The sequence below is a fragment of the Flavobacterium sp. genome, assembly GCF_040383245.1.
GTDB lineage: Bacteria > Bacteroidota > Bacteroidia > Flavobacteriales > Flavobacteriaceae > Flavobacterium.
On sequence record NZ_JBEIDX010000013.1, the window covers coordinates 1 to 57,671 of the forward strand.

The 57,671-nt window shown below is 31.6% G+C and carries 48 protein-coding genes, 1 tRNA gene, 1 other RNA gene and 2 pseudogenes (1 of these 52 running past the window's edge); 16 read left to right on the forward strand and 36 right to left on the reverse strand.

Annotated elements, in window-relative coordinates:
* Positions 1 to 218: 218 nt before the first annotated feature.
* Genes ABWO08_RS06815 through aroC form a run of 3 tightly spaced genes read right to left on the reverse strand, consistent with a single transcriptional unit; the run spans position 219 to position 4,134 of the window.
* A complete protein-coding gene (locus ABWO08_RS06815) occupies positions 219 to 1,754 on the reverse strand; it encodes a T9SS-dependent choice-of-anchor J family protein (protein WP_353084573.1) in 1,536 nt (511 codons plus the stop codon).
* 59 nt (positions 1,755 to 1,813) lie between these two features.
* Positions 1,814 to 3,070: a dicarboxylate/amino acid:cation symporter gene (locus ABWO08_RS06820; RefSeq protein ID WP_353084576.1), complete on the reverse strand. Its 1,257-nt coding sequence runs from the start codon at positions 3,068 to 3,070 to the stop codon at positions 1,814 to 1,816.
* Positions 3,070 to 4,134, reverse strand: coding sequence for a chorismate synthase (gene aroC, locus ABWO08_RS06825; RefSeq protein WP_353084579.1), 1,065 nt, complete (start codon positions 4,132 to 4,134; stop codon positions 3,070 to 3,072). The genes ABWO08_RS06820 and aroC overlap by 1 nt, the downstream gene beginning before the upstream one ends.
* 94 nt (positions 4,135 to 4,228) lie before the next feature.
* On the opposite strand from aroC, the gene ABWO08_RS06830 reads away from it, so the two are divergent.
* Positions 4,229 to 5,038, forward strand: a complete 810-nt coding sequence (locus tag ABWO08_RS06830; RefSeq protein WP_353084581.1) for a hypothetical protein — start codon at positions 4,229 to 4,231, stop codon at positions 5,036 to 5,038.
* 63 nt (positions 5,039 to 5,101) lie between these two features.
* Positions 5,102 to 5,596 carry a hypothetical protein gene (locus ABWO08_RS06835; protein ID WP_353084583.1) on the forward strand — a complete coding sequence of 165 codons (495 nt, stop codon included), beginning with the start codon at positions 5,102 to 5,104 and terminating at the stop codon, positions 5,594 to 5,596.
* A gap of 30 nt (positions 5,597 to 5,626) precedes the next feature.
* On the opposite strand, the gene ABWO08_RS06840 is transcribed toward ABWO08_RS06835, so the two are convergent.
* From ABWO08_RS06840 to ABWO08_RS06880, 9 genes are all read right to left on the reverse strand, one after another.
* Positions 5,627 to 6,049, reverse strand: a complete 423-nt coding sequence (locus tag ABWO08_RS06840) for a protease complex subunit PrcB family protein (protein ID WP_353084585.1) — start codon at positions 6,047 to 6,049, stop codon at positions 5,627 to 5,629.
* 7 nt (positions 6,050 to 6,056) lie between these two features.
* Positions 6,057 to 7,190 (reverse strand): N-acetyl-alpha-D-glucosaminyl L-malate synthase BshA, encoded by a 1,134-nt coding sequence (gene bshA / locus ABWO08_RS06845; protein WP_353084587.1) that lies wholly within the window; start codon positions 7,188 to 7,190, stop codon positions 6,057 to 6,059.
* 42 nt (positions 7,191 to 7,232) lie between these two features.
* The gene (locus ABWO08_RS06850) at positions 7,233 to 10,232 is read right to left on the reverse strand and encodes a serine hydrolase domain-containing protein (RefSeq protein WP_353084589.1); all 3,000 of its coding nucleotides are present in this window, start codon (positions 10,230 to 10,232) and stop codon (positions 7,233 to 7,235) included.
* Between the two features lie 15 nt (positions 10,233 to 10,247).
* Positions 10,248 to 10,730 (reverse strand): ABC transporter ATPase, encoded by a 483-nt coding sequence (locus ABWO08_RS06855; RefSeq protein ID WP_353084591.1) that lies wholly within the window; start codon positions 10,728 to 10,730, stop codon positions 10,248 to 10,250.
* Between the two features lie 14 nt (positions 10,731 to 10,744).
* A complete protein-coding gene (locus ABWO08_RS06860) occupies positions 10,745 to 11,530 on the reverse strand; it encodes a (Fe-S)-binding protein (protein WP_353084593.1) in 786 nt (261 codons plus the stop codon).
* Positions 11,531 to 11,558: 28 nt separating this feature from the next.
* Positions 11,559 to 12,002 carry an LNS2 domain-containing protein gene (locus ABWO08_RS06865; RefSeq protein WP_353084595.1) on the reverse strand — a complete coding sequence of 148 codons (444 nt, stop codon included), beginning with the start codon at positions 12,000 to 12,002 and terminating at the stop codon, positions 11,559 to 11,561.
* Between the two features lie 79 nt (positions 12,003 to 12,081).
* Positions 12,082 to 13,416, reverse strand: a complete 1,335-nt coding sequence (locus ABWO08_RS06870) for a 4Fe-4S dicluster domain-containing protein (RefSeq protein WP_353084597.1) — start codon at positions 13,414 to 13,416, stop codon at positions 12,082 to 12,084.
* Positions 13,417 to 13,428: 12 nt separating this feature from the next.
* On the reverse strand, positions 13,429 to 14,382 hold the full coding sequence (locus ABWO08_RS06875; RefSeq protein ID WP_353084598.1) for an MlaD family protein: 954 nt from the start codon (positions 14,380 to 14,382) through the stop codon (positions 13,429 to 13,431).
* A gap of 17 nt (positions 14,383 to 14,399) precedes the next feature.
* Positions 14,400 to 15,506: an N-acetylmuramoyl-L-alanine amidase family protein gene (locus ABWO08_RS06880; protein WP_353084600.1), complete on the reverse strand. Its 1,107-nt coding sequence runs from the start codon at positions 15,504 to 15,506 to the stop codon at positions 14,400 to 14,402.
* Positions 15,507 to 15,699: 193 nt separating this feature from the next.
* Here ABWO08_RS06880 and ABWO08_RS06885 point away from each other — a divergent pair, with 193 nt between their 5' ends.
* Together ABWO08_RS06885 and ABWO08_RS06890 are read left to right on the forward strand one after the other, a co-directional pair.
* A complete protein-coding gene (locus tag ABWO08_RS06885; RefSeq protein ID WP_353084602.1) occupies positions 15,700 to 18,369 on the forward strand; it encodes a putative LPS assembly protein LptD in 2,670 nt (889 codons plus the stop codon).
* Positions 18,370 to 18,375: 6 nt separating this feature from the next.
* Positions 18,376 to 18,756 carry a RidA family protein gene (locus ABWO08_RS06890; RefSeq protein ID WP_353084604.1) on the forward strand — a complete coding sequence of 127 codons (381 nt, stop codon included), beginning with the start codon at positions 18,376 to 18,378 and terminating at the stop codon, positions 18,754 to 18,756.
* Positions 18,757 to 18,808: 52 nt separating this feature from the next.
* Here ABWO08_RS06890 and ABWO08_RS06895 read toward each other — a convergent pair whose 3' ends face one another.
* The 4 genes from ABWO08_RS06895 to ABWO08_RS06910 form a co-directional block, all read right to left on the reverse strand.
* The gene (locus tag ABWO08_RS06895) at positions 18,809 to 19,660 is read right to left on the reverse strand and encodes an N-acetylglucosamine kinase (protein ID WP_353084606.1); all 852 of its coding nucleotides are present in this window, start codon (positions 19,658 to 19,660) and stop codon (positions 18,809 to 18,811) included.
* Between the two features lie 65 nt (positions 19,661 to 19,725).
* On the reverse strand, positions 19,726 to 20,727 hold the full coding sequence (gene gap / locus ABWO08_RS06900) for a type I glyceraldehyde-3-phosphate dehydrogenase (RefSeq protein WP_353084608.1): 1,002 nt from the start codon (positions 20,725 to 20,727) through the stop codon (positions 19,726 to 19,728).
* 52 nt (positions 20,728 to 20,779) lie between these two features.
* The gene (gene pfkA, locus ABWO08_RS06905) at positions 20,780 to 21,766 is read right to left on the reverse strand and encodes a 6-phosphofructokinase (RefSeq protein WP_353084610.1); all 987 of its coding nucleotides are present in this window, start codon (positions 21,764 to 21,766) and stop codon (positions 20,780 to 20,782) included.
* A gap of 142 nt (positions 21,767 to 21,908) precedes the next feature.
* Entirely contained in the window at positions 21,909 to 26,438 is a 4,530-nt protein-coding gene (locus ABWO08_RS06910; RefSeq protein WP_353084612.1) for a translocation/assembly module TamB domain-containing protein, read from the reverse strand.
* Positions 26,439 to 26,636: 198 nt separating this feature from the next.
* On the opposite strand from ABWO08_RS06910, the gene tsaD reads away from it, so the two are divergent.
* The 5 genes from tsaD to ABWO08_RS06935 are packed head-to-tail and all read left to right on the forward strand — an operon-like array spanning position 26,637 to position 30,760.
* Positions 26,637 to 27,659 carry a tRNA (adenosine(37)-N6)-threonylcarbamoyltransferase complex transferase subunit TsaD gene (gene tsaD, locus ABWO08_RS06915; RefSeq protein WP_353084615.1) on the forward strand — a complete coding sequence of 341 codons (1,023 nt, stop codon included), beginning with the start codon at positions 26,637 to 26,639 and terminating at the stop codon, positions 27,657 to 27,659.
* Position 27,660: 1 nt separating this feature from the next.
* Positions 27,661 to 28,365 (forward strand): 16S rRNA (uracil(1498)-N(3))-methyltransferase, encoded by a 705-nt coding sequence (locus ABWO08_RS06920; protein WP_353084616.1) that lies wholly within the window; start codon positions 27,661 to 27,663, stop codon positions 28,363 to 28,365.
* Between the two features lie 3 nt (positions 28,366 to 28,368).
* Positions 28,369 to 29,010, forward strand: a complete 642-nt coding sequence (locus ABWO08_RS06925) for a DUF4159 domain-containing protein (protein ID WP_353084618.1) — start codon at positions 28,369 to 28,371, stop codon at positions 29,008 to 29,010.
* A complete protein-coding gene (locus tag ABWO08_RS06930; protein WP_353084619.1) occupies positions 29,010 to 30,200 on the forward strand; it encodes a class I SAM-dependent methyltransferase in 1,191 nt (396 codons plus the stop codon). Before ABWO08_RS06925 ends, ABWO08_RS06930 begins: the two co-directional genes overlap by 1 nt.
* On the forward strand, positions 30,197 to 30,760 hold the full coding sequence (locus tag ABWO08_RS06935) for a hypothetical protein (RefSeq protein WP_353084622.1): 564 nt from the start codon (positions 30,197 to 30,199) through the stop codon (positions 30,758 to 30,760). The genes ABWO08_RS06930 and ABWO08_RS06935 overlap by 4 nt, the downstream gene beginning before the upstream one ends.
* Before the next feature lie 66 nt (positions 30,761 to 30,826).
* Here the strand turns inward: ABWO08_RS06935 and lpdA are convergent, their stop codons facing one another.
* Both lpdA and ABWO08_RS06945 read right to left on the reverse strand, forming a co-directional pair.
* Positions 30,827 to 32,230: a dihydrolipoyl dehydrogenase gene (gene lpdA / locus ABWO08_RS06940; protein WP_353084624.1), complete on the reverse strand. Its 1,404-nt coding sequence runs from the start codon at positions 32,228 to 32,230 to the stop codon at positions 30,827 to 30,829.
* Between the two features lie 121 nt (positions 32,231 to 32,351).
* A pseudogene (locus ABWO08_RS06945) lies at positions 32,352 to 33,239 on the reverse strand (YifB family Mg chelatase-like AAA ATPase); the annotation flags it as partial.
* Between the two features lie 61 nt (positions 33,240 to 33,300).
* On the opposite strand from ABWO08_RS06945, the gene ABWO08_RS06950 reads away from it, so the two are divergent.
* Positions 33,301 to 35,118: a recombinase family protein gene (locus ABWO08_RS06950; protein ID WP_353084626.1), complete on the forward strand. Its 1,818-nt coding sequence runs from the start codon at positions 33,301 to 33,303 to the stop codon at positions 35,116 to 35,118.
* A gap of 151 nt (positions 35,119 to 35,269) precedes the next feature.
* On the opposite strand, the gene ABWO08_RS06955 is transcribed toward ABWO08_RS06950, so the two are convergent.
* Both ABWO08_RS06955 and ABWO08_RS06960 read right to left on the reverse strand, forming a co-directional pair.
* Entirely contained in the window at positions 35,270 to 35,662 is a 393-nt protein-coding gene (locus tag ABWO08_RS06955; RefSeq protein WP_353084628.1) for a hypothetical protein, read from the reverse strand.
* 227 nt (positions 35,663 to 35,889) lie between these two features.
* Positions 35,890 to 36,552: pseudogene (locus ABWO08_RS06960) on the reverse strand (magnesium chelatase domain-containing protein); the annotation flags it as partial.
* A 149-nt stretch (positions 36,553 to 36,701) separates the two neighbouring features.
* Here ABWO08_RS06960 and ABWO08_RS06965 point away from each other — a divergent pair.
* Positions 36,702 to 37,181 (forward strand): hypothetical protein, encoded by a 480-nt coding sequence (locus ABWO08_RS06965; protein ID WP_353084630.1) that lies wholly within the window; start codon positions 36,702 to 36,704, stop codon positions 37,179 to 37,181.
* The gene (locus ABWO08_RS06970; protein WP_353084631.1) at positions 37,171 to 37,371 is read left to right on the forward strand and encodes a helix-turn-helix transcriptional regulator; all 201 of its coding nucleotides are present in this window, start codon (positions 37,171 to 37,173) and stop codon (positions 37,369 to 37,371) included. Before ABWO08_RS06965 ends, ABWO08_RS06970 begins: the two co-directional genes overlap by 11 nt.
* A gap of 35 nt (positions 37,372 to 37,406) precedes the next feature.
* On the opposite strand, the gene ABWO08_RS06975 is transcribed toward ABWO08_RS06970, so the two are convergent.
* The 7 genes from ABWO08_RS06975 to ABWO08_RS07005 form a co-directional block, all read right to left on the reverse strand.
* Positions 37,407 to 39,407: a protein-disulfide reductase DsbD family protein gene (locus ABWO08_RS06975; protein WP_353084634.1), complete on the reverse strand. Its 2,001-nt coding sequence runs from the start codon at positions 39,405 to 39,407 to the stop codon at positions 37,407 to 37,409.
* A complete protein-coding gene (gene tilS, locus ABWO08_RS06980; RefSeq protein ID WP_353084636.1) occupies positions 39,407 to 40,702 on the reverse strand; it encodes a tRNA lysidine(34) synthetase TilS in 1,296 nt (431 codons plus the stop codon). Before tilS ends, ABWO08_RS06975 begins: the two co-directional genes overlap by 1 nt.
* A gap of 22 nt (positions 40,703 to 40,724) precedes the next feature.
* On the reverse strand, positions 40,725 to 42,008 hold the full coding sequence (locus ABWO08_RS06985; RefSeq protein WP_353084638.1) for an anthranilate synthase component I family protein: 1,284 nt from the start codon (positions 42,006 to 42,008) through the stop codon (positions 40,725 to 40,727).
* Positions 42,009 to 42,096: 88 nt separating this feature from the next.
* A tRNA-His gene (locus ABWO08_RS06990) sits at positions 42,097 to 42,170 on the reverse strand.
* 62 nt (positions 42,171 to 42,232) lie between these two features.
* On the reverse strand, positions 42,233 to 42,949 hold the full coding sequence (gene bshB1 / locus ABWO08_RS06995) for a bacillithiol biosynthesis deacetylase BshB1 (RefSeq protein ID WP_353084639.1): 717 nt from the start codon (positions 42,947 to 42,949) through the stop codon (positions 42,233 to 42,235).
* Positions 42,950 to 42,985: 36 nt separating this feature from the next.
* Positions 42,986 to 44,041 carry an isochorismate synthase gene (locus ABWO08_RS07000; protein WP_353084641.1) on the reverse strand — a complete coding sequence of 352 codons (1,056 nt, stop codon included), beginning with the start codon at positions 44,039 to 44,041 and terminating at the stop codon, positions 42,986 to 42,988.
* The gene (locus ABWO08_RS07005; RefSeq protein ID WP_353084643.1) at positions 44,041 to 44,463 is read right to left on the reverse strand and encodes a hotdog fold thioesterase; all 423 of its coding nucleotides are present in this window, start codon (positions 44,461 to 44,463) and stop codon (positions 44,041 to 44,043) included. The genes ABWO08_RS07000 and ABWO08_RS07005 overlap by 1 nt, the downstream gene beginning before the upstream one ends.
* A 132-nt stretch (positions 44,464 to 44,595) precedes the next feature.
* On the opposite strand from ABWO08_RS07005, the gene ABWO08_RS07010 reads away from it, so the two are divergent.
* Together ABWO08_RS07010 and purL are read left to right on the forward strand one after the other, a co-directional pair.
* The gene (locus ABWO08_RS07010) at positions 44,596 to 46,173 is read left to right on the forward strand and encodes a hypothetical protein (RefSeq protein WP_353084645.1); all 1,578 of its coding nucleotides are present in this window, start codon (positions 44,596 to 44,598) and stop codon (positions 46,171 to 46,173) included.
* A gap of 155 nt (positions 46,174 to 46,328) precedes the next feature.
* Entirely contained in the window at positions 46,329 to 49,985 is a 3,657-nt protein-coding gene (gene purL, locus ABWO08_RS07015; protein WP_353084647.1) for a phosphoribosylformylglycinamidine synthase, read from the forward strand.
* 4 nt (positions 49,986 to 49,989) lie between these two features.
* On the opposite strand, the gene ABWO08_RS07020 is transcribed toward purL, so the two are convergent.
* A complete protein-coding gene (locus ABWO08_RS07020; protein WP_353084649.1) occupies positions 49,990 to 51,405 on the reverse strand; it encodes an ATP-dependent DNA helicase in 1,416 nt (471 codons plus the stop codon).
* 123 nt (positions 51,406 to 51,528) lie between these two features.
* Between ABWO08_RS07020 and ABWO08_RS07025 the strand changes: the two genes are divergently transcribed.
* Both ABWO08_RS07025 and rsmD read left to right on the forward strand, forming a co-directional pair.
* A complete protein-coding gene (locus ABWO08_RS07025; protein WP_353084651.1) occupies positions 51,529 to 52,335 on the forward strand; it encodes a DUF3822 family protein in 807 nt (268 codons plus the stop codon).
* Positions 52,332 to 52,889 (forward strand): 16S rRNA (guanine(966)-N(2))-methyltransferase RsmD, encoded by a 558-nt coding sequence (gene rsmD / locus ABWO08_RS07030; RefSeq protein ID WP_353084653.1) that lies wholly within the window; start codon positions 52,332 to 52,334, stop codon positions 52,887 to 52,889. The genes ABWO08_RS07025 and rsmD overlap by 4 nt, the downstream gene beginning before the upstream one ends.
* On the opposite strand, the gene rnpB is transcribed toward rsmD, so the two are convergent.
* The 8 genes from rnpB to ABWO08_RS07070 form a co-directional block, all read right to left on the reverse strand.
* Positions 52,888 to 53,203, reverse strand: an RNA gene (gene rnpB, locus ABWO08_RS07035) — RNase P RNA component class A. The genes rsmD and rnpB overlap by 2 nt on opposite strands.
* A 33-nt stretch (positions 53,204 to 53,236) precedes the next feature.
* Positions 53,237 to 54,145, reverse strand: coding sequence for a ribonuclease Z (locus tag ABWO08_RS07040; protein WP_353084654.1), 909 nt, complete (start codon positions 54,143 to 54,145; stop codon positions 53,237 to 53,239).
* A 43-nt stretch (positions 54,146 to 54,188) separates the two neighbouring features.
* Positions 54,189 to 54,392: a hypothetical protein gene (locus tag ABWO08_RS07045; RefSeq protein WP_353084656.1), complete on the reverse strand. Its 204-nt coding sequence runs from the start codon at positions 54,390 to 54,392 to the stop codon at positions 54,189 to 54,191.
* A 9-nt stretch (positions 54,393 to 54,401) separates the two neighbouring features.
* Positions 54,402 to 54,734, reverse strand: a complete 333-nt coding sequence (locus ABWO08_RS07050) for a ribonuclease Z (protein WP_353084657.1) — start codon at positions 54,732 to 54,734, stop codon at positions 54,402 to 54,404.
* Positions 54,735 to 54,744: 10 nt separating this feature from the next.
* Entirely contained in the window at positions 54,745 to 55,674 is a 930-nt protein-coding gene (locus ABWO08_RS07055) for an aspartate carbamoyltransferase catalytic subunit (protein WP_353084658.1), read from the reverse strand.
* Positions 55,675 to 55,678: 4 nt separating this feature from the next.
* Positions 55,679 to 56,218, reverse strand: a complete 540-nt coding sequence (gene pyrR / locus ABWO08_RS07060) for a bifunctional pyr operon transcriptional regulator/uracil phosphoribosyltransferase PyrR (RefSeq protein ID WP_353084660.1) — start codon at positions 56,216 to 56,218, stop codon at positions 55,679 to 55,681.
* A 114-nt stretch (positions 56,219 to 56,332) separates the two neighbouring features.
* Positions 56,333 to 56,917 carry a glutathione peroxidase gene (locus ABWO08_RS07065; RefSeq protein WP_353084661.1) on the reverse strand — a complete coding sequence of 195 codons (585 nt, stop codon included), beginning with the start codon at positions 56,915 to 56,917 and terminating at the stop codon, positions 56,333 to 56,335.
* Between the two features lie 2 nt (positions 56,918 to 56,919).
* Positions 56,920 to 57,671, reverse strand: partial view of a cytochrome c biogenesis protein CcsA gene (locus tag ABWO08_RS07070; RefSeq protein WP_353084663.1) — the final stretch only. It continues 2,386 nt past the right edge of the window; 752 of the gene's 3,138 nt are visible here — the last part of the coding sequence; the start codon falls outside the window, past its right edge; it ends in the stop codon at positions 56,920 to 56,922.

The window sequence follows — 57,671 nt, forward strand, 5'->3', positions numbered from 1 at the left end:
ATAAGTTATAAATTAATTTATAGATTTAAAATTTATTTATAAAATCAAAATTTTAAGATATATAATTTACTTATAAATATTATGTTTCTTAAGCTCTTATGTAAAAACTAATTTTTTAATAATAATCCATATAAATTTATCAATTTCACTGGATAAATAATTTTAAAAAAAAAGACTAAGCATTGCTTAGTCTTTTTAAGATTGTGTATTATTAAAATTTATTCTTTAATAACTTTTTTAGTACTTATTCCTTGATCAGAAACTATTTTCATCATGTAAACTCCAGAAGATAAATCTGAGATGTTTACTTGAGCGTTAGAAGCGTCAATTGAATTTACAGTTTTAACAACTCTTCCATTCAAATCTGTAACCTCAATCGAATTAATTAATACAGATGTATTTGAAACATTTACAATATCTTTAGTTGGATTAGGAGATACTGAAAAACTTATGTCTGAGTAACTATTTGTACCAAGTACAGATGAAATGTTTATAGAATCTAATCTTAAAGATGTAGCAGTTGTAATAATTGGAGTTGCATTATTAAAAGCAAAATAATATACACCACTAGAAGGCGCTGTATAAGTTACAGTTTGAAGTGTATATGTAGCACCAGTAATAGATAAAGTTGAACCAAGTTGAGTTACACCAGCTGTACTTACAATATCATTAACATATACTTTTAATGTTTGAGCAGAACCAGCTGCATTTCCTAATCTTGTATAAAATGTCATTGTTACCTGCTCACCTGAAGATAAACTTAATGGCTTTGTAAACAACCAAGTATTTGTTGCTGCTGTAGTACTACTGTTTCTAAAAACATACCCTGCACCAGCTTGAGCACTTGCTGCTAAACTAGCTAAACTCCATCCGCTATTAACCCAACCTTCAACACTAAAACCACCACTTGCAGCAGGATTTTCAAATCCTTGAACAAGAGGTAATACACTTGCAGTAAATAAAGAATAAGGACCAATCCAAGCGCTTCCACATGAACTTCTTACATAATAATGATATCTAGTATTAGGTGTTAAATCATTAAATGTATAAGACAAATCTGGAGTTGTTGCTGTTGGAGTTGACGGCGTAAAACCTGGAGCTCCAATTGCTACATCGTAGCTAGCACTTGTCCCTGTCCATTCAATTGAAGCAGAAGTAGTAGAATTTGCTGAATAATAAACAGCTCTATCAGGCGGTGCACATGTATTATTGTTTAAAATACTTATATTATCAACTGACAATAAAAACATATCATTAGAATAATTTTGAAATGCTAAATAAACCGTTTGTCCAGCATATGCACTTAAATCTAAAGTATGTCTTGTCCAAGCATCTGCTTCAGGGTCTACTACTAAAAGAGTAGTAGTAAAATCTGCAATTGTATTTCCTGTTGTAGAAATTAATAATTTGTAAGAATCAGGATAGGTTGTGTCATAAGCTTTTGCGTCCCAATATAAAGTCGAAGTACCTGCTGGGATTGAAATTGATGGAGAAACAAGCCAGTCATTTGAAGTATTTGCAGGAGTGTACCATGATGTACTAATTGCAACATTATTATCAAATTCCTCTGCATATGGAACCCATGCTGCATTTACAAATGCAACAGAAGCATTGGGAGTAAAACCATCTTGATTATAAAGAGTCCAGCCTGAAATACCAGGGCCAACTCCATCCCAGTTCTCACTAAAAACAACTTGTGCGTTTGAAATATAAGTTGTTGTTAATAGAATTAAAAATAAAGTAATTTTTTTCATGAGTTTTAAATTTAAAGTTAAAGTACAAATATATAAATATTAATTTTAAAAAAAAATATTTAATTATCTTTTTCCCAATTACCTACAACTGAGGTTGCAATAGCATTACCTAAAACATTGGTGGCACTTCGAAACATATCACAAAAATGATCTATTGGTAAAATTAATGCGATTCCTTCTACTGGAATTTTAAACATACCACAGGTGGCTGCAACTACAACTAAACTTGCTCTAGGAACACCGGCAATTCCTTTACTTGTTAACATTAATACCAACAACATAGTTATTTGAGTAGATACATCTAAATCTACTCCATAAACTTGTGCAATAAAAATACTTGCAAAAGTCATATACATCATACTTCCGTCAAGGTTAAAAGAATATCCTAAAGGCAACATAAACGATACTATTTTATCTTTTACTCCAAATCGCTCTAATTCTTCAGTTAATTTTGGAAACACTGCCTCACTACTTGTAGTGCCAAATGCAATCATTAATGGACTAATTATTCGTTTTAATAATGTGGCCATATGATTTCTTAAGAAAATAAAACCAATAACTAGTAAAAACAACCATAATGAAGCAATTCCGACTAAAAACGAACTAAAAAACTTCGCATAAGTAAACAATAATTCACTTATATCTTTAATTGCAAATACTCCGGCAATTGCTCCAAACACGCCTATTGGTGCAAATTTCATCACATAATTTACCATTTTTAAAATGATATGAGATGTTTTGTCTAATGCATTAACGATTGGTTTTGAATTTTCACCAATTGAAGCCGCTGCTAATCCAAAGAAAATTGAAAATATTACAATCTGTAAAATTTCATTATTGGCCATTGCCTCAATAATACTTTTTGGAATTATGTGTTCTATAAAATTTTGAGCAGAAAATCCCTCCACCTTTTCAGTTAGTTCATTTGCAGCATTTTTATCAATTGTACCTAAATGCAATCCTACACCAGGCTTCAAGGTATTTACCCAAAACATACCAATCAATAATGAAATAAATGATGCAGTGAAAAACCACACCAATGCTTTCCCTCCTATTCTACCAACTGATTTAACATCTCCAAGTTTAGCTATTCCAACAACCAAAGTTGTAAATACCAATGGGGCAATTATCATTTGAACCAATCGAATGAATACAGTAGCTAACATTTTTATTTTATCGCTAAAATTTTTAGCATCATCAGTAATATAATTATTATGAATTATTACACCCAGTATAGCCCCTAAGAGCATAGCAATTACAATTTGAATAGTTATATTGTTTAAAATTGATTTTTTTAAATTGTTTTTAGTCTCCATTATTTTTGGTACGATTTATTTAGTAAATAAAAATCTGCAAGGACTATGGCTGCCATTGCTTCTACAATTGGAACTGCTCTTGGAACCACACAGGGATCGTGTCTCCCTTTTCCTTGCTGTTCGATTATCAAATTTTCAGTCGATAATACTTCTTGTTTTTTAATCAAGGTTGCTACTGGTTTAAATGCAACTCTAAAGTAAATATCCATTCCGTTTGAAATTCCACCTTGAATACCTCCAGAAAGATTCGTTTTAGTTGTACCATCTGCATTATACAAATCATTATGTTCACTGCCTTTCATCTGAGACCCACAAAAACCACTTCCATATTCAAATCCCTTAACTGCATTTATAGATAGCATTGCTTTTCCTAATTCGGCATGTAATTTATCAAAAACTGGTTCACCTAAACCAATTGGTACATTTTGAATTACACAAGTAATTGTTCCGCCAATTGTATCCCCTTGTTTTTTTATTTCCAGAATGTGTTTTTCCATTTTATTTGCAATTTCAAGATCTGGACAACGAACTGCATTACTTTCTATATTAGAAAAATTTAACTCCTGATAAGGTTTATTAATTGAAATATTTCCAACAGAAGAAACAAAAGCATTAATTTTAACTTCAGTTAGCACTTGTTTAGCAATTGCTCCTGCAACTACCCTACAAGCTGTTTCTCTTGCCGAACTTCTTCCACCACCCCGATAATCTCGTATACCGTATTTTTTTTCGTATACATAATCGGCGTGACTAGGTCTGTATGTTTCTATGTTTTGAGAATAATCTCCAGATTTTTGATTGGTATTTTTAATTGTAAATCCAATTGGAGTTCCCGTGGTTTTTCCTTCAAAAATTCCAGAAAGAAATTGCACTTCATCATCTTCTTTGCGTTGTGTTACAATTGAAGATTGACCAGGCTTTCTCCTTTGCATTTCAAAATGAATTGCATCTGTATCTAATTCAATTCCGGGTGGACATCCATCAATAATTCCACCTAAAGACTCCCCATGTGATTCTCCAAATGTGGTAATTCTAAAAAGAGTTCCGTAGCTATTTCCAGCCATAGTAGTTTGTTTTTCACAAAAATAGAATTAAAATGATAATTGAAATACTTTTTAATAAAATAGTTTTAATACTTTAGCATCAAATAATAAATTCATGAAATATAAATTCAGCATGTTGCTAACTCTATTTATGTTAATCAACATATCTTGCTCTAGTTCAAATCCCGTTGAAGAAATAATCATTCCAGAAACTCCAACAACTTATATGCCATTAAAAGATGGCAATTATTGGAACTATGATGTACAACAAGTTAACGCTGGCGCTATAAATTCATCATTAGGTATTGATCATTTGTATGTTTCAAATGATACTCTAATTAGTGGAGTTACATTTAAAAAAATGAAAACTACAAACAACGCAAATGGATTTTTTTCAAGAACTTTAAAAAATAATGGTGTTAAAATTAGTGGAAGTTCTCTTATTGCAACCGGTACATTTTCAATCCCATTTCCTGGATTAATAACTCCAGTAGAAATTAATTTAAATAATTTTGCTTTCTTTAAAGATAATGCTCCAATTGGAACAGAAATTGGCATTACATCAGGAACACTTCAACAAACAGTTAATAATTATCCTTTAGATATCAATTACACTTTAAAAGCAGTTGCTCAAGAATCTTTACCAGATTATACATCTAACAATGTTACTTACAACAATGTTAAAAAGACAAGGTTGTTGTTGAATCTAAAAATATCAACAACTAATTCTGGTGTTACTGCAATATTATTAGCAGATCAAACTGTATTTACAATTAATGAGTATTTTGCAAAAAATATTGGCAATGTGTATACTAATACTTATTTTCATTATGACATTAACCCAGATATTGCAACTCAATTTGGTGTTCCAGCAACTGCATCAGAAACCCAAGAGGAATTTCTGACAACCTATTTATTAAATTAAAATAATAATACAATAGAATATCATTTTTTTCGTTTATTATTTAGATAATTTAATTCTTTTGATATGAAAAAAAATCTTCACCTAGTATTGATGCTAATTGTAGTTGTTACAACAATAAATGCACAAAACTTTTCAAAAAATGCTTTGGGTTTAAGACTTGGAAACAATGACGGATTTGGGGCAGAAATTTCGTATCAGAGAGCACTTTCATCTAGTAATAGAGCTGAAATAGATTTAGGTTGGCAAAATAGCAATAATGTTTCAGCAATTAAATTAACCGGATTATATCAATGGGTTTGGCAGATAGACAATGGATTAAATTGGTATGCTGGAGCCGGTGCTGGTATTGTAAGCTGGAGTAACTCAAATAATATCCCTAAAGATAGTGGCGTATTGTTTAATGCTGCAGGTGCTATTGGATTAGAATATTCATTTAATGATACTCCAATTCAAATTTCATTAGACTTAAGGCCAGAATTGTATTTTGCAACAGGAGGCTATAGAAATTCTAATTTTGGAAATCAATTAGCACTAGGATTTCGGTATAAATTTGATTAAATAAAAAATCCCATAAATATGGGATTTTTTTTATTGCTTGATTTCAATAGTTTTTTTGGACTTAACTTTAATTACATAACAAGGACTTGTAGTAACTAAATTAGTAGATTGAGGTTCAATTTCCTTTATTGATAATACTATTTTATCATTTACTTCCTCAATCGATTCTACTTTTATAGTATAGCCTTCTTTACTTTTTTCTCCCAAATTAATTAATATGAAATTACAGGAGTCAATTTCTTCTTTAGTGATGTAAGGTTTAATCATCTTATCTTTTAATAACATATTAAATTCTTTTTGCTCTGTTATTATTTCGTAAAACTGAAAAGATGCTCCTCCATAGTCACTTCTGAATAGTATATCATATAAAGGTTTGGATTCTATTGGAGGCCTTTTTGAACTGCAAGAAAATAACACAAATGCTATTGAAAAAAAAATGATTTTTTTAAACATAAATAATTTATTTTGAATCTTCAATCGCTTTATAATAAATTGATTCGTACAAAGGCAAAATATTATGAATATCAAACTGCTTTGCAACCGATAAAGCATTTTCTTTAAATGTATTTAAAGTTGCAATATCCCTTAGAATTTTAATCGCATTTTCTGCCATTTCATCAATAGCACCCACATTACTTAAATAACCAGAAACTCCTTCAAAATTAACTTCTGGCAATCCACCTGTATTACTTGAAATCACCGGTACTCGCCAAGCCATAGCTTCTAATGCTGCAAGACCAAAACTTTCAGTTTCAGATGGTAATAAAAATAAATCGGAATTTGACAATATGCTGTCGATTTCATTGCTGTTTCCAAAAAATATGACCTTGTCTATAATTCCTAATTTTTCACAAAGTTGCTCTGCTTTAACTTTTTCAGGCCCATCACCTACCATCATTAATTTAGCAGGAATTTCTTTTTGAATTTTATCAAATATTTTTATAACATCAGGAATTCGTTTTACCTTTCTAAAATTACTGATGTGTGTAATGATTCGCTCTTCTTGTTTTGCCATTGTAGATCTCTGACAAACCGAATTGTATTCTAACGGATGTTTTACTAACTCAATAAAATTTGGAATCACATGAATTTCTTTTTTGATATCAAATAATTCGTAGGTTGCATCTTTTAAACTTTGGGAAACCGAAGTAACCACATCGGATTTATTGATACTGAAACTTACTGCTGTTTTATAATTTGGATGATTACCAACCAATGTAATATCTGTTCCGTGAAGTGTGGTTACCATTGGAATTGAAATTCCTTGGTCTTTCAACATTTGTTTTGCCATATAGCCTGCATAGGCATGCGGAATTGCATAATGCACATGAAGTAAATCAATTTTGTATAACTTCACCATATCAACCAATTTGCTTGAAAGTGCTAATTCGTAGGGCTGATAATGAAATAAAGGATACTCAGGAACATTTACTTCGTGGTAATGTACATTTGAATTTAATAAAGCTAATCGAACTGGCTGTCTGTAAGTAATAAAATGAACTTCATGGCCACGATTAGCTAATTCAATACCTAATTCGGTTGCTACGACACCACTACCTCCAAAAGTTGGATAACAAACAATTGCTATTTTCATGTTGTTTTATTGAAATACGAAGATACTATTTTACTTCGAATATTATTTATCTAACAGCGCTTCTTGTATCACCTTTTGAATATCTTCTCTGATATTTTCTTTAGATAATTTATTAGCTGCATTAGAATCAGGGTAAGTTCTATTGGATAGGAAAACATATACTAGCTCTGTTTCAGGATCGGCCCAAGCCATTGTTCCAGTAAAGCCGGTATGTCCAAAACTAGATTTTGAAACACAGTTGCAAGTAGGACCTTCTTTACCTAATTGTGGTTTATCAAAACCTAAGCCTCTTCTGTTGCCTTCAGAGCAGAAATTGCAAGTATTAAAAGTGTCAAAAGTAGCAGGTTTAAAATATTGAATACCACCATAATTTCCTTTTTGAAGATACATTTGCATAATTTTAGCAATATCCATGGCATTCGAGAATATTCCGGCATGACCGGCCACTCCCCCCTGCATTGCTGCTGCCATATCATGAACATAGCCTTGAACCAAAGTGTGACGAAAATAGGTATCCTCTTCAGTTGGAGCAATGACACTTGCATCAAATTTTTGTAATGGATTATACAAAGTGTTATTCATTCCAAGAGATCTGTAGAAATTTTCAGAACTCAATACATTTATAGTTTTACCTGAAGTTTTCTCTAAATATTCTTTTAATAATATAAAGGTGAAGTCACTGTACTTGTATTCTTTTTTATCTAAAAGTTTACTATCTACAATTTGCTTCATAATGCTATCTTGATAATCATTTCGCAGATACAAGTTTTCAGAAACTTGAATTGTGAATCCAGGTTTTGAATTTAAACTGTAATATTTATTGGAAGGACATTTTTCAGTATCTAAAGTAGCTTTGTAAAATGGAATCCAAGGCTGTAGTTGTGAATAATGAGAAAGTAATTCTTTAAACGAAATATCTTGCTTATTACTACCTTTTATTTGCGGAAGCATATCACCTAACTTAGTATCTAAATTTACTTTTCCTTGTTCAAACAACTGCATTACATTTGGCAAAGTAGAAACTATTTTAGTTAAAGAAGCTACATCATATAAATCGGAATTTTGAACTTTTACAACTGGCTCGTAGGTTTGATAACCGTATGATCTTTGAAAAATAACTTTACCTCTTCTAGCAACAAGCACCTGAATTCCAGGTGTCATTTTTCCTGAAATTGCCTTTTTTGCTAATTCATCAATTTTTGACAATACTCTTGGACTCACGCCTACATTCTCAGGAGCGGTAAAACCTAAACGGTTTAATTTTTCAGTATTTAATCCAAAACCATCCTTAAATTCTTCGTTAATAGAAACCGGAAGTTTACCCTGTGATTCAATTGCTCCAAATAGTAATTGAGCTCCAACTATTTGAGAGAAATCACTATTTTGATATGACATTACTACTCCTTCAAAATCTTCAAAATTTGGAATAGTTGATAACGAATAGGGTTTTGCAAAAGCATCTAATATTACGTTATTCTTCTTAGCAATATCTTGAATCCAAGCTAATTCTGTTTCAGAAAAATCATGCTTTTTCCAGGCTCTATCCGATTTGTGGTAACCAACAATAACGATGTTATATTCTTTTAATTTTACTTCTAAAGAATCTAGATTGGTGTCAGAAACTTCGGTTACTTCAGTATATTTTTTTAAGGTAGAAACAAAAGCCGAATTGGTATCATCGCCTAGTTTTACATAAGCAATCTTTTGGTCTAAATTTTTAATTGGAAGTATATTATTCTTATTCTTTAAAACCGTGGTAGCATGTTCATACAACTGATATTGTAAAGCATCCTTATAAGTTGTATTTAAATCGTTTGCTAAATTTTTAATATCAATTGGTTTAAACTTATTCAAACCAACTTTGAATTTGTAATGTAAAATTTTCTTTACTGATTTTGCAATCCGATCTTCAGTAACTTGTCCATTTTGGAAAGCTTCTGTTATTTTTTGAACCGCAAATGGAACATTTTCTGCAAAAAGCAAGATATCATTTCCAGCTAAAAATGCTTCCAAATCGATATCACCTGGTTTCATAAACTTACTAGCTGCTTTCATATTTAAAGCATCAGTAAAGATCAAACCTTCAAAACCTAAATCATTTTGTAACAAATCAGTAACTACTTTATAAGATACCGAAGTAGGATAATTTTCGCGAGGTTCTAAACTTGGAACATTTAAATGAGCTACCATCACCGAAACCAATCCTTCATCAAACATTCGTTTGTAAGGATACAATTCGACTTTATCAATTCTTTCCTTTGAAAAAGAAACTAATGGCAAAGCATAATGTGAATCTAAAGCAGTATCGCCATGACCAGGGAAATGTTTTCCAGTACAAAACACACCTTGACTTTGGGTTCCTTTCATTAAAGCTATGGCATGTTCGGTAACATTAACCTTATCTTCTCCAAATGAACGGTTACCTATAATAGGATTTTTTGGGTTGGTGTTAATGTCTAAAACTGGAGCGAAATTAAAATGTGCTCCAATTCTTTTCGTTTCTTGAGCCATATTTCGGCCCACTTCTTCTATCAGTTTTAAATCTTTAATGGCTCCTAATGTCGTATTCCAAGGATATTTGTATGTTGAATCCAATCGCATGCTTAATCCCCACTCTGCGTCAATACCTATAAATAAAGGAACTTTTGATTTTGATTGAAAACGATTGGTTAAATTCGCTTGACGACCAGGACCACCTTGAAAAAATATCAATCCGCCAATTTTATTTTCTAGAATTAACTTATCTATAGAATTTACATGAACTGAATCTTTATTAGAATAAGCTGCGACCATAAAAAGTTGGCCGATTTTTTCTTCAAAAGTCATTTGGTTATAAATACTATCAACCCATTTGGTTTCGGGTTCAGAGTCTTTGAAGAAGTTTTTTCGTTCTGATTTCAATACCGGAACATATACTTCATCATCATATGAAAATTCAGGTTTTACAATTTTGCTTATAGAATTAGCATCTTTAGTCACTCCACAATTAGTAACTATAGATATCAATAGGAGAATAAGTGCAAATTGAATTATTTTTTTCATAAATAAGCTAAGTGATTAAAAGAATCTACTGTGCCAACTTTCCGAAGCTGGAACTTCCCAGTTTTCTTTCCATTCTTCAATTGTATTAACGAGATTATTAAATACAATAGTATTTTCGGAAACCGATTTATCTTTAGCTAGTTTTTTAAAATCTAATAATGGTTTATAAGTAATAAACTCACCTTGCTTGAAGGAAACATTCATTTTATCCAATAAATCCACATTGTATTTTTGCTCTAAACTTTGAATAAAAGCAACCGAAGAATCTATTGAACAACCCGTTGCCTGATGTACTTCTTGATTTATTGCGATGATAATAAAACGACTGTACTTTATAGTAAAAGATGCCTCCAATGCAGTACCATGTGCAGACCAATTATTTATAAAGTCCTCTAAATCTTTTTCAATTACTGCAATCTCCTCATCAGAAAATTTTCTATTGGAAGGATAAATCCAAATTCGTGATTCTTCGGGTAAACTTTCAAATGGTACGTACATTAGTAATTATTTATTTATAAATCTTGAGCATTAGCAATTAACTCCGCAACATCTAATACTTTTGTTTGATTCTCTTTCACTTTTACACCGTCGGTCATCATCGTATTACAAAATGGACATCCAGTAGCAATGATATCAGAATGGGTTTCTAAAGCATCTTCCGTACGTTCAATGTTTATTTCTTTGTTGCCTTTTTCAGCATCTTTAAACATTTGCGCACCACCAGCACCACAACATAGCCCATTAGCTTTTGATCGTTTCATCTCCACTAATTCGGCATCCAATTTTTGAATTAAATCTCTAGGCGCTTCATATACATTGTTGGCTCTACCAAGATAACATGGGTCATGAAATGTAATTTTTTTTCCTTTAAATTGGCCGCCTTCAATGGCAAGTCTACCCGAATCTAAAAGTGATTTTAAATATTCCGTATGGTGCATAACTTCATAGCTACCACCCAATTGTGGATATTCATTTTTTAGTGTATTGAAACAATGCGGACAAGCAGTAATAATTTTTTTGGCTTCATAAGCATTTAGAACTTCAATATTCATCATGGCTTGCATTTGAAAAAGAAATTCATTTCCTGCTCTTTTTGCTGGGTCGCCAGTACAACTTTCCTCTGTGCCTAATACAGCAAATTCTACATTCGCATTATTTAATATTTTCACTAAAGCTTTAGTGATTTTTTTTGCTCTATCGTCAAAACTTCCAGCGCAACCTACCCAAAATAAAACTTCGGGTTGTTTGCCTTGAGCTAACATTTCGGCCATGGTTGGCACTACTAAATTTTCTGACATTGAATTAGATTTTACTTACTATATTTTATTAATGTTGACCATCATCAAATACCTCAATAGTAACATCTTTTGAAACTAAATCGGTGAATTTACCTCTATAACGAGTCGCTTTTACCAAGTGGTTATCAATCCAGTGGTAGTTACCCCCTCTTGGTTTTCCAAACAAAATTCCGTGGTATTTAAATCCGTGTTGTTTTAACCAACGCTCGGTATAATCTCTATGTTCTTCTGTTCTTGAGGTAAAAAAGAAAATAATATGTCCTTCGTCATACCATCTATTTAAAGTAATTAATGCATCTGGATAAACTTCGGCAGTAAGCATTCTTTCTGGCTCTTCATTAGGAATGTCATCGCAAACAGTTCCATCAATATCAATTAAATAATTTTTTACTCCTACTGGTAAAACCGGACTTAATTGTTGTCCGTTTTCAGTTACTGCTTGTAAGGTTTTGTCAAGGTTTTCCATTTTCATTTTAAATTTAGTAGTTCACATTCATTATAATAAATTCCCAAAGCCTCACAAATGGGAAATTATCAAGGTTTATATTATTTTATTCTTCTTTCCAGTTTAAACGATCCATTTGGTTGTATTGCCATGGCGCTCCGTTGTTTTCAATATTTGACATCATTGCATTTAATGATTGAGGAGCAGCACTTTGTTCCATAACTAAATAACGACGCATATCTATAATGATTGACAAAGGACTAATATTTACCGGACATTCTTCTACGCATGCATTGCAAGATGTACAAGCCCAAAGTTCTTCTGTTGTGATGTAATCATTTAATAAAGAAACATTATCTGGTATGAAAACCCCTTTATTCTTATCGATATTTCTACCCACTTCTTCTAATCGATCGCGGGTATCCATCATAATTTTTCGAGGAGATAATTTTTTTCCCGTTTGATTAGCTGGACAAGCCGAAGTACATCTTCCACATTCTGTACAAGTATAGGCGTTTAATAATTGCACCCAATTTAAATCCATAACATCTGAAGCTCCAAACTTGCTAGGAACCGCAGTAGCATCAGCTGTAGGTGCAGCAAAAGGATCGGCATTAGGATCCATCATTAATTTTACTTCATTGGTAACACTTTCTAAATTATCTAGTTTACCTTTCGCATTTAAGTCAGCAAAATAAGTGTTTGGGAAAGCTAATAATATGTGTAAATGCTTCGAATAATAGAGGTAGTTTAAGAAAATTAATATTCCGATAATGTGCAACCACCAAAATGTTTTCTCCAACATAATTACTCCGATTTCGCTAATTCCGTTAAATAATGGTGCTATAAATTGACTAATTGGAAAAGATCCTACAGAAGTAAAATGAGCTACACCTGCTTGTTGCAACCAAAAATCGGAGGCATTCATTAACAAGAATAAAGACATTAATACCACTTCAAAATATAAAATGACATTGGCATCTTTTTTTGGACTACCAGATAAATCAGAACTAATAAATCGTTTTAACTTAATTACATTTCTTCGTATCCAAAAAACAAATACGGCTGCTAATACTAATATTGCTAATATCTCAAAGGATGCAATTAAAAAATTGTAAAAACCACCTAAAAATGAAAATACTCTGTGTGTTCCAAATAGTCCATCAATTATTATCTCTAATAATTCTAAATTTATGATTATAAATCCAGCATAAACAATTACATGCAAGAAACCAGCAACGGGTCTTTTTACCATTTTTGACTGCCCTAAAGCAATCCAAGCCATGTTTTTCCATCTTGCCTCAGCATTATCCGATCGATCTACATCTTTTCCTAATTTAATGTTTCGGATTAATTTTTTCACATTTATTGTGAAATATCCAAACCCTACAATTAATAGTATTGCAAAGAAAATGGACTCTAAATAACTAAATATATTCATTTCTAAATAAGTTTACTTTTTTAACGAATCGTTTATTGGAGCTTGATATGGTTTGTTTTTCTTTCCAAAAACGGAAACATTAATATAACGTGTTGGGTTTAACCTAAGGTCCTGTAATAATAGTTCTAACTCTTTAGAAGTTTTGTTTAAATTTGTATAAAGTCCTTCGTCTTTAAGCAATTTACCCATAGTTCCATTACCAGCTTGTAAATCATCCATTACCTTATTTACATTCTCTAAAGTTTTTTGGAGACTTTGTACAGTTTTACCTAAATTTTCTTTTTCTAATGAATCGGATATTTTAGAAAAATTAGCTGTCATTTTTTCTATGTTATTAATAGAGCCATTAATCTTAGTTTTATTATCAGCTAGCATTGAATTAATTTGTCCAGAAGCTTCTTTAAATTTAGCCAATGTTTCATTTAAATTAGAAATACTTGCTTTTAAATTCTCTTTAGATTTTGCATCCAATACTTGATTTACATTTTCTAACATAATATTAGCATTATCCAAAAGCTTGCTGATTTTATCTTTTAATGGAACGATTTGTTTTGCAACTTCATCTGTTAATCCTAATTTTCTAGATGCGAACAACGCATCTCCAGAAACCGCAATTGCTCCCTCTTTACTAGGTAGAATCGCAATTTGTTTTCCTCCAATAGGACTCGGAGCATAAATTTCGGCAGTGCTTGATTTTCTGATAGGAAAGTCTGAATTAATTTGCATTTCAACATTTACTTTTCCTGTAGCATTATCAATAGTTATTTTACTTACTTTACCTACATTTAATCCACTAATTGTAACAGGTGCTGAAATTGTTAAGCCTTCAACATTATCGTATTGAGCATGTAAAATTTTATATTTTAGTAATAAATCAGTGCCTTTTAAATAGCTATAACCCCAAATGAATAGAACAATTGAAGCTATTACTAAGACTGCGGTTTTAATTTCCTTAGGTATATTCAAAATAGTATTGTTTATTGTTATTTAATGACATCTTTTAGACTCACTCTCTTACCATCTTTTAATGCAATGATAAAAGCAGAATCATATCCTTTTGATACAGCTTCTTTTAATAATTTTTTTGCTTCATCATAATTAGAAGTATTCCCATACATGTATATATACAAAGAATCATGATTACAGCTAATATTTTTTAAACCTTTGAAATTATCAGGTGTTAAATCTACTTTTTTAGGACTGGCAGAAATTTGCACTTTGAAAACTAATCCTTTTTCAGGTTTATTTTCATCAGATTTTTCTTCGTTTTTCTTTTCTACGGTATCCGATTTTTTTTGGTTGTTACTATCAGCCGGAACTTTATTATCAATTCTTTGTGATGGTTTTTCAATTGGAGCTTCAATAGAATCTCCTCCATCAAAGAAATCTTTTTTGTAACTTAATATTGCTTGTGCAATAGCTTCCGCAATTTCTTGTTGCCCTTCTTCAGAATCAAGTTTTGCTCCCTCAACAGGATTAGATATAAACCCAGTTTCAATTAAAACTCTAGGCATATAAGCTTTATGAAGTACCATATATGGTGCTTGTTTTACACCGCCGCCTCTACTCTTTTTTCCTAAATCTTGAACAAAACGATCTTGAATTTTTCCTGCTAATGCAATACTATTTTCAATAAACTCTTCCTGCATGATGGTCATTCCTAGCATGGTTTCTGGCTTGTTAATATCAAAACCTTGGTATTTTTGTTTGTAATCTTTCTCTAATGTTACAACCGAGTTTTCTCTCTTTGCAGCTTCTAAATTGGAAGCATTCTTAGACATACCCATTACATAAGTTTCAGTCCCATCGGCTGCAGTATTCTTATTTGCATTACAATGTATAGAAACAAAAATGTTTGCATCTGCTCTATTTGCAATATTTGCGCGCTCAATTAAATCAATAAAAATATCATTTTTTCGAGTGTAGATAACATCAATAGTTGAATTCCGCTCTAATATCTTACCTACTTTTAATGTGATTGCTAAATTTATATTTTTTTCTATATGTCCGTTATAAACCGCACCATAATCATGATCTCCATGACCAGCGTCTAATGTTACTTTAAAATTATTTGCCTGCGCGAAAACCATTGTCGAGTAAAAAACAAACATGACAAGTAGAGAATGTTTAAATATATATTTGTTCATCATTTTTATAAAAGTTAATATTAATTAAAACTGCAAGGTTTTAAAATTATTATTTGACTATTTTTGACCAGAATTTATATGTAAGTTTGGCTTGCCAAAAAGCAAACCTTATTTTACAAAAATAGCATTTAAACTTTTGCACACAAACTTATTTTATATCGTTTTATCAGCATACTTCCTAACAATTGGGAATCAAACAGTATTTGGTCAAGAAACAAAAAAACCGACTACTAGTTTCCCTGCTAAAAATCAAACTATTAAGCCAGAAATTCCTCCAGCAAACAATAATTTAAAGGTTGAAAAAATTGACACAATAAAGGTTGATTCAATAAAGAAAGTTAAGTCTGTATTAGAAGGAAAGGTAAAATATAAAGCTAAGAAATATGCTAAGTTTGATCAAAAGAAAAAACTAATTACACTGGAAAATGAAGCGGAATTAAATTACCTTGATTATAATTTAAAAGCAGGCATAATTGTTTTTGATTATCAAAAAAATGAAGTTTATGCAGGACGACTAAAAGATTCTGCTGGAAATTATATCCAAATACCTAAGTTCACTCAGGGTTCAAATATTATTGAACCCGATTCAATACGATTTAATTATAAAACTAAAAAAGCTTTAATTTGGAATTCAAGAACCTCACAAAATGAATTAAACATCAAAGCTAAAATCGCTAAAAAAGAAAACGACTCCATATATTTTATGAAAGGTGCTCGTATTACCTCTTCTAAAGATATTGACGATCCGGAGTTTTATTTTTTAGTTAATAAAATGAAGTTTGTACCAGGTAAAAAAGTGGTTCTTGGTACCACAAACTTATGGATTGAAAATGTACCTACACCAATTGCTTTGCCTTTTGCCTTTTTTCCAATTACCCAAGATAGCCAATCTGGAATTATACCTCCAAGTTATGGTCAAAGTAATGAAAGAGGATATGCGTTACAAAACGGTGGATATTATTTTGCATTAAGTGATAAATATGATTTAGCAGTTCTAGGAGATTATTATACAAACGGAAGTTATGCTGCTCGATTTGAATCAAATTACGCCAATAAATATAAATTTAACGGGCGCGTAAATATTCGATTTGAAAATCTAATTACTAGCGAAAGAGGATATCCAGATTATGCAAAAAGTAAGATTTATAATATTCAATGGTCTCATAGTAAAGATCCTAAATCAAATCCTAACTCAAGATTCTCCGCATCTGTAAATTTAGGAAGCAGTCAATATTTCCAACAATCAATTAACCTTGCAAATATTGGATCTAATTTAAATAATACTTTAAGTTCTTCTATATCCTATTCAAAAACAATAAATACTATTCCGCAGATAAACTTTTCGCTAACAGCAACCCATTCTCAAAATTCACAAACAAATCAAATTAACATGACCTTGCCATCATTACAAGCTAGTGTTGATAGAGTTTATCCATTAGTTGGAAAAAACGGAATAAAAAAAGGTTTTATAAAAAATATAAATTTCCAATATAATCTAAGGGGTGAAAATCAAATTACTACTTCCGACGAATTTTTCTTTAAAAAAGAAATGTTTTCTGGAGCTAAAGTAGGATTTCAACATAGTATTCCGTTAAATACCAACTTTAAGTTATTTAAATATTTTAGCGCTTCTACTTCTCTAAATTACAATGAAGTTTGGACTTTAAATACCATTAGAAAAGAATTTTCTACATCTACAAATTCTGTAATAAATACTGATGTAAATGGTTTTGATTCATTTCGAACTTATTCTGTATCAAATAGTTTGACAACAAATATTTATGGAACTTTTAATTTTGGTAGCACTAAAAAAATACAATCCATTCGCCATGTAATGCGTCCTTCTATTAGCCATTCCTATACACCTAGTTTTGAAAAATACTATGATACTTATGCAATGGATGCTAGTGGTAGAACTGCCCAATATACTCGTTTTGAAACAGGAATTTATGGAGCACCTGGGATAAACTATTCAAACAATATTGGTTTTAATATAAACAACACCTTTGAAGCAAAAGTTAGAGATAAAGATTCTACAAAAACAGAACCAAAGAAAATAATGTTATTAAATAATTTAAATCTAACAACAAGTTATGATGTTTCTTCCGACTCTTTAAGATGGTCTCCAATGCGATTGAGTGGCGGAATAATGTTGTTTAAGCAAAAGATGAATATTAACTTTGCCTCTACTTTAGATCCTTATGCTCTAAATAAAGATAACAAAACTCGAATAAATTCATTTAATATTGATGAAGGTGGAAGTTTATTCAGAATGACGAGTGCAAACATGACTATTAATTATTCTGTTTCAAGTTCTAATGATGATAAAAACAAAAAGAACATTCAAGGCGCCATTAATGGTGGTCGAGATGATGATTTATTTGGAACCAATACTGAAATAAATGATAATAGAAATAATCAATTTGCAAATAATGATAGCGAAGAAGATGGTTTTACCGGCTTTTATAATGCCAAAATTCCATGGGATATGACTTTTGCCTATTCAATTACATACTCGAATAACTTTGATGAAAAGAAAATTGTGAGTAATTCGTTAATGATCTCTGCAAATACGGACTTAACACCTAGATGGAAAATAGGTGTTTCTACGGGATATGACTTTGTAAGAAAAGGTGTGACTTTTACTCAATTTAGATTAAATAGAGATTTATTAAGTTGGAATATGAGCTTTAATTGGTCACCATTTGGACAATCCTATTGGGGCTTCTTTATAGGTATTAAAGCAAGTGTACTTAGTGATATTAAATGGGATAAACGAAATCAATCTGATCGTATTTTAAGATAAATTTATATGAAAAAAATTATAAAAACAGATAAAGCCCCTGCACCAATTGGGCCATATAATCAAGCAGTATTATTAGGTAACACCCTATATACATCTGGTCAAATTGCATTAGACCCAATTTCAATGGAGTTAGTTCTTGATGATATTGAAACCGAAACAAATCAAGTAATGCAAAACATGAAAGCAGTTCTTGAAGCTGCTGGGATGACATTTGAAAATGTTGTAAAATCTACAATCTTCATTATGAACATGAATGATTTTACTCGGATAAATTCTGTTTACGGTAAATATTTTGATGAAAATTCAGCTCCAGCAAGAGAAACCGTTCAAGTTACCGGACTTCCAAAAGGAGTAAATGTTGAAATTTCAATGATTGCTATAAAGTAATTGAAATAATATATTCATAAAAAAAACCTGATTTAATAATCAGGTTTTTTTATTATTTATTCATAATGTGATAAGCAATTAAACCATCTATTGGTCTTCGTAAAACATTACCAATTTTTATGTTGTGCTTTGTTAATATTTGTTCTAATTCTTCTTTTAAATAAAAAGCTATAGAACCAATAAAATGAACTGGAACTTCTGTATAGTTTTCAAATTGCAAAATGTAATTTTCTACAAATTCTTCCATTTCAGCGTAGATAAATTTTTTGCAGAACTCCGTATCCTTGTGCTTGATTAAAAATTTAGCGAATGTTGCTAGATAAGCATTTGGATTGGGCTCTTTATATAGATTATTTTTTATATAATCAGCATCCAAATTATACTCTTCTTCAAATTCTAAGGCCAGCTCTTTAGGCATTTTATTAAAGTAATATCCTCTTAATAAATGACGTCCAAAACGATTACCAGAGCAATCATCCATGGCAATGTAACCTAAAGATTGAACTTTTTGATGTAATATTTTTCCATCAAAATAACTGCAATTTGAACCTGTTCCAAGTATGCAAACTATTGCTTTTTCGTCTTTTGGAGTTGTTGCATAAACTGCTGCAAAAGTATCTTCGTGTACAGAAATTAATGCATTAGTAAAATATTCTTTAAAAACAATACCCAGAAAATCTTTCATTCTATCAGTCCCACAACCAGCACCATAAAAGAACAAATGAGTAGCTTTTTCTTTATTATGAGATATGTCAAATTTATCCTCTAAGCGAGATATAATTTCTTCTTTATCTAAAACTTCAGGATTTAATCCAAGAGTTTGTGTGGTGAATAGTACTTTTCCTTTTTCGTCAATTGCAATCCAATCAGCTTTTGTTGAACCGCTATCTACTAATAATTTCATCGGTTTGGTATTTTTGATTATAAAAAACCCCACTTCAATTTAATGAAACGGGATTTTAATTAGTATTACAAACTAGCAATATGAACTGATAAATCAATTAATTTACTAGAATAACCATATTCATTATCATACCAAGAAACAAGTTTGAAGAAAGTTGAATTTAAACCAATTCCTGCAGTTGCGTCAACGATCGAAGTTCTTTTATCAGAAATAAAATCTTGAGAAACAACTGCATCTTCAGTATAACCTAAAATACCTTTCATTTCATTTTCAGATGCTTTTTTCAAAACAGCCATAATTTCTTCATAAGATGTTTCTTTAGCAACTTTCACGGTTAAATCAACAACCGAAACATCGGCAGTTGGAACACGGAAAGACATTCCAGTTAATTTTCCATTCAAATCTGGAATTACTTTTCCAACGGCTTTAGCAGCACCTGTTGAAGAAGGAATAATATTTATACTTGCAGCACGACCACCTCTCCAATCTTTTCTAGAAGGCCCATCAGCAGTCATTTGCGTAGAAGTTGTAGCATGAACTGTAGTCATCAACCCTTCAACAATTCCGAAATTATCATGAATAACTTTAGCTAAAGGTGCTAAACAATTTGTAGTACAAGACGCATTAGAAACAACTAAATCTGAAGCTTTTGCAGATAAGTGATTTACACCCATTACAAACATTGGAGCATCAGCAGATGGAGCTGAAATAATTACTTTTTTTGCACCACCTTTAATGTGCTCATTTGCAGTTTCGATAGTGGTAAAAATACCGGTACATTCAGCTACTACATCAACTCCTACATCATTCCATTTTAAATCAGCTGGATTTCTTTCGGCAGTGATACGGATGTTTTTGTCATTTACATAAAGTTTTCCATCTTTAACTTCAACTTTACCTGCAAAACGACCATGAACTGAATCGTATTTTAATAAATAGGCTAAATGATCTACATCTAATAAATCGTTTATTGCAACTACTTCAACATTATCTCTATTGAAAGATTCTCTAAATACAATTCTTCCAATTCTTCCGAATCCATTGATTCCTAATTTAACTTTTGACATTTTATTTTACTTAAGGCAATTGAATTGCCGGTTATTATTAATTAGTTATATTTTATGTGGTCATTATATCGGATACTCGAAGTAAATCTTTATCAATTTCAGAAGATCCTTTAATTGCTTGTTCTAAAGGTGTTAAAGCAACTTTATCATTTAACAATCCAACCATAAAATTAGTTTTTCCTTCTATAATTGATTCGACAGCTTTTACACCAAGTCTACTTGCTAATACTCTATCAAAACAAGATGGAGATCCACCACGCTGCATGTGACCTAATACCGAAACTCTAATGTCATATTCTGGTAAATTTTCTTCGATATAATCTTTTAATTCAAATACATTTTTACCTATTTTATCTCCTTCTGCAATAACTACTATACTAGAAGATTTTCCTGATGCTTTACTTTTTTGTAATGATTCGAGTAGTCGTTCTAAGCCTAAATTTTCTTCTGGAATTAAAATTTCTTCAGCTCCTGCTCCTATACCGGCGTTTAACGCTATATGACCTGCATCTCTTCCCATAACTTCAACTAGAAATAAACGGTTATGCGAACTTGCAGTATCTCTAATCTTATCAATGCAATCAACAACTGTATTTAATGCGGTATCAAAACCTAAGGTATGGCTGGTGCCAAATATATCATTATCGATGGTTCCTGGAATTCCCATTACTGGAAATCCATATTCATTATTAAATATTTCAGCCCCTGTAAAACTTCCATCTCCACCAATAACAACAAGTGCTTCAATACCTGCTGTCGATAAATTGTTGAATGCTTTTTTTCTACCTTCGGCACTCATAAAATCTTTAGATCGTGCAGATTTTAAAATAGTACCACCTTTGTTTATAATATTATTTACTGATCGAGGCCCCATTTCTTTAAAATCTCCTTCAATCATACCTTGATAACCTCGGTAAATACCTATACATTCAATATTATGATAAGCACAGGTACGAACTACAGAGCGAATAGCAGCATTCATCCCTGGTGAATCACCACCAGAAGTAAGTACACCTATTTTTTTTATCGTATTTGACATATTTTTATGTTTTAAAATGTAAAATTAGCAAAGAATATGTATATAAAATGCCATATTGTTAAATGAACCTAATTATCAATATAATTCAATCGTTTTCGTTGATAAGTTTTAAGTTATCAATAAATATTTTTTTCTAAAAATTTTAATTTTCCTCTTGTTTACCTTCATTGTTAATTTGATTTTGGGAACTAGAGTTTTTTGGTTTTGAATTTCCATTTTCCATTTTTATGTAATTTGGTAAAATTTGAGTAGATTCTGGAGTTACATTTAGCTTTTCTTTTTTTGCTCTTTCAACTTTTGTATTGTTAAAAATCTTATTTACCAATTCTTTAAAAGTATCAAAATCTACTTCATAAGAAACCCCTGCTCCTTGCGTATACCCAATTCCTTGCCCAATATAATTAATATCATTTTCTTTATTAAATACTCTTAAATTTAATGTACCGTCTTCATTAACTCGGTATTGCATTTCAAAATTACCAACAATAGCAGTTTCTGTAACACCTCCAGTAGGCACACCTACTCTACCATTTATTGTAATTCGCTCATTAATTTGCGTTGAAATATTTGCTACAACTCTTCCATCAGTTGGTCTTAAAGTGGTTCTATCAGCAGGAATATAACTCACATCCATATTCATTTTTCCATCTTTATTATTAAAAATATCTCCAAACATGGATGCTGCTTTTTCATAAAAACTATTTGTTACTTGTGACTGACTAAAGCCTTCTTGACTTAAAAATCCTCCTGTGGAAAGAAGGTATAAAGCTTGTGTTTGTCTAATATCTTTATCTCCTAGTTTAGTTTCAATTTCAGATTTTAACACCGAACTTACATTTGGAAAATTAATTGTAAAATCGGGTTCTGGATTCGTAATTGTACCTTTTAATCCAATAATTACATCCACAGGAATTACCTTGTTAAAAGATGCATTTTCAATTAATACTGCCGGATTTGCAGTAATGTTGGTAGAAACTGCTTCTAGGTTTAATATTGCTTTATATGGATTACCTTCCCAAACGATAGATCCGTATTTTTTTACGGTAAATTGTTTGTCAATTACTCCACCATATTTAAAATTATAGGAACCCTCCCAAACTTGAAAATCTCCAAACATTTCAAATTTTCCGAGTGTATTAATACTCATATTTAAAGTTCCTTTTCCTTTGCCTTTCATTCCATGTTTTGAATCTTTATTTAGAATAACTTCAATATTTGCATTGGGTTCAATTGCAAATTCAAAATTCATTTGAAGTCCGTTGTAATTTCTAATAAACTCGGTTTCTTTATTTACGGTACCGTATTTTTCTCCTTTAGTCAAATAATGAATAAAACTATTATCACTTAAAGAACTTGCATCATTAATTGGAATTTTTATATCTGTCCCATTTCCAGATTTAGCATTTACATTTATAGATAAGCCGTTTGTTGGTCCTTTTATTGTAGCATTTCCATTAATATATGCTGTTCCATAGTAAGCAACATCTTCATGATCTACAGTATTTAATGCTAAAATTCTGTCTGAATCAATAGTTAAATCTAACTCCCAATCTCCAAATTGTTTATGTTTGATAAAACCTTTTAGATTACCCTCTGTATTAAATTTAGAATCATTAATTTGAGTTGGTTCGACTATAAACTTATTTTTAGTAATCTCTACTGTCGAATTATCTTTAATTTTATAATCCACATTTAAATAGGGAATTGATAATCCTGCATTATCAACATATAAATTACCTGAATAATTAATATCATTCACATTGCCATTTATTCTAGCTTTTCCGGATGCAAAACCACGAATATTTGAAAGCACTTCTCCTCCCAAATTACTTAATATTCCAAGATTGAATTTTTGAAAATCTAAATTCAAATCCATTAATGTTTCATTATCTATAATTTGTAAATTTCCATTAGCACTAAATGATTTAAAATTTTCATTTTCAATTTTTGAATCAATTTCAAATTTTGAAAAATTTTCATTACCCATAATATCTAGACTCATTTTACCCAATGCATTTTCATTAATTTGAAGCTCATTAATCTGCAGTGTCGCAGTTGGTTGATATACGGAATTATTTTGCTTTAAATTAATTTCACCATTAACAAATCCATCAAATTTAAATTGCTCAACTGTTGGAGTAATTTTATTCAAATCAACATTGTTGAATTCCAATGCTAAATCTTTATTTTTTGGACCACTAAGCGATCCGTTTAATTTCATTGATTGGTTTTCATGAGAAACAATTATATCGTCAAATGAAAAGGTGTGTAAATTCTTATCGAAAATTATTTTGTTTTTATCATTACCATTTTCATTAATATACCAATTGAAATTTTTAAACATTAAATCTGATTTATGAAAACCAATAATGTTTTTGTTGTTTGAATCAATCGTGTGATATAGATTTAAATTGAAATAATCTTCTCCTTTTTCTCCACCTTTAAATTCAGTTCTAAAGGCCAAAGTGTCTTTAGAAGTAGCATTAATTAATGAAAAGTCTCTTATTTTATATTGTTTAGTTACAATGCTATCCGATTGAACATAAGTATTATATAGCGGATTTTTGTTATCTATTTCGATTTTAAAATTATCCATATGCACATTAAATGCATTCACAGTATTGGAAGAGAATTTTAATTTAAAATCATTGGTATCTCCAGTTATTTGACCATTTAAAAGTGCATTTGAAGCTAAACTAATATTTGGATTTAATATTTCTACTATTTCGTTAAATTGAGTAAAATTAAACTTTAAGTATTGGCCTTTCTTTAATATGTGTGGCTTGTAATTAGTGTATAAACTTCCGATAGAATTTTCGAACATTTTTTGAATTTGTGAAAATTCAAATTTTCCTTGAATTTTACCATTCAGCTCTTTTGATGAGTTTAAAGTAATAACATGTTCTCCATTAACTTCAGTGGAACTTGCTGTTAAATTATCAAAGAAATATAAGTCTTTTGAGTTTTGATAGGATGAATTCGAAACAACGACTTCCCCTTTCATTGTGTCTAAATTATTACCTGAAACATTAATCTTTACATCACCCTTAAAAACAGAAACAGAATCTTTAATAAAATTCAATCGATTTAAATTTGCATAATCAACTTTTGCATGAAAATTATAATTTTTTTCACGTTTTGATAAATCCACAATTCCATCAAAATCTAAAAATAAATTAGGATCATTTACATTTACCTTACCTTTAAAAATTGGTTTTTTAAAGTTTCCTTCAGCAATAATATTTTTGTAATTATAACTATTATAAGTTATGTTTTGAACTGATCCAGAAAATTTGGTGTCTAAATATTTTTCAGTGAATCCTTTACCTTCTAGATCAAACTGAAGCGTTGCATATCCAATATCATCTCTGTCTATAAGTCTTCCTAAATTGAAGTTATCCAAATTTAATCTGCCTTTATAAGAAGCATTATCAATTGTGTTCAAATTAGTCATGATAAATTTAGATCCAAATGTGCCTAATTGGGTATTTACCAATACATCTGCGGAAACACTAGTTTCTGTAACGACTGTTTTTCCTCTAAGATTAAATTGGCCAAGTTTTTTAACGGTTGACGGTAAATTTTTTCCCAGTACATTTGGTAATAAGGAAATTAAATTGTCGTAATTCGAACTTACTTTAGAAAAATTACCATTCATGTAAAATTCGCCTTTCCCTTTTTTTGCAAATAAATTTCTAAAATTTACTGTACCAGCAATTACTGAATTTTTAGTATCTTTTAAATATAGTTTTTTAGCAGTAAAATTATTTAGTGCACCAACAATGTTTGCACTTAGCTTAAACTGCTGATTTTTTCCAATCTCATTATAAAAACATCTTAAATCGTTAGACGATAAAGTAGCGTTTTTAGTAGAAATCAAAAAGATTACTTTATTGTTAAAATCGGCAAAATCTTTCCTGTTGTATTTTAAAATTACAGATCCTTTAAGATTTGATTCAGTTGTTTTTAAATCTAAATTTTCTAAACGTATATTCTTTTTTGTGTAGGTAAATTTTGAAGAAAGATTTTCAACATACAAACCTCTGTGATCCAAAAATGCCATGGATTCAATATTGGTATAAACATTTGGCCCTTCAATCTTAAAATCGGTAACTACTGCATTTATTTTAGTAAAATCAACATCCAAAGGAATTTCCCTATTGTAATCTACCTCTTTAAATTTACAATTAACCAAAGTCATTTTGTTTGATGTCATTAAAAACTTTCCCGATGATGGTTTACCGTCGTCAAATGCATCAATAAATTTATCTAAGTTAGTATCCCTATCACCCTTGTAAGTAGTTACATTTAAGGTCAATTGATCTGCGGTAAGATTTCCAAAAATTAAATTACCATCCAATAAAGTTTTCGAATCACGAATACTAGTAATCAATCTATTTGCATAGATAAGTGTATCTTTTTTTTCGTCTTTTACTAAAACTTTTTTTAGCTGAACTCCACCAAAAAGAGTCACTTCAACCTGATCAACATAAATGTCGGTTCCGTATTGTTTGTTTAGTTTTTCAGTAAAATATTGGGCAATTTTAGTTTGTACAACGGGTAATGAAAGTGCAATACCAAGTGATAATAAAAGTAACAAAAGCACAATAATAGTACGAATTGCTATTTTATTAAAAGAATTAACTCGAGTATTGGTTATTTGTTCTTTCAAAATTTATTTCGATTTGAAATATCTAATAATAACGAAAATATGTAAAATTTCTTACAATTCGCAGACATTCCTATTCTCATAAAAACAAAAATACCTAGGCTGTTATTGAAAAAGCTATAAAATAGTTACTTTTGTAATCGATGTAAAAATAATCGTTTTAAACCGGTTATTCAAATATAATTCAAAATTTGTACCTACATGTCTAACAATGCTATTTACATTCTTGCGATTGAAAGTTCTTGTGATGATACCGCTGCTGCTGTATTAAAAAACAATAAGGTTTTATCAAATGTTGTTGCGGGACAAAAAATACATGAAGAATATGGAGGTGTAGTTCCAGAACTTGCTTCTCGAGCACACCAGCAAAATATTGTTCCCGTGATAGATAGTGCCCTAAAGAAAGCAGGAATTAATTTGAAAGATATAAACGGAATTGCTTTTACTCAAGGTCCCGGATTAATGGGATCTTTGCTTGTTGGGACTTCTTTTGCTAAATCGCTAGCCTTATCTTTAGATATCCCATTAATAGCTGTGAATCATATGCATGCCCACATTTTGGCACATTTTATAGATGAAGATGGGTATGACAAACCGGTGTTTCCGTTTTTAGCTTTAACCATTTCAGGTGGACATACCCAAATTGTTAAAGTTACTAGTTTTTTTGACATGGAAATTATTGGTGAAACTACTGATGATGCAGTTGGCGAAGCTTTTGATAAATCAGCCAAAATCATGGGGCTTCCTTATCCAGGAGGACCTTTAATTGATAAACTTGCTAAAGAAGGCAATCCTAAAAAGTTTCAATTCACGAAACCAAAAGCGCCAGGATTGAATTTTAGTTTTTCTGGACTTAAGACACAAATACTGTATTTCATTCAGAGAAATGTTGCTTTAAATCCTAATTTTATTGAGGAAAACAAAGCCGATATATGCGCTTCAATTCAACATACCATTATTGAAATATTAATGGATAAATTAAAATTAGCTGTTGCAGAAACAGGATTAAATCAAATTGCCATAGGTGGTGGAGTTTCAGCAAATTCTGGAATTAGAGAAACGCTAAAGGCTGCTGAATCTAAATATGTCTGGAAAACATTTATTCCAAAATTTGAATATACAACTGATAATGCTGCAATGATTGGTATAGTTGGCTATCAAAAATATTTAGAAAATAAATTTAACGATGCTGGAGTTATTTCTAAAGCACGAATAGAATTTTAATATGCAATTATTTTACAATCCCAATATTACCGATCTGGAAAAATCATTTGTTTTTGACAAAGAAGAAAGCAAACATATAATTAAAGTATTACGAAAGAAAGAAGGTGATATTTTACATGTAACCAATGGTTTAGGGTTTTTATTTAATACCGAAATTGCTTTAGCCAGCGATTCAAAATGCACCGTAAACATTCTGTCTTTTGATAAACAAGAACCTTCAAAATACCATTTACATTTAGCCGTTGCACCAACCAAAATGAATGAACGTTACGAATGGTTTTTAGAAAAAGCAACCGAGATTGGAATTCAAGAGATTACCCCAATTATTTGCGATCATTCGGAACGAAAAATAATAAAGACAGAACGTTTTCAAAAGATTATTGAATCAGCCATGAAGCAATCACTTCATTATTACTTACCAAAATTAAACGAGCCAATAATTTTAAAAGATTTTTTAAAGAAAGAAATTACTGGTGCAAAATTCATAGCACACTGCGAAGAAACAAATAAGAATACTTTAAAATCTCAAATCATTCAAAATCAAGACACAACCCTATTAATTGGTCCTGAAGGTGATTTTTCAAATAAAGAAATAGAATTGGCTTTGAACAATGACTATATTCCAATATCTTTGGGGAATACAAGATTAAGAACAGAAACAGCAGCAATAGTAGCATGTCATAGTGTGGTTTTTGCAAATGAATAAAAAATGAAAACAACCATCACAGCTCTTTTATTAACGATTTCACTATTTGGGTTTTCCCAAGAAATTGCTCTATTAAAATATAATGGTGGGGGAGATTGGTACGCCAACCCTACTTCGTTGCCTAATTTAATTCGGTTTAGCAATCAAAATATCAATACTACAATAAAGAACAAACCAGCAACAGTTGAACCTGGAAGTCCAGATTTATTTTCTTATCCTTACATTCATGCAACAGGCCATGGAAACATTCTTTTCAATGATAGCGAGATAATAAATTTAAGAAATTACATGCTGTCAGGTGGATTTATTCACTTTGATGATAATTATGGATTGGATGAATATCTAAGAAGAGAAATCAAGAAAATATTTCCAAACTCTAATTTAGTTGAAATTCCTGCTTCACATCCTATTTTTCAAAAACCTTACAGTTTCCCTGCGGGAATTCCTAAAATTCACGAACACGACGGTAAAAGACCGCAAGCATTTGGCATTTTCGAGAACAACCGTTTGGTATTGTTATACACCTATGAATGTGACTTAGGTGATGGATGGGAAGATGCAGAAGTGAATAATGACCCGAAAGAAGTTCGAGAAAAAGCACTGAAAATGGGAGCGAATATTCTAAATTATATTTTCAATAACTAATGGAAAATCTTTCCAAGTTACTACTTCCTGAAATTCAAGAGTTCATTATAAAGAACACAGATCAAGATGCAACAAAATTATCGTTTGCAAAAAATCCATTTCCAGAGATTGATTATAAACTATTATTAAATCAAATAGCAGCCCGAAACAAAAGCAAAACTAAACTTCCAACTTGGTTTTATTGTATCAATTGTATTTATCCTAGTAAAATTTCGGTGGAACAAACTTCCTCAGAAATTACAGCAAAATACAAAGCTGAAATTATAAGTGGTGCTTCTTTAATAGATTTGTCAGGCGGTTTTGGTGTTGATGATTATTATTTTGCAAAAAAAATAAAACACGTTCACCATTGTGAAATAAACCCTGAATTATCAGCTATTGTAAAACATAATTTCATTCAATTAAATTGTGAAAATATTACTTGCATAGAGGGTGACAGCACAGAAACATTAAAAAATTTAAATCTACAATTTGATTGGATTTATGTAGATCCTTCAAGAAGAAATGACATCAAAGGCAAAGTTTTTATGCTTAAAGATTGTTTGCCAAACATTCCTGATCTTCAAAGTTTTTACTACCAATTCAGTTCAAAAATCTTAATAAAAACTGCACCTCTATTAGACATTTCTGCTGGATTAACCGAATTGCAAAATGTAAAACAAATACATATTGTTGCTGTAGAAAATGAAGTGAAAGAGTTGTTATGGGAGCTACATCAAGATTATAATGGCAATCCAACTATTAAATGCATCAACTTCAATAAGAACAATACAGAAACCTTCGAATACCTATGGGATTCAGAAGTCGATTTTTCTTTTAGCTTACCAAAAAAGTATTTGTACGAGCCCAATAGTAGCATTCTTAAATCAGGAGGTTTTACCCAAATTGCAAATCAGTTTTCTTTACACAAGCTACAAGTAAATTCACATTTATATACTTCTGATGATTTGATAGATTTTCCGGGAAGAGTTTTTAAAATCGAAACTAATTTAAACTATTCAAAAAAAGAAATTAAAGAACATCTTGAAAACACTAAACTAAATGTCACAGTTCGTAATTTCCCGGAAACGGTTGAAAATATTCGAAAAAAATGGAAAATTAAAGATGGCGGCGATCGCTATTGTTTTTTCACAACAGACATGAATAATAACAAAATAGTTTTACTTTGCACCAAAATAAATACCCTATGAGAAAGAGTTTACTTATAGCAACTTTTCTAATTTCAATTTCTTCTTTTGCACAAAAAGATTGTGAATACAGTTCGAATGTTAAAGATAGTTTGGGAACCTACAGATCAACAATTGATTATGTTATGCATGAAAAAGTTTTTGGAAACAGTCAAACTTCCATTTTCTTTTCTTTAATAAATGCAGATGGAATGCCGTCTTTAAACATGCAAATGATTCAGAAAAGTGCTGATTTTATCCCAGCAAAGTGTTTGGATAAATCATCCAAAATATACATCCAATTACAAAACGGAAAGATTATTACCTTAATTGGATTAGATCAAGACACTTGTGGTAACGCTGTTAGAAACAATAATGAAAACTGCAGAATATTAGGTGCCTATTTTCTATTCTTAAAAGACACCATGGAAGAATTAAAAAAATCACCAATTTCTATTTTCAGAATAAAATTCGCAGGAGAATCAATAGACTATATTGCTAAAGAATCTCTTGTATCCGAAGTGGATAAAAAAACCTATTTTCCGGATCATTTCTTTATGGATTATCTAAAATGTATTGAGTAAAAAATATTTAAAAAAGCCTCAAAGACTAAATGAATCATTGAGGCTATAATTGTATTATTTTGATTTTTAAACGTGTAAGGCTCTATCTTCTGTAGCAGCAAGAGCAGCTTCTTTAATTGCTTCCGCAAAAGTTGGATGCGCATGAGACATTCTAGAAATATCCTCAGCAGATGCCCTAAATTCCATAGCAGTTACTGCTTCAGCAATTAAGTCGGCACAACGAGCGCCAATCATATGAACACCTAGAACTTCATCTGTTTTTGCATCTGCAAGAATTTTCACAAATCCATCAGTATCCCCACCTGCACGAGCTCTACCTAAAGCTTTAAAAGGAAAACTTCCGGCTTTATAAGCAACACCATCCGCTATTAATTGCTCTTCTGTTTTACCAACAGCTGCAACTTCTGGCCAAGTATAAACTACACCTGGAATTAAATTGTAATCAATATGTGGTTTTTGACCTGCTAATATTTCGGCAACCATAGTTCCTTCTTCTTCCGCTTTGTGAGCCAACATTGCTCCACGAACCACATCTCCAATTGCGTATATATTAGAAACGCTAGTTTGCAAATGATCGTTTACCTCTACCATTCCTCTTTCTGTAAGCTTCACTCCTGCTTTTTCTGCATTTAATCCGTCGGTATATGGACGACGACCTACAGCGACTAAGCAATAATCTCCTTCTAATGAAACTGTTTCTCCTTTAGCATTGTCAGCTTGAACAGTAACCACTTTTCCTTTTCTAGTAACTGATTTTACTTGATGTGAAGTATAGAATTTCATTCCTTGTTTTTTCAAAACTTTGGTCAATTCTTTAGATAAACCAGCATCCATTCCTGGAATGATACGATCTAAATATTCAACAACCGAAACTTGAGCTCCCAATCGTAAATATACTTGACCTAATTCAATACCGATTACTCCACCACCAATAATAACAAGGTGTTTAGGAACCTCTGGTAATTTTAAAGCTTCCGTTGAAGTAATGATTCGCTCTTTATCTAACTTAATAAATGGCAAAGTAGATGGTTTTGAACCTGTTGCAATAATGATATTTTTAGCTTCAATAGTTTCAGACTTACCGTCTGATTTAGTAACAGCAACATGAGTAGCATCTAAAAATGATCCTAAACCTTCCAAAACTGTAATATTATTTTTGTCCATTAAAAACTTAACGCCACCACTTGTTTGATCAACAACTGCTTGCTTGCGCGAAATCATTTTTTCAAGATTTACATTTACTTCTCCAGAAACCTCAATTCCGTGATCGGCAAAATGTTGTAATTCTTCAAAATGATGTGAAGAAGCTAACAATGCTTTGGAGGGAATACAACCAACATTTAAGCAAGTACCTCCAAGAGTAGAATATTTTTCGATTATTGCGGTTTTGAAACCCAATTGGGCACAACGAATTGCTGAAACATATCCGCCAGGTCCAGAACCTATGATGACTACGTCAAATGAACTCATAATTTATATATTTTGTGTGTTTTATTAAATAGTTATGCAAAACTACAAATAATATTGCAATCCTTTTTGCAAAAGACGATTCCATTTCACAAGAAAAATAAAATTATTATGCTAATTAATTCTAACCCAGCCACCCTTCTCTATCTAAACTTCGATACTGAATCGCTTCAGCAATATGCATCGATTCAACTTTTTCAGAAGCTTCTAGATCAGCTATGGTTCGGGAAACTTTTAATATTCTATCGTAAGCTCTTGCAGAGAGATTAAGTTTTTCCATGGCATTTTTTAATAATTCCAGTGAAACTGGTTCCAGATTGCAATATTCTCTAACTAATTTTGAACTCATTTGTGCATTGTAATGAACATTTTCTAACTCTTCAAAACGCTTGGTTTGGATTTCTCTAGCCATCGTAACTCGCTTTCTAATTTCAACACTGCTTTCAGCTTTGCGCGTTTCTGTCAGTTTTTCAAATGGCACCGGAGTCACTTCAACATGAATATCAATACGATCTAATAGTGGTCCCGAAATTTTGCTCAAATAACGTTGCATCTCCATTGGAGAAGAACTAACAGGAGCTCCTGGATCATTAAAAAAGCCACTCGGACTTGGATTCATGCTCGCCACCAACATAAAAGACGAAGGATAAGTAATAGTAAATTTTGCTCTAGAAATAGTTACTTCTCTGTCTTCCAAGGGTTGGCGCATTACTTCAAGAACTTCTCGTTTAAACTCGGGTAACTCATCTAAAAAAAGTACACCATTATGGGATAACGATATTTCACCAGGCTGGGGATAACTACCACCTCCGACTAATGAAACAGATGAGGCAGTGTGATGGGGACTCCGAAAAGGTCTTTGACTCATTAATCCCGCATCTTTTATTTTACCCGCAACCGAATGTATTTTAGTTGTTTCAAGTGCTTCTTTCAAAGTCATTGGTGGCAAGATACTTGGTAATCTTTTTGCTAACATCGTTTTACCTGATCCTGGCGGACCGATTAATATTAAAAAGGGTATATATTATACAGTATCATAATGTTTTGTATATTTGCCTGTAAAATAGCTACTTATGGAAAATAGTCATGCGGTGTTACTTGTGCGAGTGTCTACTGAGATACAGGAATTTGACGCTCAAATAATTGATTTAGAAGATTTCGCAAAGAAAAAGGGATACGAGCACTTCAAAATTATTCAGACCAAAGAAAGCGGTCTAATAAGCCTTGACCAAAGGTCTGGTACAAATGAAATGTTCAATTTCATAAAGGAAAACCCCGAATACAACACCGTTTTTGCGACAGAAATTTCGAGGTTGGCTAGACGTCAAAGTACACTACATGTTATAAAGGACTGGTTAGTAAAAAATAAAGTTCAATTATTCCTAAAAGATACTGATTTTAAACTACTTAACGAAAAAAATAAACTTACAACTGAAGGTGAAATGATGTTCAGTTTGTTTGGAATTTTCGCTGAAACTGAGATAACTCAGAAAAAAATGAGATTTTCTAGAGAGAAGAAAAGATTAATGGCTTTGGGGCTCTCTATTTCGGGTAAACTGCTTTTTGGATACCAAAGAGAACTTACGGAAACTAAACAAAACAAGTTAGTTCATCATGAACATAATGCAGATATAGTAAGAAAAATATATAATTGGTATTTAAATGGTATTGAAGGCGAAAAGGAAGTGTCAATCAATCGAATTTATTTGAAGTGTATTGAGTTAAACTATCCAAAATATACACATTCAAAAAGAAATATTAATAAATTACTAAAGGAAGAAGCATATACTGGTTCCAAAATAACCAATAACAAATGGAAAAATCCTATGTACAAATTTGATGATAGTGAAGAACAATACCACTCATCAAATAACGAAATATATTATGGTGACCCAATAATTCCAAGAGAGACTTTTGATGCAGTTCAACAAAAATTAAAACAAAAAAACACCACCGTTGATAAATCTATAAAACATGTGACACTTTTAGCAAAACTGTTAGTTTGTCCTTCTTGTGGTAAATCTTTTTTAGGTGACTATCGAATAAAAGAAGGTCTTATTAAACACACTTATAGATGTGGCAGTAGAAGTGTTCCTTTAAAATGTAAAAATACCCAAGCATTTAGTATGTCTATGTTAGACGGTGCTATATGGACATTAATTAAAAGTGATTTAGAACTATTAGCAAAACAAATTGTTGAGAACGACCCTAAGGAAGAAAGCATTAGACAAAAGCATGCTCTTGAAAACCTAGAGTTTAAAGAAAAGGAGTTAAAGGAAAGAGTTAAAAAGGAAATCCAACGCTATGATGTGTTTATTAACAATCCAGATTCTGTTGAAGAAGGTTTCTTTAAAAAATTTGAAGTAAAAATAAAAAATCTTAATGATAGTATTAAACAATTAAAAAATGAAAAAGCAAAAATAGAAACTGCTCAATCTATTAGAAATGAAGAGTTAAATGATATAGAATTTGTTATAAATTCTAATATATCTAACATAGAGAGTAACAAATTACTACTTAAAAAATACATCAATATTTTTGTGAAAAACATACAAGTTCTTTTACATGGTAAAAGGTTTACAATTATCTCAATTGAATTTAATGTTCACGGAAATAACTATCTACAGAAAATAAATCAAGGTAATGCAATCTTTAATGAAGCACATTACAACAATAAAACCTTTGTTATTTTAGATAAAAAGCAAACATTAAAGATAAGAGCAGTAAAGACTAATATCAACATTGACATTGTTGATGAAAAAACTATTAAAGCTTTAAGATGGGAAATACCCATTGATAGAATATTTGAACCACATACAGAGAGCAATATCAACATGGGTGTTTTGAAAGAATTTATCGAATTAAATTATAATAAACTACAAGTGTATTAGTTAGATTCGACTTTAATTATTGAATAAACCTCAATAAATCCCTTTAAATTTTCTAACCTAACTTCTTTAGTGCGTTGCATTAATTCTTTATGAACTAAAAGAACAACATACTTTATAAATGGTATAATATCTTCTACTACAATTTATTTGATTAGTCTTTGGGGTTTTCATAGTAATCACCCATCTCGGTTTCATAATCAGTTTTATAAGTTTTTTTATATTTTATGAGTGATAACTGTGCCCATTTGCTTCTTGGATTGATATCCAAATTATGGTTAATATAAATCTCTTTTTTAAGCAAATCTTTAAAATCTTTTAGTGCTTTTGGGTGCTTCTCTGGATTCTTTGCAAGTGCAAGATATTCTTTGTAAATACCTACAAGATAAGCATCGACATGTTTTTTTAGCTCAACAACTGTGTTAATTTTTAGTTTTTCTATCCACTCATCATTGAAGAGTGATTCGAACTCTTCATATTTAAATAGCTTAATTAATGTGTTAACATAATCTAAAAACTCATCATTGTATTCTGTAACGTTTTCCAAAGAAGCTTCTTCATGCTCAATTGGATTTTCACTTTCATTAATATAGACCCAAATCGTTTGACCAATATTGAAAAGAACAGAATAATATCTAAAATGAATGTTGAAATGCTATTTATTAATGGCAAACTATATAAAATGTGATGACAATTTATTTTACATAAATATTCATTTTTTAAGTATCTGACTATTAGGTAATTAAAAAATATTTATGATACTGTATAATCATAACCTATTTTAATGATATTATGACCACCGGCAGCAGCAATTTCCATGCATCGCTTTATGGATTCCTGTCCTTTGACATCCGAAAAATCGAATTCTGGAAAATCTAAAGTTTTATAAAACTCTTCACGAGTATTAATTACCGTTGGCTCAATAGTTTCTTTTCCTTCAAAAAAATCAATTACCTGCGTTACATTTTCAATCCCATAAACATCCAAGCGATCAACAATGGCAGCCTCTTTTACGTTCTGAATGGGCAGAAAAAATCCTTTAAATCCTTCTTCTTTAGCTTTAATAGCTATTGACAAGGCTCCTTTTATAGGTTGTAATCCACCATCTAAAGACAATTCACCCATAATGATGTACTTATCAATGTCGTCTGCTTTTATTTGCCCTGACGCTACTAATATTCCAATTGCCAAAGTCAAATCATAAGCAGAACCTTCTTTACGCAAATCGGCTGGCGCTAAATTGATAGTAATTTTCTTACCTGGAAGTTGGTAGCCATTATTTTTCAACGCTGCTGCTATACGATAACTACTTTCTTTAATAGCGTTATCTGGAAGTCCTACTAAGTGGTACCCAACCCCTTTATCAATATTTACTTCTACTGTAATCTTTGATGCTTCAACTCCAAACACCGCACTTCCATAGACTTTTACCAACATAACTTTCGCATTAAATTTTACAACACTATTAAATATACGAAAATTTATGAAATATAAAAAAAGTAAAATAAATCATACTTTTAGTAAATTTTATTTGTCTATATGTAAAATAAACTTTACTTTTGAATTGAATTATAAATATATAAAATATGAAAACACATTTTTTATTTCCTAATCAATTTAAAAATACAGGTTGGTTAATATTTGTTCTCAGTGTTTTAGGAACACTTTTTATCTCTGTTTTTAATAAATCTACAGATGATTATTTAAACATTACTGTATTTTCAATTTACCAAGATAGTATAGGGGAAATACCAGGATTTTTTAAATTTATAAAAAATAGTATCGTTGATGAAATTCTTACAGTAGGAATAATTGTTGGCGGTATTTTAGTTGGATTTTCAAAAACAAAAAACGAAGATGAATATATTTCAAAAATTAGATATGAAAGTTTAGTATGGGCGACATATTTAAATTATGGAATCGTTATTTTCTTTACATTATTTATATATGGCTTACCCTATTTGAATGTATTATTTTACAATATGTTTACTTTACTTTTATTTTTTATCATACGATTTCATTATATGATTTATAAACTTAATAAATCCATAAACGATGACGAATAATTTAAAAGTACTTCGAGCCATAAATAATATTTCGCAAGAAGAATTGGCTAAACAAATTCAAGTCAGTCGCCAAACTATAAATGCTATGGAAAAAGCAAAATACGTTCCATCAACAGTATTAGCTTTAAAATTGGCTGGTTATTTTAAAGTTTCGGTTGAAGAAATATTTAAATTAGAAAATGAAGACTAAAAAAAATCCCATTAATATTAATGGGATTTTTTTATTTATCTCTTAAAATTAGCAATTCCTTGTTTCAACCAATTTTCATATAATTTGGCATCGGGATCGTAACTGGTTGTTGGCGTAATCGAATTTAAATTATTTCCTTCTACATCCACCAAAACATACAAAGGCTGTGTATTGGTTTTGTATTTTGTTATCATGAAGTCGGTCCATTTGTCTCCAATAGTCTCAATTTTTGCACCTGTAGAAGGCGAAATATGTTGTTCACTTTTTGGCAATTCGCGTTTATCATCTGCAAACAACGAAATTAGTACCACTTCATTTTTTAAAATCTGAGAAACCTGTTCGTCCGTCCAAACATTATTTTCCATTTTTCTACAATTTACACAAGCATGTCCCGTAAAATCAAGAAGCACTGGCTTATTTACAGTTTTGGCATACGCCAACCCTTTTTCATAATCGGTAAAAATTAATATTCCGTGTTTATTTAACTCTGCGCCATCAGGTAATTTTTCAGAAGTTAAAACCGCAGCAGAACCTCCTACTCCATTCGGACTTTCACTGTATTCTTCAGGAGGCGGGAATGCACTAATTAATTTTAATGGCGCGCCAAACAATCCCGGAATCATATAAAAAGTAAACGATATTACTAATATGGCCAACATTAATCTTCCTACCGAGATATGTGTTATAGGTGAATCGTGTGGCAACGTTATTTTACCTAATAAATAAATTCCCCATGTACCAAAAATTGCTATCCAAATAGCTAAGAAAGTTTCTCTTTCAAACCAATGCAATTGCAAAACTAAATCGGCATTTGATAAAAATTTAAAGGCTAAAGCCAATTCTAAAAACCCAAGAGAAACCTTAACTGTATTTAACCAACCACCTGATTTTGGTAATGTATTCATCCAACCTGGGAACATTGCAAACAACATAAATGGCAAAGCCAATGCCGAAGAAAAGCCTAACATTCCAATAATTGGCGCAATTCCACCACTTGAAGCAGCCTCTACTAAAAGAGTACCAACAATTGGTCCCGTACAAGAAAATGAAACGATAGCCAAAGCTAGTGCCATAAATAAAATACCGATAATTCCACCTCTATCTGCTTGTCTATCTACTTTATTTGCCCAAGAATTGGGTAACATAATTTCAAAAGCTCCAAGAAAAGAAGTGGCAAAAAACACCAACAAAACAAAGAAAATTACATTAAACCAAACATTTGTAGACAACGCATTCAAAGCATCGGCACCAAAAATAGCTGTTACTGCCAGACCTAAAACTACATAAATTCCTATAATTGCAACGCCGTATATTATTGCATTTCTTTTTCCTTGCGCCGGAGTTTTACTTTGTTTTGTAAAGAAACTAACCGTCATAGGAATCATTGGAAAAACGCAAGGTGTTAACAAGGCGGCAAAACCTCCAATAAATGCTAAAAAGAAAATAGACCAAAGTCCTTTTTCATCTTCATTTTTTGGTTGTTCATTAGTTTCAGAAACTTCCTCTTGTTTCACTTCAGGCTGAACAACAGCTGCAGTGTCTGTTTTAATTGTGTCTAAAGTTGCAACTGGAACTTCTGTTTCAGATACAGCTGGAATAACAAAAGTTAAATCAACATTGTCATTAACACATTGATTTTGACATGCTTGAAAATCTAAATTGATTACAATTTTACTGGTTTTCGGATTAGTAATTTTAACCCTTTGTGTTAAAGTTGCTTTGCCTTCAAAGTAAAATTCTTCAACTCCAAAATCTTTATTGAATTCCTTTTTGTAAGGACTTTCTTTAGTTTTACCTACTAATTCAAAATTCCCTTTTTGATCCTTAACAGTTACCACCATTGGCAAAGGACCATCTTCTGGAGTAAATTGCGAATACATGTGCCAACCTTGCTCAATCGTAGCATTCATAACCAAATTAAATTCGGTATCCGATATTTTTTCGGTTTTGGAAGTCCATTTTACGGGCTTTTTAATCTGCGAATTCACATTTACAAAAGCTAAAATAGCTAATAGTAAAAAAAGTAATTTCTTCATTAGTATAGTTTTATTTGTAATTTATTTATAGTATTTTCAGTAATTTTAAATCGATCATCTTGTCTTTTTCCAATAATCCAAACTATCTGATTATTAGAACATAAAATCCATTGATTTAATTTATCAATTAAAGAATATTTTTCGTCTTTATAATACTTACTCAGTTTCTTTTTTCCTTGCATTCCTAATGGATAAAAGTAATCTCCTTCTTGCCATTTACGAATTGTCAAAGGAAACTTTAAAGCATCCTGATCGACAAATATACAATTGGAATTGGGATTTGAAATGTCACTTACGTTACAAAATGAAAATTTTAATGGAGATTCTAATGCGTCTCCTATTTCATATTCTTCCAAATCATTGTCTTCTCTTGGAGACAAAATCAGGACTTCACGATCTTTTAACAGCAAATAACTTTCAGAAAAAACTTGCTTTCCAGATTGCGCCGTGACTAAATCGTAAATAGCATCCCAATCAGCAAAACCATATTCTTTAAGCCATTGGTACAAATAGGCTTTATAATTTGAATAATTGAGCAACTCCTTAATGTCAATTTTCAATTGATTATCAGTCTCTTGAACTACTTTTTCATAAACCAAATCAGCAGCATCCTCAATAAGAGATTGCGATTGATTTAGATTTTCAATTGTATTTTGAAATGAAGCAAGCAAATTTGAATTCAATTCTTTTAAAACAGAAACAATGGAATGTCTTATTTTATTTCGGAAATATTTATCGGAGGCATTACTGGAATCTTCTCGCCATTGCAAATTGGTATCCGAACAATAATGTTCAATTTCGACTCTAGAAAAAGGCAACAAAGGGCGAATGACTTTATCATTTTGCGTTGGAATCCCAGTCAAACCTTCCAGACCAGTGCCACGAGTAAGATTAATTAAAAAAGTTTCAAGATTATCATCTAAATGATGGGCAGTCAAAATATAGTCAAATTTTTTTTCAGCTAATTGACTGTAAAACCAATCGTAACGCAATTTTCTTGCTGCCAATTGGATAGACAACTTATTTTCTTTAGCAAATTTATTAGTGTCAAATTTTTGAATATATAATGGAATAGATTTCGCTTCACAATATCTTTTCACAAACTCTTTATCACCATCACTCTCTTCATTTCTAAGTGAAAAATTACAATGTAGCACCGCAATATCATAAGGCAATTGATGAAATAAATCCAATAAAACCATGCTATCCACACCACCACTTACAGCTAGAAACAAGCGTTTCCCTTGTAATAAAGGAAAATTTGCATCTAAATGAAGTTGTAGTTTTTGTAGCATCTTTCAAAAATACGGAATTTATTTAACTCAAAACGGCAAACATCGCTTTCGCCTTTAACAAGCATTCTTCGTATTCTTTTTCAGGATCGGAAAGAGAAGTAATGGCACTACCAACAGAAAAAGAAAGGTATTGATTTTGAGGATTGTATAATATACTTCGAATAACGACATTAAAATCAAAATCACCATTTGGAGTAAAATAACCAACCGCACCGCTATACAATCCGCGCTTGGTTTCTTCAAGATTTTCAATAATATTCATTGCCGAAATCTTGGGAGCTCCCGTCATACTTCCCATTGGAAAAGTTGTTCTAATTATTTCAACAGGTGAAATTGTGTTTTCTACTTGTGATGTGATGGTAGAAATCATTTGATGCACTTGTTGAAACGAATAAATTCCAAATAACTCCTCAACTTCTACAGAGCCTTTGCTAGCAGTTCTTGACAAGTCATTTCGAACCAAATCCACAATCATAATGTTCTCGGAACGCTCTTTTTCATTGTATTCTAAATCGTTCTTTGATTTTTCATCTAAATCAGATTCCGTAAATCTTTTAGAAGTTCCTTTGATTGGTTGAGATATTACTTTGGAATCCACTTTTTTCAAATAGCGTTCTGGTGAAGCAGAAAGCAAAAATTGATTATCATTTTTAAAATAAACCGAAAAAGGTGCTTCCGAAATAGTATTTAACTTTTGATAAACATCCAATGGATTTATCAAAGCATTTTCTGAATAAAATTCCATACAGAAATTAGCCTCATAAATATCACCTCTTTGAATATGCTCCAACATTTTTCCAACTTTAGAAATATAATTTTCTTTAGGTATTCGTTGTTGAATTGTAATTTCTGTAATTGCTTCGCTATATAAAGAGCCATTAACAATGTCATTGTAATCCGCTTCCATTTCATCATCACAAAAGCGCAAATAGTGCAGCTCTAGCTGATCACCATTCAGAATAAATAATTTTTTGGGCTGAAAAAAATACAAGTCTGGGAATTCCAATCCGTCAAAATTAGCGGAATGCAAGTCTTCAATATCGTTTTTTAAATCGTAGGATAAATAACCAAATAACCAATCTTTGGTTTGACCTTGGTATTGCTTTAAATCTTCAAATGCATTGTGATGATCTGTCTTAATTGAGGTAAATTCATCAACAGCTAAAACACAATCGAAACTAGAATATTTTTGAGGATAGTAATTAGAATCTAAGAAAACCACTTCGCGGTAACTATTAGCCCATTGCAGCAATTGCTTTTTAAAGTGGGTTGGGTTTTCAATAAACTTAGAAAGTATTGTTCTCAAAAGGTTTGGATTATTTTTTCAAATTTACAATAAATGAAGATTTAAAAAACAAAAAAACCTTGAATTTCTTCAAGGTTTTTTTATTAAGGGTGGCTGACCGGGTTCGAACCGGCGACCCGCGGCACCACAAACCGCTACTCTAACCAACTGAGCTACAACCACCATTTTTAACGAGTGCAAATATATTGCAAAAGTTTTCTTTATACAAAGAAAAACGGAAAAAATTAAATCAAATCACTTAAACTATTGACTGCCAAATACCTCTCTACAGTAAATCCTTCACCATGCGCAACACCAATGATTCTGCCTAAATCTTGAGCTCGATATTTAACACTTTCAAGGAAGTTTTTCGAGCTAATTGGTGATTCTGGTTCATCAGAATTTGGATCATAAAATTGAGAACTATAAGCCAAAATTGACTCCATTTTTATATCTATAAATCCAGAAATATCTACCACAAAATCAGGTTGTAAATTTTCCCATTGTATATAATGATAAACTACTTTTGGTCGCCAAGCTTGTTGCAAAACGCCATTTACTTTAGTTTCAATTTTTCTCAAACCAGATAAAAAACAAGCATCTGAAACTAATTTACTCCCTTTTCCATGGTCGATATGTCGATCCTGGATAGCATTGCATAATACGATTTCGGGTTGGTATTTACGAATCATCTCAATGATTTTTAATTGATGTGCTTCATCATTCACAAAGAAACCATCACGCATGTCTAAATTTTCACGAACAGAAACTCCCAACAGTTGTGTTGCTTTTTCTGATTCAGAATTACGAATAGCAACCGAACCTCGAGTACCCAATTCTCCTCGAGTTAAATCAACAATGCCAACTTTTTTGCCAAGGCTAATTTCTTTAGCAATAGTTCCGCTACATCCTAATTCCACATCATCGGGGTGAGCCCCAAAAGCTAAAATATCTAATTTCATATTTTATAATTTAATGCTAATTTAGACAATCCTAAATTAATTCAATATACTTTTTAAGGTTTGTGATTTATTAACTGTTTCGAAAAACTCTTTTTCAGGTTGACTTCCGTTATTGATTCCACATCCTACAAATAATTTAGCTATCGCAGGACCATCATTTGTTTCTACCTTCATACAGCGTAAATTCACATACAAATCAAAATTTCCATCTTGATTCCATTCACCTAAATAACCAGCATAAAACTCCCTGTCGTATCCTTCATTTGCAGAAATAAACTCAAGCGCTTCATTTTTTGGGAAGCCACATACAGCCGGTGTTGGATGCAACAATTCAAGGATGTTTGGAACAATTACCTCCGACTCAAATTGTGCTTCTATATCGGTTTTAATATGAACTATTGAACCCGCTTGAAAGGTATAAGGTTCTGATTTTGCAACTTCAGCCCCACAAGATTTTAAAGCTTCAACAATATATTTAGTAACCGTCTGTTGTTCGTTAATTTCTTTTTCTTCCCAAACAATATTATTACTATCCGAATTTAATTGAGTTCCAGCTAAAGAAACTGTTTGAACTTTATTTTGATTTGATTTCAATATCAGCTCGGGAGAAGCGCCCATCCAAAGTCCAATTTCAGTATGATAAAAACAATATCGAAAGGAATTGGGGTATTTTAATATTAGAGATGAAAATACCTTTTCAATGGTGAAATTTGATAATTCAACTAATTCGTTTCTTGATAAAACTACTTTTTCAAAAGTTCCAGAATTAATTTCTTTGAGCGCTTTTTCTACAAGAGATTCAAAATTTACTTTAGCTAATACATCCACCTCTTGTTCTTTGTCACTATTCTGATATGCTTCAAAATTCGAAATCGATTCAATGTAAACATCAGATTCCTGTTCTGGAATTCCATATTTTGAATTTGAATCAAAGGAAACAAATGCAAAGCCCGATTTAATTTGATCTAAAGCATGTAATTGATTATTTCGTTGAAAAAGCCCAATTAGTTTGTCGCTATTGGGTTTACAATAACAAACAAACGGCAATTTAGAATCTAAATGCTCTTGGATTTTTTGAATTAGTTGGCTCATTATCTTCTGGATAATACCATATTAGTCAATTTGCAAAGCGAAATTAACTTATCATTTTCATCAACAATTCTGATTTCCCAAAGATGAATACTAGCCCCTTTATGTAATATTTTGGCTGTGGCAGTAACCAATCCTTCGCGCTTACTTCGAACATGATTTGCCGAAATTTCAATACCACGAACTTCTTGTTTTTCGGGATTGATAAACATTAAGGATGCTGCACTTCCAACACTTTCTGCAAGAGCAACTGATGCTCCGCCATGAAGAATACCCATTGGCTGATGCACTCTAGGATTTACTGGCATCGTAGCAACAAGGTAATCTTCTCCTGCGTCAATATATTCAATTTCTAGGGTTTGCATCAAAGTGTTATTGGACCACTCTTTGCATAATTTCAGCATTTGTTCTCTATCGAAAGCCATGATATTTTTTTTTGCAAAATTACTAATTTTATACTCACAAACTAATTATACCTTTCTTACGTTATTAGTTAGCTAAAATGCTTTTTGATTTTTCAAATAAATACCTACATTTACCAAATTAGAAAATAAGATATGCGTAAATTACTTTTATTACTTATTGCTGGATTAGCCATTTCATTGACTTCTTGCAGAAATGACTTTACTTTTGAGCCAAGTACAGGTGGATTAGAATTCTCTAAAGACACCGTGTATTTAGATACTGTTTTTACCAATATTGGTTCAAGTACTTACACTTTGAAAGTATTTAATAAAAGTGATAAAGATATTTCTATTCCGAAAATTCAACTTGGCAAAGGATTGAACTCCAAATACCGAATTATGGTGGATGGTATGACCGGAGATTCCGGAGCACAAGGAAAAATCTTTAGTAATGTAGAATTATTAGCCAAAGATAGTTTGTTCATATTTATAGAAGTTACTGCCGATGTTGCAAGCGCTAATCCAACAGATTTCTTGTATACCGATCAAATTCAATTTACTAATATTAGTGGCGCTCCACAAACAGTAGAATTGGTTACATTAATTCAGGATGCCTATTTTATTTATCCAAACAGAACACAAAATCCCGACAATACCTATACCTATGAAGGAATCAATTTAGGTAATGATGATGAGAATTTACCGGTTACTATTACCGGAAGCACCTTAAACCATAATGATCCAAATAATAATGATGAGTATTTATGGGGTAACGACAAACCCTATGTGATTTATGGTTATGCTTTAGTTCCAGATAATGAAACTCTAAATGTAAGTAGTGGAGCTCGAGTGCATTTTCATGCCAATTCAGGTTTGATTATTGCAAAAAACGCTACACTTAGAATAAATGGTTTGCCATCTCCTACAAATGATCCAGAAGATTTGAGTAAAGAAGTTATTTTTGAAGGCGATCGATTAGAACCAAATTATTCGGATGTTCCAGGACAATGGACCGCAATTATTAACTTCTCAAATTCTAATAATAACCTGATTGAGCACCTTACATTAAAAAATGCTACTGTTGGAATATTATCAAACAATTTAGCGTTAACAACTGACAATTCATTTACTAAAATGACCATCAAAAATTCACAAATTTATAATTGTTCAAATTTTGGAATATTAGGAAGATCAGCACAAATTACTGCAGATAATTTAGTAATTAATTACTCCGGTCAAGCAAATCTTGCAGCTACTTTTGGCGGCACTTATACTTTTACTAATTGTACTTTTAATAACAATTGGAATAGCTCAAAACAAGCCGCCGTTTTATTAAATGATTATTTAGAAACAGATACCGCATACTTAACAAAAGCAACCACTACAACATTAACGAATTGTATCGTTTACGGTTCCAATAGCACTGAAATTTCATTAGAAAAGAAAGGGGTTGCCTTCACTACTAATTTTTCAAATTGCTTATTTAAAGTAAATGATCAAAGTAATGTTCTTGCCTCAAATCCTTTATATGATAGTATTCGTTTGGAACAAAATGGCAATAAAAAGAATCTGAATCCGAAGTTTAAAAATCAAGCTAAGAACCAAATGTGGCCAACGGAAAGTTTATTTGCAATAATTCCGCCGGCAATTTCGAGTCCGTTTGACATACTTAACAAACCTAGAAATGCAACAAATACAACTATTGGTGCCTACCAATTTATAGCCAATTAAATTAAGCCCTGTTTAGGGCTTAATTTATTTTCAAAATTGTCGAAAACCCGTTAAAAACTATTTACAACTCCTTTTGTTGCTTTTAATTTTTAAACTAAATTTGCATACACAACACGAGGGCAATTTTTTATTGTCACTTACAACACAACAATAAAATGATTCACTTTTTCGGAAACGAAAGCGCTACTGTTTTTGCCGTTCAATCGAGCGAAAACCAACTTTCAGCTGCAACTATCTCTAAATTAAATTGGCTTTTTGGTAATGCAACAAAAATAGATAAATCCGTGCTTGCGGATTTTTTTGTTGGTCCAAGAGCCGCAATGGTAACTCCTTGGAGTACCAATGCCGTAGAGATCACTCAAAATATGGGTATCTCTGGAATTATTAGAATTGAAGAATTCGAAAAAGTTACTGCAAATTATTTGCAGTTTGATCCAATGCTTTCGCAAAAATATTCCGAGTTAAATCAAGATATTTTCGCCATTAATATTGCTCCAGAAGCTATTTTAGAAATTGAAAACATTGCGCAGTACAACCAACAAGAAGGTTTGGCATTAAGCGCTGAAGAAGTAGAGTATTTAGAAAATCTTTCTAAAAAACTAAATCGAAAATTAACCGATTCTGAGGTTTTTGGTTTTTCACAAGTGAATTCAGAGCACTGTCGTCACAAAATATTCAACGGAACTTTTGTTATTGATGGAGAAGAAAAACCAACTTCATTATTCAAATTAATTAAGAAAACATCGGCAGAAAACCCTAATGATATTGTTTCTGCTTACAAAGATAATGTGGCTTTTATAAAAGGGCCAAGAGTGGAACAATTTGCTCCTAATAGAGCCGACCAACCCGATTATTACACCAAAAAAGAATTTGATTCGGTACTTTCATTAAAAGCAGAAACACATAACTTTCCTACTACAGTTGAGCCATTTAATGGCGCGGCAACTGGATCTGGAGGAGAAATTAGAGACCGTCTTGCTGGTGGTCAAGGATCTTTACCGTTAGCTGGAACTGCAGTTTACATGACCGCCTATTCTAGATTGAATGAAGGTAGAACTTGGGAAGCAGGAATGCAAGAAAGAAAATGGTTGTATCAAACACCAATGGATATTTTAATCAAAGCATCTAATGGTGCTTCCGATTTTGGGAATAAATTTGGTCAACCCCTTATTACTGGATCTATTTTAACTTTTGAACACGAAGAAAACAACCGCAAATTGGGTTATGATAAAGTAATCATGCAAGCGGGTGGAATTGGTTACGGAAAAGCAGCGCAAGCACAAAAATACGAACCAACTTCGGGAGATAAAATTGTAATTCTTGGTGGTGAAAATTATAGAATTGGAATGGGTGGTGCCGCAGTATCTTCTGCAGATACGGGTGCTTTTGGGTCGGGTATCGAATTGAATGCGATTCAAAGATCAAACCCTGAAATGCAAAAAAGAGCTGCCAATGCCATTCGTGGATTGGTAGAAAGTGATGAAAATCCTATTGTTTCAATTCATGATCATGGTGCCGGTGGGCATTTAAATTGTTTATCAGAACTAGTGGAAGCAACCGGAGGATTAATTGACTTAGACAAATTACCTGTTGGTGACCCTACCCTTTCTGCTAAAGAAATTATCGGTAACGAAAGCCAAGAACGAATGGGATTGGTTATTGGTGAAAAAGACATTGATACGTTACAGCGCATTGCCGATAGAGAACGTTCGCCAATGTATCAAGTTGGAGAAGTAACCGGAAACCATCGTTTTACTTTTGAAAGTAAAAAAACAGGTGCAAAACCAATGGATTTTGCGCTTGAAGACATGTTTGGAAGTTCGCCTAAAACCATTATGGCAGACAAAACTGTTGTAAGAAATTACAATCAATTAAGTTATTTGCAAGAAAATCTACCAACCTATTTAGAAAACATATTAAAATTAGAAGCGGTAGCTTGTAAAGATTGGCTTACCAATAAAGTTGACCGTTGTGTTGGCGGTAAAGTTGCCAAACAGCAATGTGCTGGTCCGTTACAATTACCTTTAAACAATGTTGGGGTAATGGCGTTAGATTACAACGGAAAAGAAGGTATTGCAACAACTATAGGCCACGCTCCTATTTCGGCATTAATTGATCCTAAGGCAGGAAGTAGAAATGCTATTGGTGAAGCTTTAAGTAACATCGTTTTTGCTCCATTAAAAGACAATTTAAAAAGTGTTTCCCTTTCGGCAAATTGGATGTGGGCATGTAAAAATGAAGGAGAGGATGCTCGTTTGTATGAAGCTGTAGAAGCTTGTTCTGAATTTGCAATTGAATTAGGAATCAATATTCCAACAGGGAAAGATTCACTTTCAATGAAACAAAAATATCCAAATGATGAAGTGATTGCACCTGGAACGGTTATTATTTCAGCGGCAGGAAATTGTTCGAATATTACTAAGGTCGTGGAGCCTGTCTTACAACATAATAAAGGTTCTATTTATTATATTAATTTATCGCAAGATGAACACAAATTAGGCGGAAGCTCGTTTGCACAAACGTTGAATAAAATTGGTGAAGCAACTCCAACAATTAAAGATGCAGCCTTTTTCAAAAATGCATTTAATACGATTCAAAACCTAATTAAAGACAGACAAATCATTGCCGGTCATGATATTGGAAGTGGTGGATTAATTACTACTTTATTAGAATTATGCTTTGCAGATGTAAATTTGGGAGCAAAAATTAATTTCGATTCATTAAATGAAAAAGATTTAATTAAACTTTTATTTTCAGAAAATATTGGAGTAGTGCTTCAGGCAAAAGACGATGCTACATTTGAAAAAACATTTGAAGAAATGGAAATTTTCAAAATTGGATCGGTTACTGAAAGTGCTATTTTAGAACTTGGAAGCTGGAAATTAGATGTAAATAACTATAGAAAAATATGGTTTGAAACTTCTTATTTATTAGATCAAAAACAAACTAAAAACAACAAAGCAACAGAACGCTTTGAGAATTTTGACAAACAAAAATTAGACTATAAATTTCCTGCTCATTTTACAGGAAAAGCACCAATTATTCCAAATAATGCGCGTCCTAAAGCTGCTATTATTAGAGAGAAAGGAAGCAATAGTGAGCGTGAGATGGCAAATGCGATGTATTTGGCTGGATTTGATGTTAAGGATGTACACATGACCGATCTAATTTCGGGAAGAGAAACTTTAGAAGATATCCAATTTATTGGAGCAGTTGGTGGATTTTCCAATTCAGATGTATTGGGTTCTGCTAAAGGTTGGGCTGGTGCCTTTTTATATAACGAAAAAGCCAAAACCGCTTTACAAAACTTCTATAAAAGAGAAGATACCTTATCTGTAGGAATCTGTAATGGATGCCAATTGTTTATGGAATTAGAATTGATCAATCCAGAACATGAAATTCATGGAAAAATGCGTCATAATGATTCTCAAAAACACGAAAGTATTTTTACTTCTGTGAAGGTTCAAGAAAACAATTCGGTTATGCTTTCATCATTAGCAGGAAGCACTTTAGGTGTTTGGGTTTCGCACGGAGAAGGAAAATTCAATTTACCTTACGAAGAAAATCAATATCATATTGTTGCTAAATATGGTTACGAAGGTTACCCGGCAAATCCGAATGGATCTGACTACAACACGGCAATGCTTTGTGATAAAACCGGAAGACATTTAGTTATGATGCCGCACATTGAGCGTTCTACTTTCCCTTGGAACTGGGCGTATTATCCAAGTGATAAAAAAGACGAAGTTTCGCCATGGATTGAAGCGTTTGTAAATGCTAGATTATGGGTTGAAAACGTAAATTCGAAGTAATTTACTATTCAAAACTTTCATCTTTAAAGCCAATTAAATATAACTTATATTTGGCTCTTGTCATTGCGGTATACAACCAACGAATGTAATCTCTATCGATACCATCTGGTAAATAAGGCTGTTCAATAAATACAGTATCCCATTGCCCTCCTTGACTTTTATGGCAAGTAATGGCATAAGAGAATTTAACTTGCAAACTATTGAAATATTCGTTGTTTTTTACTTTTTGAAACTTCGCATATTTTGAAGTTAGATGCTCGTAATCTTTTTGAACTTCGGTATAAAGTGCATTAGATTGCTCATAAGTTAGCGATGGTGATTCACTTTTAAGTGTATCCAAAATCAATACGGTTTCAAACGGAATCTGATTTGGATAATCGACCATTCTGATTTTAACTTTAGCAAAATTAAATCCGTATAATTCTTTAAAACTATATATTTCTAATACTTCAATGATGTCGCCGTTTGCAATAAAACCAGCTTCATCTTTTTCTTTGAGCCAAAAATAATTATTCTTAACTACCATCAAATAATCTCCAACAGACAAATCACTTTCCTTATCAAGGATTTTTAACCTGATTTGTTCGTTGTATTGATTGGCTCTTTTGTTTGAACGCACAATGAAAGCCGTGTCTTCAATTGAATAATTACTATATGCCTGATTGATGGCATCTTGAATATCATAACCATCGGTCAATCGAACAATATCTTTGAATCCAGAAAGTTTAAATTTGAATTCGGTAATAAACGAATCTTTCAATAACTCTCTCAATTCGGTTGCATTATATAAAACCCCTGAATTCAATTCTTGTCGCATGACTTCATCCAATTCAATTGAATCAACATTTTTATCAAAGCCGAGTTCTAAAGTATCCGTGTTTAAAGCTGGTGAAATATCCATACCAACCGGCGGTAATTGAGCACTATCACCTAGCAAAATCATTTTACAATTCTCACCGCTATATACATAAGAAATTAAATCATCGAGAAGACTTCCATTTTCGTACAATTTACTTTCAATACTTTGATCAGAAATCATAGATGCCTCATCAATAATGAAGATGGTGTTTTTGTGTTTGTTTTGTTGCATCGTAAATGCTACTCCACCTCCACTCGATTTTTTAGGGAAATATATTTTTTTATGAATTGTAAATGCTGGCTTATTCGAATAATTTGCAATAACCTTGGCTGCTCTTCCCGTTGGGGCAAGAAGCACATATTTTTTATTTATTTCTACTAAATTATTTACAATAGTAGAAATCACCGTGGTTTTCCCGGTACCTGCATATCCTTTTAATACAAAAATAGAATCATTGGATGGCGATTCTAAAAAAGCGGCAATTTTTTGAAAAAAAAGATCCTGCTTAACTGTAGGGTTAAATGGAAAATTGCTTGATAATATGGAATAAAAATTCTTCAAAAGTTATAGAAATAAACAAGATGTAAAGATATAGGATTAAAAGGCAAATTCAACATCCTAAATTACATCTATTAACAAATATTGATTTTTTCTTCGTAAGTTTGCTGAGTCATAAAAGCAAACATGTCGAACAGTATTATTGATAAAACCTACAAAAAATTAGCTATCCAAGTTGCCTTGGACGGATTGTCTTTTGGCGTTTTTGATACTTTGAATTCTACACCGCTATTATTAAAGCATGTCCCATTTACCAATTCACAACGCAGTGCGAAGATTGAAGAGATTATGGAATTGGTTTATCATGACAATCCCGAGTTGAAGCACCACTATGATGAAATAGCAATTATTCACAGTAATAATTTATCAACTTTTGTCCCAACGGCGCTATTCGACGAGGAATTTATTGGTAGTTATCTTCAATACAATACGAAGGTTTTTGAAACCGATTTTTTTACTTTTGATGCTTTAGAAAATTATGAAATGAATCATGTTTATATTCCATATGTGAATATGAATAATTTTTTTATTGATCAATATGGTTCATTTGATTACAAGCACGCACACACAATTTTGGTTTCAAGATTATTAGATTTATCTAAAAATAAAGAAGAACGCAAAATGTTCGTTAATATTAGTGAAAGTCATTTTGAAATCATTGTGGTTCAAAATCAAAAACTTCTATTATTTAATTCATTTGAATATAAAACTCCAGAAGATTTTATCTACTACATTTTGTTTACTGCAGAGCAACTGCAACTAAATCCAGAAAACTTTCAATTAGAATTACTTGGAACCATTCAGGAAGACGATGCCTATTACAAAATTGCTTATCAATACATTAGAAATGTTTCTTTATTGGATGTATCTGATAAGAAAAACACTTTTACAGATTCTGAAAATAGAGAATTTTTTATCCTTATCCACACGTGAGAATCATATCTGGCAAATATAAAGGCCGAAGAATAACTGCTCCAAAAAATCTTCCGGTTAGGCCAACTACCGATATGAGCAAAGAAGCCTTGTTTAATATTTTAAATAATCATTTCAATTTCTCAGAATTAAAAATTCTTGATTTATTTTCTGGAACTGGTAATATCAGCTACGAATTTGGATCTCGAGGTTGTGAAGATATCAGCAGTATTGATGGTGATATGGGTTGTGTAAATTTTATAAAAAAAACAGCTAAAGAATTCGACTTGAATATTACTGCAATAAAAAGTGATGTTTTTAAATTCTTAGAAAAACACAAAGCGAGTTACGACATTATTTTTGCCGATCCTCCTTATGGGATGGAACAAAAAGATTTTGAAAAATTAATAGAACTAGTTTTTGAAAGCAATCTTTTAGACGATGAAGGCATGCTTATTGTTGAACATTCGAAGCATACCAAGTTAAATCATTTGGAGCACTTTTCATTTGAAAAAAATTACGGAGGATCTGTTTTTACATTCTATGAATTAGAATCGGAAGAAGAAACAGAATAAAAAAAGCAGACCTATAAGCCGGATTCTGTCACTGATAAATCAGCGCCTTATCATTTATCTAGGCTTGCAATTACTCACAAGCTCTATCTTTCTACCCTTCGACAACGGACGAGTAATCCTTAAATGTCGATATACTTGAAATTTCACCGCATAGAGTTTACCTGGTTTCACTACAGCATTACCTGTACCTGCTTTCTGTTGCACTTGTCCTAATTTCGATAAATCGAAACCGACGGGTGTTACCCGCTATGCTACTCTGTGGTGTCCGGACTTTCCTCTCTTCATTTCTGAACAGCGATAAGGCGGTCTGCGGTGCAAAGATAGGTTTTTAGATTTGTTATTAGGGACTAATCGAGCGAAAACTCTTTTCCGTCTTCGGCAAGATGAACCGATGGAAAAATCGTTTGCGCCTCTTCTTTAAAGAGTTCAATACTACTATATCTCGTAGAATAATGTCCTAAAATAAGGTTTTTTACCTGGGCTTTAGTTGCAATAGTTGCAGCTTGCTTTGCGGTAGAATGCATCGTTTTTTCGGATAATGCTTCTTCACTTTCTAAAAAAGTACTTTCGTGATATAAATAATCTACGTTTTGAATAATCGGAATAATCTTTTCATCATATTTAGTATCACTGCAATACGCATACGATTTTACAGGTAATGGTGGAAAAGATAATTCCGAATTTGGAATAACTGTTCCGTCTTCAAGGGTAACATCCCCGCCAAACTTTATTTTATTGAAATATACCTTATCAATAGTATAGTTTTCAATAGTTTCAAAATTTAACTTTCGTTCAATATTTTTCTCTTGAAACAAAAATCCATTTGTATAAATGCGATGACTTAGCGGAATGGTTTTTACAATTACCTTTTCATCTTCAAAAACGGTAACCGATTCTTTAGAAGTCAATTCGTGAAAATAAAGATTGTATCCAGAATACGAATCTGAGGCTCTTAATTGTAGTAAAATAATTTCTTTAATTCCCTTTGGTCCATATATATGTAAATCATTTTCACGATTTAACAACATAAAAGTCGATATCAAACCAATGAGTCCATAAAAATGATCTCCATGCAAATGAGAAATAAAAATGTGATTGATTTTAGAAAACTTGATTTTGCTTTTACGTAATTGCACTTGAGTACCTTCGGCACAATCAATTAAGAAAACTCTGTTTTTTATTTCTAAAACCTGAGATGTTGGATTGGATAAAGTCCTGGGTGTAGCGGCATAACAGCCGAATATAGTTAGTTTCATAGGAATTCTATTTTATAAAGTTAGAACTAACTATCAAATTGATTTATTCTTTTTTATTATTTTCTATATTACCCAAACGAACAACTTGAACAATAACATAAATTAATAATAATGCATTTACTCCTATTTTGAGAAAATCAAACTCCTGAGTTTTAATTCCTTTTATTAAGCGACTTGCTAATAAATAGGTCAAAATAAATAATACTGCGACATAAATATAAAAAACCATTTTATTATTAATTTTCATAGTATCAAATTAAAATCCTAAATCGCGTTCTATTTCTTCCATTTCAATGATATCATGTGCTTCTTGTATTGAAGGAACCACCGTAATTTGTGCTGGTACAGAATTAAAATCAATATCCGAAGCAACGATAACAATTGATTTATTATTACTGCTGTGCGTTTTTACTAATTCGGAAAACAATTTTATATCTGAAAGCGCTACATTTTTATCATGAGTAACATCCAAAATTAAATTCTTACTTTTATAACTACCCTGTTCATGAGTAAGTTTATTTAGAAAATTCTGAATATCACCTTGCGTATCTCTAATTATTGTAGTATGTCCTTTTTGATCTACTTTCATGGATGAATTGTTATTGTTTTATTTTGGATGCTAATAAATAGATTACTGCCATTCGTATTGCAACTCCGTTTTCAACTTGATCCAAGATTACAGATTGTTGTGAATCCGCAACATCCGAAGTAATTTCAACTCCGCGGTTAATTGGGCCCGGATGCATGATAATAATTTCTTTGTTTAATGAATCTAATAAAGCTTTATCTACTCCATATTGCTGGGCATATTCTCTGGTAGATGGAAAATAATTCACATCCATTCTTTCGTTTTGTACACGCAACATATTGGCTACATCACACCATTCTAAGGCTTTACGAAGATTAGGTTCTACAGTTACACCAAGACTTTCAATGTATTTCGGAATTAAAGTTTTTGGACCACATACTTTAACCTCGGCTCCTTGCATTTGAAGGGCATAAATATTGGATAATGCAACACGCGAATGTAAAATATCGCCAACAATTACTACTTTTTTTCCAGCCACTTCGCCAAGTTTCTCTCTTATTGAAAAACTATCCAACAAGGCTTGAGTTGGGTGCTCATGGGCACCATCTCCTGCATTTACAATACTTGCGTTTACATTTTGAGATAAGAAATAAGCAGCTCCCGGATTGGCATGGCGCATTACCACCATATCAACTTTCATAGAAAGTATGTTATTTACTGTATCGATAAGTGTTTCTCCTTTTTTAACTGAAGATTGCGCTGCTGAAAAACTAATTACATCTGCCGAAAGTCTTTTTTGAGCTAATTCGAAAGATAACTTGGTACGAGTACTATTTTCGAAAAATATATTAGCGATAGTTATATCTCGTAATGAAGGGACTTTTTTAATAGGTCTATTGATTACTTCTTTAAAGTGATCGGCGGTTTCAAATATCAAATCAATATCTTCTTTAACTAGATATTTAATTCCTAATAAATGGTTTACACTTAATTCTTTCATAAATCTATTCTTTAATCAAATAAACGGCATCTTCTCCTTCTTTTTCTAGCCAGCAAACTTTCACTTTTTCGCCATTAATAGCATCTACTTGTCTACCTCTGTAATCGGGTTGAATTGGTAAATGACGGCTAAATCTTCTGTCTATTAAGGTCAATAATTCCACTTCTATTGGACGACCAAATGATTGAATCGCAGTTAAAGCTGCATTGATACTTCTTCCAGTATATAAAACATCGTCGATGAAAACGACTTTTTTATTTTCTACCAAGAAATCAATTTGGGTTATATTAGCTTCCAAGGGTTTTTCACCTCTACGGAAATCATCTCTAAAAAAGGTAATATCTAAAAATCCAAGGCAAATATTATTTATTTGATACTCAGATTCTAAAATTTGCTTAATGCGTTGGGCTAAATATTTACCTCGAGGTTGTAAACCAATTAGTACGGTATTTGAAAAATCAAGATGTTTTTCGATTAACTGACAGGCCAAACGATTTAAGATGATAGTAACTTCTTTGGAAGTGAGCAATATTTTTTGACTCATAATGAAGCGTTGTTTGGTGTGTAAAAGTAATAAAAAATAATAAATAGACCTAAAAAAAATCCTTTTACTGGAATAAAAGGACTTTTAAGATACCAAAACATTTGAAAATAAAAATTATTTGTTAATCCAATTAACTATTTCTTGATCTGTTGGAAGCACCCGTGGTAGTATTACTTTCTCTAATTCACCTTTTTCATTAATCAAATATTTTTGAAAATTCCATTCTACTTCACTGTCTTGTAATCCGTTTTTTGATTTTTGAGTTAAAAACTGATAAACAGCACACATATCACCTCCATTTACAGACACTTTTTCCATCATTGGAAAAGTAACTCCGTAATTTTTTTGACAAAATTCACTAATCTCTTTGCTAGATCCTGGTTCTTGCGCAGCAAAATTATTTGCAGGAAAACCAACAACCACAAAATTGTTAGATTTATACTTTTCATAAATAGCTTCCAAATCTTTGTATTGAGGAGTTAATCCACATTTAGAAGCAGTATTTACAATTAGAATTTTCTTTCCTTTTAGTGAAGCAAAATCAAATTCATTTCCAGACAAATCTTTTACTTTATAAGAATAAATTGTTTCTTTCGACATTATATTTGTGTTTAAAGGTTTTACGACAGCAGCTTCCTGCGCTTGATTTTTACAGCTAAATAAAAGACTCAATCCAAATATTAATACTAACTTTTTCATAATTATTTTTTAAAAATTTTTCGATATTTCAAATAAACAAAAGTGGAGAAAATCATGTATATAACGAATACATATAAATAAATCTCTACATTTTGTTTTTCACCCGATGCATAAGAATGCATTCCGGTAAGGTGGAAATTAACTCCGAAGTAAGTCATTAAAATCGATGCAAATGCCAAAACACTCATGAAATTAAATGAGAATAAACCTCTTAAAGCAGGAACAAAACGCGCATGAATTACAAATGCATAAACCATAATACTAATAAGAGCCCACGTTTCTTTTGGGTCCCAACCCCAATACCTTCCCCAACTTTCATTGGCCCATTGACCTCCTAAAAAGTTTCCTATGGTAAGCATAACTAATCCAATAGTTAATGCCATTTCATTGATATAGGTAATTTCTTTGATGTGTAAAGTCATTTTTTCTTTGTTGCTTTCGTTAGTAAACAACATTAAAAATAAGGCTACCAACCCTAAAACCATTCCTAATGTAAACGGACCATAACTCGCCACAATTACCGCAACGTGAATCATCAACCAATACGAATTAAGTACAGGTTGCAAATTGGCAATAGAAGGATCTAACCAGTTTAAATGGGCCACCATCAAAATCATTGAAGCCACAAAAGTTCCAGAAGCAACAGTTAATTTCGATTTTCTATCAAACGCTAAAGTGAAAAACATCGTAGCCCATGCAACATAAATCATACTCTCATAAGCGTTACTCCATGGTGCATGACCAGAAACATACC

Excerpts from the sequence above, each read along its gene's own strand:
- ABWO08_RS06815 (WP_353084573.1), bottom strand. The coding sequence starts at position 1,754 with ATGAAAAAAATTACTTTATTTTTAATTCTATTAACAACAACTTATATT.
- ABWO08_RS06865 (WP_353084595.1), bottom strand. The coding sequence starts at position 12,002 with ATGAAAATGGAAAACCTTGACAAAACCTTACAAGCAGTAACTGAAAAC.
- pyrR (WP_353084660.1), bottom strand. The coding sequence starts at position 56,218 with ATGAGTCAAAAAATATTGCTCACTTCCAAAGAAGTTACTATCATCTTA.
- aroC (WP_353084579.1), bottom strand. The coding sequence starts at position 4,134 with ATGGCTGGAAATAGCTACGGAACTCTTTTTAGAATTACCACATTTGGA.
- ABWO08_RS07025 (WP_353084651.1), top strand. The coding sequence starts at position 51,529 with ATGTCGAACAGTATTATTGATAAAACCTACAAAAAATTAGCTATCCAA.
- bshB1 (WP_353084639.1), bottom strand. The coding sequence starts at position 42,949 with ATGAAATTAGATATTTTAGCTTTTGGGGCTCACCCCGATGATGTGGAA.
- ABWO08_RS07005 (WP_353084643.1), bottom strand. The coding sequence starts at position 44,463 with ATGGCTTTCGATAGAGAACAAATGCTGAAATTATGCAAAGAGTGGTCC.
- ABWO08_RS06975 (WP_353084634.1), bottom strand. The coding sequence starts at position 39,407 with ATGAAGAAATTACTTTTTTTACTATTAGCTATTTTAGCTTTTGTAAAT.
- ABWO08_RS07050 (WP_353084657.1), bottom strand. The coding sequence starts at position 54,734 with ATGAAAGTAGATCAAAAAGGACATACTACAATAATTAGAGATACGCAA.
- gap (WP_353084608.1), bottom strand. The coding sequence starts at position 20,727 with ATGTCAAAAGTTAAATTAGGAATCAATGGATTCGGAAGAATTGGAAGA.
- pfkA (WP_353084610.1), bottom strand. The coding sequence starts at position 21,766 with ATGTCAAATACGATAAAAAAAATAGGTGTACTTACTTCTGGTGGTGAT.
- ABWO08_RS06935 (WP_353084622.1), top strand. The coding sequence starts at position 30,197 with ATGAGAAAGAGTTTACTTATAGCAACTTTTCTAATTTCAATTTCTTCT.
- ABWO08_RS06880 (WP_353084600.1), bottom strand. The coding sequence starts at position 15,506 with ATGGTTTTCGCGCAGGCAAATAATTTTAAAGTAACATTAGACGCTGGT.
- ABWO08_RS06965 (WP_353084630.1), top strand. The coding sequence starts at position 36,702 with ATGAAAACACATTTTTTATTTCCTAATCAATTTAAAAATACAGGTTGG.
- purL (WP_353084647.1), top strand. The coding sequence starts at position 46,329 with ATGATTCACTTTTTCGGAAACGAAAGCGCTACTGTTTTTGCCGTTCAA.
- bshA (WP_353084587.1), bottom strand. The coding sequence starts at position 7,190 with ATGAAAATAGCAATTGTTTGTTATCCAACTTTTGGAGGTAGTGGTGTC.
- ABWO08_RS06830 (WP_353084581.1), top strand. The coding sequence starts at position 4,229 with ATGAAATATAAATTCAGCATGTTGCTAACTCTATTTATGTTAATCAAC.
- ABWO08_RS06970 (WP_353084631.1), top strand. The coding sequence starts at position 37,171 with ATGACGAATAATTTAAAAGTACTTCGAGCCATAAATAATATTTCGCAA.
- ABWO08_RS07040 (WP_353084654.1), bottom strand. The coding sequence starts at position 54,145 with ATGAAACTAACTATATTCGGCTGTTATGCCGCTACACCCAGGACTTTA.
- ABWO08_RS06855 (WP_353084591.1), bottom strand. The coding sequence starts at position 10,730 with ATGTACGTACCATTTGAAAGTTTACCCGAAGAATCACGAATTTGGATT.
- ABWO08_RS06860 (WP_353084593.1), bottom strand. The coding sequence starts at position 11,530 with ATGTCAGAAAATTTAGTAGTGCCAACCATGGCCGAAATGTTAGCTCAA.
- ABWO08_RS07000 (WP_353084641.1), bottom strand. The coding sequence starts at position 44,041 with ATGAGCCAACTAATTCAAAAAATCCAAGAGCATTTAGATTCTAAATTG.
- ABWO08_RS06840 (WP_353084585.1), bottom strand. The coding sequence starts at position 6,049 with ATGTTTAAAAAAATCATTTTTTTTTCAATAGCATTTGTGTTATTTTCT.
- ABWO08_RS06835 (WP_353084583.1), top strand. The coding sequence starts at position 5,102 with ATGAAAAAAAATCTTCACCTAGTATTGATGCTAATTGTAGTTGTTACA.
- ABWO08_RS06920 (WP_353084616.1), top strand. The coding sequence starts at position 27,661 with ATGCAATTATTTTACAATCCCAATATTACCGATCTGGAAAAATCATTT.
- ABWO08_RS06850 (WP_353084589.1), bottom strand. The coding sequence starts at position 10,232 with ATGAAAAAAATAATTCAATTTGCACTTATTCTCCTATTGATATCTATA.
- ABWO08_RS06820 (WP_353084576.1), bottom strand. The coding sequence starts at position 3,070 with ATGGAGACTAAAAACAATTTAAAAAAATCAATTTTAAACAATATAACT.
- ABWO08_RS07010 (WP_353084645.1), top strand. The coding sequence starts at position 44,596 with ATGCGTAAATTACTTTTATTACTTATTGCTGGATTAGCCATTTCATTG.
- ABWO08_RS06890 (WP_353084604.1), top strand. The coding sequence starts at position 18,376 with ATGAAAAAAATTATAAAAACAGATAAAGCCCCTGCACCAATTGGGCCA.
- ABWO08_RS07065 (WP_353084661.1), bottom strand. The coding sequence starts at position 56,917 with ATGAAAAAGTTAGTATTAATATTTGGATTGAGTCTTTTATTTAGCTGT.
- ABWO08_RS07045 (WP_353084656.1), bottom strand. The coding sequence starts at position 54,392 with ATGAAAATTAATAATAAAATGGTTTTTTATATTTATGTCGCAGTATTA.
- lpdA (WP_353084624.1), bottom strand. The coding sequence starts at position 32,230 with ATGAGTTCATTTGACGTAGTCATCATAGGTTCTGGACCTGGCGGATAT.
- tilS (WP_353084636.1), bottom strand. The coding sequence starts at position 40,702 with ATGCTACAAAAACTACAACTTCATTTAGATGCAAATTTTCCTTTATTA.
- ABWO08_RS06870 (WP_353084597.1), bottom strand. The coding sequence starts at position 13,416 with ATGAATATATTTAGTTATTTAGAGTCCATTTTCTTTGCAATACTATTA.
- ABWO08_RS06930 (WP_353084619.1), top strand. The coding sequence starts at position 29,010 with ATGGAAAATCTTTCCAAGTTACTACTTCCTGAAATTCAAGAGTTCATT.
- tsaD (WP_353084615.1), top strand. The coding sequence starts at position 26,637 with ATGTCTAACAATGCTATTTACATTCTTGCGATTGAAAGTTCTTGTGAT.
- ABWO08_RS06950 (WP_353084626.1), top strand. The coding sequence starts at position 33,301 with ATGGAAAATAGTCATGCGGTGTTACTTGTGCGAGTGTCTACTGAGATA.
- ABWO08_RS06895 (WP_353084606.1), bottom strand. The coding sequence starts at position 19,660 with ATGAAATTATTAGTAGATAGCGGTTCAACAAAAGCTGATTGGATTGCA.
- ABWO08_RS06925 (WP_353084618.1), top strand. The coding sequence starts at position 28,369 with ATGAAAACAACCATCACAGCTCTTTTATTAACGATTTCACTATTTGGG.
- ABWO08_RS07055 (WP_353084658.1), bottom strand. The coding sequence starts at position 55,674 with ATGAAAGAATTAAGTGTAAACCATTTATTAGGAATTAAATATCTAGTT.